Annotated in this window: 47 protein-coding genes, 2 pseudogenes and 2 riboswitches; of the genes and pseudogenes, 26 read left to right on the forward strand and 23 right to left on the reverse strand. The window is 60.9% G+C overall.

Features of this window, described 5'->3' with window-relative positions; genetic code table 11:
- A partial coding sequence (locus AC1DWG_RS23310; RefSeq protein ID WP_477788401.1) for a DUF934 domain-containing protein occupies positions 1–466 on the reverse strand: 466 nt, incomplete at its 3' end.
- Positions 450–2108 (reverse strand): nitrite/sulfite reductase, encoded by a 1659-nt coding sequence (locus AC1DWG_RS23315; RefSeq protein ID WP_477764025.1) that lies wholly within the window; start codon positions 2106–2108, stop codon positions 450–452. The genes AC1DWG_RS23310 and AC1DWG_RS23315, both read right to left, overlap by 17 nt.
- A gap of 523 nt (positions 2109–2631) precedes the next feature.
- Between AC1DWG_RS23315 and AC1DWG_RS23320 the strand changes: the two genes are divergently transcribed.
- A complete protein-coding gene (locus tag AC1DWG_RS23320; RefSeq protein WP_477788402.1) occupies positions 2632–3717 on the forward strand; it encodes an ABC transporter substrate-binding protein in 1086 nt (361 codons plus the stop codon).
- A gap of 6 nt (positions 3718–3723) precedes the next feature.
- Here the strand turns inward: AC1DWG_RS23320 and AC1DWG_RS23325 are convergent, their stop codons facing one another.
- Both AC1DWG_RS23325 and metH read right to left on the reverse strand, forming a co-directional pair.
- Entirely contained in the window at positions 3724–3945 is a 222-nt protein-coding gene (locus tag AC1DWG_RS23325) for a DUF2970 domain-containing protein (RefSeq protein WP_477755521.1), read from the reverse strand.
- A gap of 102 nt (positions 3946–4047) precedes the next feature.
- Complete coding sequence (metH, locus tag AC1DWG_RS23330; RefSeq protein ID WP_477788403.1) at positions 4048–7758, reverse strand: methionine synthase; 3711 nt, start codon at positions 7756–7758, stop codon at positions 4048–4050.
- Between the two features lie 156 nt (positions 7759–7914).
- Between metH and AC1DWG_RS23335 the strand changes: the two genes are divergently transcribed.
- Positions 7915–10212: a fatty acid cis/trans isomerase gene (locus tag AC1DWG_RS23335; protein ID WP_477788404.1), complete on the forward strand. Its 2298-nt coding sequence runs from the start codon at positions 7915–7917 to the stop codon at positions 10210–10212.
- A gap of 195 nt (positions 10213–10407) precedes the next feature.
- The gene (gene nfuA, locus AC1DWG_RS23340; protein WP_007912592.1) at positions 10408–10992 is read left to right on the forward strand and encodes a Fe-S biogenesis protein NfuA; all 585 of its coding nucleotides are present in this window, start codon (positions 10408–10410) and stop codon (positions 10990–10992) included.
- A 109-nt stretch (positions 10993–11101) separates the two neighbouring features.
- Here the strand turns inward: nfuA and cobM are convergent, their stop codons facing one another.
- From cobM to AC1DWG_RS23360, 4 genes are all read right to left on the reverse strand, one after another.
- On the reverse strand, positions 11102–11848 hold the full coding sequence (gene cobM, locus AC1DWG_RS23345; protein WP_477755171.1) for a precorrin-4 C(11)-methyltransferase: 747 nt from the start codon (positions 11846–11848) through the stop codon (positions 11102–11104).
- A gap of 85 nt (positions 11849–11933) precedes the next feature.
- Positions 11934–12347, reverse strand: a complete 414-nt coding sequence (locus tag AC1DWG_RS23350) for a cobalamin biosynthesis protein (protein ID WP_223460948.1) — start codon at positions 12345–12347, stop codon at positions 11934–11936.
- Positions 12344–13051 (reverse strand): CbtA family protein, encoded by a 708-nt coding sequence (locus tag AC1DWG_RS23355; protein ID WP_477788405.1) that lies wholly within the window; start codon positions 13049–13051, stop codon positions 12344–12346. The genes AC1DWG_RS23350 and AC1DWG_RS23355 overlap by 4 nt, the downstream gene beginning before the upstream one ends.
- An 11-nt stretch (positions 13052–13062) precedes the next feature.
- Positions 13063–13254, reverse strand: coding sequence for a CbtB domain-containing protein (locus AC1DWG_RS23360; protein WP_150755732.1), 192 nt, complete (start codon positions 13252–13254; stop codon positions 13063–13065).
- Positions 13255–13375: 121 nt separating this feature from the next.
- Positions 13376–13601: riboswitch (cobalamin riboswitch) on the reverse strand.
- Positions 13602–13795: 194 nt separating this feature from the next.
- Positions 13796–14008: riboswitch (cobalamin riboswitch) on the forward strand.
- A gap of 103 nt (positions 14009–14111) precedes the next feature.
- Here AC1DWG_RS23360 and cobW point away from each other — a divergent pair.
- From cobW to AC1DWG_RS23385, 5 genes are all read left to right on the forward strand, one after another.
- A complete protein-coding gene (cobW, locus tag AC1DWG_RS23365) occupies positions 14112–15182 on the forward strand; it encodes a cobalamin biosynthesis protein CobW (protein ID WP_477788406.1) in 1071 nt (356 codons plus the stop codon).
- 3 nt (positions 15183–15185) lie between these two features.
- The gene (cobN, locus tag AC1DWG_RS23370) at positions 15186–19052 is read left to right on the forward strand and encodes a cobaltochelatase subunit CobN (RefSeq protein ID WP_477788407.1); all 3867 of its coding nucleotides are present in this window, start codon (positions 15186–15188) and stop codon (positions 19050–19052) included.
- 146 nt (positions 19053–19198) lie between these two features.
- Positions 19199–20206, forward strand: a complete 1008-nt coding sequence (locus AC1DWG_RS23375; protein WP_477788408.1) for a magnesium chelatase ATPase subunit I — start codon at positions 19199–19201, stop codon at positions 20204–20206.
- Between the two features lie 119 nt (positions 20207–20325).
- On the forward strand, positions 20326–20871 hold the full coding sequence (locus AC1DWG_RS23380; protein ID WP_477764031.1) for a vWA domain-containing protein: 546 nt from the start codon (positions 20326–20328) through the stop codon (positions 20869–20871).
- Positions 20872–21064: 193 nt separating this feature from the next.
- Complete coding sequence (locus tag AC1DWG_RS23385; RefSeq protein WP_477764032.1) at positions 21065–22711, forward strand: phospholipase D-like domain-containing protein; 1647 nt, start codon at positions 21065–21067, stop codon at positions 22709–22711.
- Between the two features lie 7 nt (positions 22712–22718).
- Here the strand turns inward: AC1DWG_RS23385 and AC1DWG_RS23390 are convergent, their stop codons facing one another.
- A complete protein-coding gene (locus tag AC1DWG_RS23390) occupies positions 22719–23945 on the reverse strand; it encodes an NADH:flavin oxidoreductase/NADH oxidase family protein (RefSeq protein ID WP_477788409.1) in 1227 nt (408 codons plus the stop codon).
- A gap of 76 nt (positions 23946–24021) precedes the next feature.
- On the opposite strand from AC1DWG_RS23390, the gene AC1DWG_RS23395 reads away from it, so the two are divergent.
- Complete coding sequence (locus AC1DWG_RS23395) at positions 24022–24426, forward strand: MerR family transcriptional regulator (RefSeq protein ID WP_477788410.1); 405 nt, start codon at positions 24022–24024, stop codon at positions 24424–24426.
- A 127-nt stretch (positions 24427–24553) separates the two neighbouring features.
- On the opposite strand, the gene AC1DWG_RS23400 is transcribed toward AC1DWG_RS23395, so the two are convergent.
- Genes AC1DWG_RS23400 through wecB form a run of 4 tightly spaced genes read right to left on the reverse strand, consistent with a single transcriptional unit; the run spans position 24554 to position 31915 of the window.
- Positions 24554–25432, reverse strand: coding sequence for a DUF4434 family protein (locus AC1DWG_RS23400; RefSeq protein ID WP_477764035.1), 879 nt, complete (start codon positions 25430–25432; stop codon positions 24554–24556).
- On the reverse strand, positions 25432–28596 hold the full coding sequence (locus tag AC1DWG_RS23405; protein WP_477788411.1) for an NfrA family protein: 3165 nt from the start codon (positions 28594–28596) through the stop codon (positions 25432–25434). Before AC1DWG_RS23405 ends, AC1DWG_RS23400 begins: the two co-directional genes overlap by 1 nt.
- Positions 28593–30767, reverse strand: coding sequence for a cyclic di-3',5'-guanylate-activated glycosyltransferase NfrB (nfrB, locus tag AC1DWG_RS23410; protein ID WP_477764037.1), 2175 nt, complete (start codon positions 30765–30767; stop codon positions 28593–28595). Before nfrB ends, AC1DWG_RS23405 begins: the two co-directional genes overlap by 4 nt.
- Positions 30764–31915 carry a non-hydrolyzing UDP-N-acetylglucosamine 2-epimerase gene (wecB, locus tag AC1DWG_RS23415; protein ID WP_477764038.1) on the reverse strand — a complete coding sequence of 384 codons (1152 nt, stop codon included), beginning with the start codon at positions 31913–31915 and terminating at the stop codon, positions 30764–30766. Before wecB ends, nfrB begins: the two co-directional genes overlap by 4 nt.
- A gap of 371 nt (positions 31916–32286) precedes the next feature.
- On the opposite strand from wecB, the gene AC1DWG_RS23420 reads away from it, so the two are divergent.
- From AC1DWG_RS23420 to AC1DWG_RS23455, 8 genes are all read left to right on the forward strand, one after another.
- Entirely contained in the window at positions 32287–33135 is an 849-nt protein-coding gene (locus AC1DWG_RS23420; protein WP_477764039.1) for a transporter substrate-binding domain-containing protein, read from the forward strand.
- Positions 33136–33186: 51 nt separating this feature from the next.
- On the forward strand, positions 33187–33849 hold the full coding sequence (locus tag AC1DWG_RS23425) for an amino acid ABC transporter permease (RefSeq protein WP_108217292.1): 663 nt from the start codon (positions 33187–33189) through the stop codon (positions 33847–33849).
- An 8-nt stretch (positions 33850–33857) separates the two neighbouring features.
- Entirely contained in the window at positions 33858–34520 is a 663-nt protein-coding gene (locus AC1DWG_RS23430; RefSeq protein ID WP_477764040.1) for an amino acid ABC transporter permease, read from the forward strand.
- On the forward strand, positions 34517–35311 hold the full coding sequence (locus AC1DWG_RS23435) for an amino acid ABC transporter ATP-binding protein (protein ID WP_116260650.1): 795 nt from the start codon (positions 34517–34519) through the stop codon (positions 35309–35311). The genes AC1DWG_RS23430 and AC1DWG_RS23435 overlap by 4 nt, the downstream gene beginning before the upstream one ends.
- A 28-nt stretch (positions 35312–35339) precedes the next feature.
- Positions 35340–35729, forward strand: a complete 390-nt coding sequence (locus AC1DWG_RS23440; RefSeq protein ID WP_477755210.1) for a RidA family protein — start codon at positions 35340–35342, stop codon at positions 35727–35729.
- 134 nt (positions 35730–35863) lie between these two features.
- Entirely contained in the window at positions 35864–36628 is a 765-nt protein-coding gene (locus AC1DWG_RS23445) for an IclR family transcriptional regulator (RefSeq protein WP_477788434.1), read from the forward strand.
- A 39-nt stretch (positions 36629–36667) separates the two neighbouring features.
- Positions 36668–37885 (forward strand): amino acid deaminase, encoded by a 1218-nt coding sequence (locus tag AC1DWG_RS23450; RefSeq protein WP_477764041.1) that lies wholly within the window; start codon positions 36668–36670, stop codon positions 37883–37885.
- 83 nt (positions 37886–37968) lie between these two features.
- Entirely contained in the window at positions 37969–38901 is a 933-nt protein-coding gene (locus AC1DWG_RS23455; RefSeq protein ID WP_477764042.1) for a sugar kinase, read from the forward strand.
- Positions 38902–39014: 113 nt separating this feature from the next.
- Here AC1DWG_RS23455 and AC1DWG_RS23460 read toward each other — a convergent pair whose 3' ends face one another.
- The 5 genes from AC1DWG_RS23460 to moaA all read right to left on the reverse strand — a co-directional run bounded on the left by AC1DWG_RS23460 (position 39015) and on the right by moaA (position 46040).
- On the reverse strand, positions 39015–39290 hold the full coding sequence (locus AC1DWG_RS23460; RefSeq protein WP_008066899.1) for a peptidylprolyl isomerase: 276 nt from the start codon (positions 39288–39290) through the stop codon (positions 39015–39017).
- A gap of 67 nt (positions 39291–39357) precedes the next feature.
- Complete coding sequence (locus tag AC1DWG_RS23465; RefSeq protein ID WP_477764043.1) at positions 39358–41895, reverse strand: PAS domain-containing hybrid sensor histidine kinase/response regulator; 2538 nt, start codon at positions 41893–41895, stop codon at positions 39358–39360.
- A 209-nt stretch (positions 41896–42104) separates the two neighbouring features.
- The gene (locus AC1DWG_RS23470; protein ID WP_477764044.1) at positions 42105–44060 is read right to left on the reverse strand and encodes an acetoacetate--CoA ligase; all 1956 of its coding nucleotides are present in this window, start codon (positions 44058–44060) and stop codon (positions 42105–42107) included.
- Positions 44061–44136: 76 nt separating this feature from the next.
- Entirely contained in the window at positions 44137–45036 is a 900-nt protein-coding gene (locus AC1DWG_RS23475) for a bestrophin family protein (protein WP_477755215.1), read from the reverse strand.
- Between the two features lie 5 nt (positions 45037–45041).
- On the reverse strand, positions 45042–46040 hold the full coding sequence (gene moaA / locus AC1DWG_RS23480) for a GTP 3',8-cyclase MoaA (RefSeq protein WP_477788412.1): 999 nt from the start codon (positions 46038–46040) through the stop codon (positions 45042–45044).
- Between the two features lie 449 nt (positions 46041–46489).
- Here moaA and AC1DWG_RS23485 point away from each other — a divergent pair.
- The 3 genes and pseudogenes from AC1DWG_RS23485 to AC1DWG_RS23495 all read left to right on the forward strand — a co-directional run.
- Positions 46490–46656: pseudogene (locus AC1DWG_RS23485) on the forward strand (hypothetical protein); the annotation flags it as partial.
- Between the two features lie 31 nt (positions 46657–46687).
- Positions 46688–47043 (forward strand): annotated as a pseudogene (locus AC1DWG_RS23490) (cytochrome d ubiquinol oxidase subunit II); the annotation flags it as partial.
- Entirely contained in the window at positions 47036–47191 is a 156-nt protein-coding gene (locus AC1DWG_RS23495; RefSeq protein WP_477764046.1) for a DUF2474 domain-containing protein, read from the forward strand. The pseudogene AC1DWG_RS23490 and the gene AC1DWG_RS23495, both read left to right, overlap by 8 nt.
- 283 nt (positions 47192–47474) lie before the next feature.
- On the opposite strand, the gene AC1DWG_RS23500 is transcribed toward AC1DWG_RS23495, so the two are convergent.
- Positions 47475–48326, reverse strand: a complete 852-nt coding sequence (locus tag AC1DWG_RS23500; RefSeq protein ID WP_477788413.1) for a CAP domain-containing protein — start codon at positions 48324–48326, stop codon at positions 47475–47477.
- 141 nt (positions 48327–48467) lie between these two features.
- On the opposite strand from AC1DWG_RS23500, the gene AC1DWG_RS23505 reads away from it, so the two are divergent.
- From AC1DWG_RS23505 to AC1DWG_RS23525, 5 genes are all read left to right on the forward strand, one after another.
- A complete protein-coding gene (locus tag AC1DWG_RS23505; protein WP_477764048.1) occupies positions 48468–49088 on the forward strand; it encodes a cell wall hydrolase in 621 nt (206 codons plus the stop codon).
- 200 nt (positions 49089–49288) lie between these two features.
- Positions 49289–50266 carry an NAD-dependent epimerase gene (locus tag AC1DWG_RS23510; protein ID WP_477764049.1) on the forward strand — a complete coding sequence of 326 codons (978 nt, stop codon included), beginning with the start codon at positions 49289–49291 and terminating at the stop codon, positions 50264–50266.
- Positions 50267–50313: 47 nt separating this feature from the next.
- Positions 50314–51054, forward strand: a complete 741-nt coding sequence (locus AC1DWG_RS23515; protein WP_477764050.1) for a glycosyltransferase family 2 protein — start codon at positions 50314–50316, stop codon at positions 51052–51054.
- Entirely contained in the window at positions 51051–51329 is a 279-nt protein-coding gene (locus tag AC1DWG_RS23520) for a lipid-A-disaccharide synthase N-terminal domain-containing protein (protein WP_223456783.1), read from the forward strand. Before AC1DWG_RS23515 ends, AC1DWG_RS23520 begins: the two co-directional genes overlap by 4 nt.
- Positions 51330–51332: 3 nt before the next feature.
- A complete protein-coding gene (locus AC1DWG_RS23525) occupies positions 51333–52883 on the forward strand; it encodes an ArnT family glycosyltransferase (RefSeq protein ID WP_477788414.1) in 1551 nt (516 codons plus the stop codon).
- A 53-nt stretch (positions 52884–52936) separates the two neighbouring features.
- Here AC1DWG_RS23525 and ahr read toward each other — a convergent pair whose 3' ends face one another.
- The 3 genes from ahr to AC1DWG_RS23540 form a co-directional block, all read right to left on the reverse strand.
- Positions 52937–53968: an NADPH-dependent aldehyde reductase Ahr gene (gene ahr, locus AC1DWG_RS23530; RefSeq protein ID WP_477764052.1), complete on the reverse strand. Its 1032-nt coding sequence runs from the start codon at positions 53966–53968 to the stop codon at positions 52937–52939.
- A 135-nt stretch (positions 53969–54103) separates the two neighbouring features.
- Complete coding sequence (locus AC1DWG_RS23535; RefSeq protein ID WP_477788415.1) at positions 54104–54985, reverse strand: NmrA family NAD(P)-binding protein; 882 nt, start codon at positions 54983–54985, stop codon at positions 54104–54106.
- 35 nt (positions 54986–55020) lie between these two features.
- A complete protein-coding gene (locus AC1DWG_RS23540) occupies positions 55021–55662 on the reverse strand; it encodes an HD domain-containing protein (protein ID WP_477788416.1) in 642 nt (213 codons plus the stop codon).
- A 123-nt stretch (positions 55663–55785) separates the two neighbouring features.
- Between AC1DWG_RS23540 and AC1DWG_RS23545 the strand changes: the two genes are divergently transcribed.
- Positions 55786–56805: a GlxA family transcriptional regulator gene (locus AC1DWG_RS23545; RefSeq protein WP_477788417.1), complete on the forward strand. Its 1020-nt coding sequence runs from the start codon at positions 55786–55788 to the stop codon at positions 56803–56805.
- A gap of 68 nt (positions 56806–56873) precedes the next feature.
- Here the strand turns inward: AC1DWG_RS23545 and AC1DWG_RS23550 are convergent, their stop codons facing one another.
- Complete coding sequence (locus AC1DWG_RS23550; protein WP_477788418.1) at positions 56874–57641, reverse strand: metallophosphoesterase; 768 nt, start codon at positions 57639–57641, stop codon at positions 56874–56876.
- Positions 57642–57671 lie beyond the last annotated feature (30 nt).

The following is a 57671-nucleotide window of genomic DNA, read 5'->3' on the forward strand; positions in this document are numbered from 1 at the left end:
CGTCGGCAGCGGCCTGATAGGTCACCGAGAAGTCCTTGAGACCTTCCAGGGCTTCGTGCGGATCTTTGTCGGGGCGAATGGCGAACGCGTCGAAACCACAGCGGTGCATGTAGAACAACTGATCGCGCAGCACATCACCAATTGCCCGCAGTTCACCTTTGAAACCATAACGGTCACGCAGCAGGCGGGCGTTGGAGTAGTTGCGGCCATCGGTGAACGCCGGGAAGTTCAAGGCGATGACCTGAAAACTGGCCACGTCTTCACCGATTTCCTCGGCCTCTTCATCGGCGTCCAGCCAGATGCCCAGGCCGCCGTCGCGGGCCAGGAGCATACGGCTGTGTTCGCGCCACAGCTGCAACGGCACGATGAGGTCGTCACAGTTGCTGATCTCGTCGATGTTGAAATCCTTGGGCAGCAGGTGCCAGGTCTCGTCGACGACCTCGTTGTTCTTAATTATTCGCTGCATAGACACGCTCCTTGAAGAGGTCGATGCCAATACGCTGATAGGTGTCGATGAAGCGTTCGTCTTCGGTACGTTGTTCGATGTACACGTCGATCAGCTTTTCGATCACGTCAGGCATGGCTTCCTGGGCAAAGGACGGGCCGAGGATCTTGCCCAGGCTGGCGTCACGGCTGGCGCTGCCGCCGAGGGAAACCTGGTAGAACTCCTCGCCTTTCTTGTCCACCCCGAGAATCCCGATGTGGCCGACGTGGTGGTGACCACAGGCGTTCATGCAACCGGAGATGTTCAGGTCCAGCTCGCCGATGTCGAACAGGTAATCCAGGTCGTCGAAGCGGCGCTGGATCGACTCGGCGATCGGGATTGACTTGGCGTTGGCCAGGGAGCAGAAGTCGCCGCCCGGACAGCAGATGATGTCGGTCAGCAAACCGATGTTCGGCGTGGCGAAACCTTGCTCGCGCAATTCGCCCCACAGGGTGAACAGCTTGTCCTGCTCGACGTCGGCCAGGATGATGTTCTGCTCGTGAGAGGTGCGCAGTTGACCGAAGCTGTAACGGTCGGCCAGGTCGGCCACGGCGTCGAGCTGTTTGTCGGTGATGTCGCCCGGTGCAACGCCGGTAGGCTTGAGGGACAAGGTCACGGCCACGTAGCCCGGCTTCTTGTGGGCCAGGGTATTGCGCACGCGCCAGCGGGCAAAGCCCGGATGCTGCTGGTCGAGCTCGGCCAGTACGGCTGCCTGGTTTTCCAGGGCCTTGTAGTCCGGGTCGACGAAATGTTTGGCGACGCGCTGCACTTCGGCTTCGGTCAATGTGGTCTGGCCACCGCGCAGGTGTTCCATTTCCGCATCGACTTTTTGCGCGAAGACTTCAGGCGTCAGCGCTTTCACCAGAATCTTGATCCGCGCCTTGTACTTGTTGTCGCGACGGCCATAGCGGTTGTAGACCCGCAGGATGGCGTCGAGGTAGCTCAACAGGTCTTGCCACGGCAGGAATTCATTGATGAACGCGCCCACGACCGGCGTACGGCCCAGGCCACCACCGACCAGCACGCGGAAACCCAGTTCGCCGGCGGCGTTGTGCACCGGCTCAAGGCCAATGTCGTGGACTTCGATGGCGGCGCGGTCGGAGGTAGAACCGTTGACGGCGATCTTGAACTTGCGCGGTAGATAAGCGAATTCCGGGTGGAACGTGGTCCACTGGCGGACGATCTCGCACCATGGGCGCGGGTCGATCAGCTCATCGAAGGCCACACCGGCGAACTGGTCGGTGGTGACGTTGCGCAGGCAATTGCCACTGGTCTGGATCGCATGCATCTGCACGGTCGCGAGTTCAGCCAGGATGTCCGGGATGTCTTCCACGGCCGGCCAGTTGAACTGCACGTTCTGCCGGGTACTGATGTGGGCGTAGCCCTTGTCGTAGTCGCGGGCAATTTTGGCCATCATTCGCATCTGGCGCGAAGTCAGTTGGCCGTAAGGCACGGCGACTCGCAACATCGGCGCGAAACGCTGGATATAAAGGCCATTTTGCAGGCGCAGGGGGCGGAATTCTTCTTCGCTCAGCTCGCCTGCCAGATAGCGTCGGGTCTGATCACGGAACTGCTTGACGCGGTCCTCGATGATCCGCTGATCGTATTCGTCGTATACGTACATATAAGTCCTGTTCTCAGGCTTGGGCCGGTCGGAAACAGCGGCGTTTTTTGGCTTGCTGGCGTCCGATAAAACCTCGGCAATTCTGCGCGCACGGCCGCGCACTCCCAACGGAGCCGGGGCAAGATACCAGTTTGCAGTTATGCGTAAAAGTGATGTTTGAGCATATGTAAAGAACCAAATCGCCTAATGAGAATCTTTGTTGCAAAGCCCCTGTTTGTGGTGCGGGCAATCGTCGTCTTTACTCTGCTCGAGTCTTTATGCAATCACCGATAAAACCGACAAGAGGCGATGCAATGAGCAACCCAACCAAAGCACGGAAAAGCGATAGCACCGTTGATGCCTGGGCAATTTTGTTCCTGATCATTCTGGTCGTGGGGACGGCGGTTTTCTGGGTCAGCCATCAGTAAACGACCCCGTCCGGGCCCGGTTCCGACGATTGTCTGACAAAAACCGGAAAAATCGCCGTTTTACGGAGGTTCGCTGGATATAATCCGCGGCGAATTTGCGGGGGCTCGGACGATCGATGTTAAAATTTTTCTGTGGTGCCGTGCTGGCGCTGGCTACGGTCTGGGCACCGTGTGTCCAGGCGGCGTCCGTATTGTTCCTCAATCCAGGGACCACCCAAGAGGCGTTCTGGGTCAGTTACTCGCAATTCATGCAGGCCGCGGCCAAGGACCTGGGCATGGATTTGCACATCCAGTATTCCGAGCGAAACGCCGAAACCACACTCAAACAGGCCCGCGAAGCCCTGCAAGGGCCGAATCGACCGGACTATCTGGTGTTCGTCAACGAACTGTACGTTGCGCCCGAAATCCTGCGTCTGGCTCAAGGCAGCGGTGTGAAGCTGTTTCTGGTCAACAACGGCCTGACCGCAGACCAGGTGCGCTTGCTCGGCGCTCAGCCGGACAAGTATTCCGACTGGTTGGGCAGCCTGGTGCCCAACAATGAGGAGGGCGGCTACTTGATGCTCAAGCAGCTGATTCGCCTGCATCGCCCGGTCGCGCCCGGTCAGGCCATTGATCTGGTGGCCTTTTCCGGCCTGAAGAACACGCCAGCCGCGCAACAGCGTGAGAAGGGCATGATGCGGGCATTGGCCGAACACCCTGAAGTGCGGTTGCGCCAGTTGGTCTATGGCAGCTGGACCCGCGAGCGCACCTATGAACAGGCCAGGTTATTGTTCAAGCGTTATCCGCAAACGTCGCTGGTCTGGTCGGCCAACGATGAAATGGCCTTTGGCGCCATGCAGGCTTATGCCGAAACCGGAGGCCAGCCCGGCAAGGACGTGCTGTTCAGCGCCATCAACAATTCACCGGCCGCGTTACAGGCGCTGTTGGATGGGCGGTTGAGTGTGCTGTTGGGCGGCCACTTCACTCTTGGTGGTTGGGCGCTGGTGCAACTGCATGACTACGACCAGGGGGTGGATGTCAGCCAGTACGGTGGGCGCGACCGGCAGATTCCGTTGTTGCAGCTGATCGATCACGCACAAGCCAAGCGATTGCTGGCTTTGAGCTCAACTCAGGATTACGGTGTGGATTTCCAGAAACTCTCGGCCAAGGGGCGACCGACGTCCTGGCGCTACCCGTTCGGCCTGCAAGCCCTGATGCACTGAGTCGGTTCAGATACCCGCCAGGTGCAACACCAGTTTGACGATGCCAAACAGTGTCAACGCGAACACTGCCGTGAACAGAATGCCCAGAATCACGAAATGACTCGGCTTGCCGTGAGTGAAGTCGCGCGCCCGGTTCTTCCCGCTCTGTACTCCGAACGCCGCCGCCATGACGCTCTGCAGCATCTGCCAGAAAGTGGGCGGTTTGTTGTTGTCGGCTGGATCGTCCATAAATTCCTCGTCACCCTGTGTCAGAGGTAAGCATAGACAATACAAAAAAGATCGTCCGAACGCGGCCCGAGCCTTCGGACGATCTTTTGATTTTGCTTGATCTTAGTTGTCGTAACCCAGGTTCGGCGCCAGCCAACGCTCGGTTACGCTCAGCTCCTGACCTTTACGCGAGGTGTAGCTCTGCACCTGGTCCTTGTCGATCTTGCCCACGGCAAAGTATTGCGCCTGCGGGTGAGCGAAGTACCAACCGCTGACCGCCGCTGCCGGGAACATCGCATAGTGTTCGGTGAGGAACACGCCGCTGCGGCCTGCGCGCATTTCTTCGGCTTCTGGATCGAGCAGCTTGAACAGCTGGGCTTTCTCGGTGTGGTCCGGGCAGGCCGGGTAGCCCGGTGCCGGACGGATGCCGGTGTATTGCTCCTTGATCAGTGCCTCGTTATCCAGCGCCTCATCCTTGGCATAACCCCAGTAGTCTTTACGCACCTGCTGGTGCAGCCACTCGGCACACGCCTCGGCCAGGCGGTCGGTCAGGGCCTTGACCATGATCGAGTTGTAGTCGTCGCCCGCATCCTGATAGGCCTTGGCGACCTCTTCGGCACCGATCCCCGCGGTGGTGATGAAGCCACCCACGTAGTCGGTCACTTCACTGTCTTTGGGCGCCACGAAGTCGGCCAGGGAGAAGTTCGGCTTGCCGTCGGTCTTGATGATCTGTTGACGCAAGTGGTGCAGCTTGGCCATTGGCTTGCCGTCATCGCCATAGAGCTCGATGTCGTCGTCATGCACCTGGTTGGCCGGCCAGAAGCCAAACACCGCGCGGGCGCTGATCAGTTTCTCGTCGATCAGTTTGGTGAGCATTTCCCGGGCATCTTTGTACAGCGAGGTGGCAGCTTCACCGACCACTTCGTCCTGGAGGATGCGCGGGAACTTGCCGGCCAGGTCCCAGGATATGAAAAACGGCGTCCAGTCGATGTATTCGGCCAGAACGTTGAGGTCGATGTTGTCCAGCACCCGCGTACCGGTGAAAGTCGGTTTGACCGGTGTGTAGCTCGCCCAGTCGAATTGCGGCTTCTTGGCGACGGCCGCGCCGTAGCTCAGGCGTTCGGTGCGGGCGCTGCGGTTGGCAGTGCGCTCGCGAACCTCAATGTAGTCCAGGCGGGTTTTCTCGACGAAGCCGGCCTTGAGTTCCTTGGACAGCAACTGGGTCGCCACGCCCACGGCGCGGGAGGCGTCGGTGACGTAGATCACCGCGTCGTTGCTGTACTTCGGCTCGATCTTCACCGCCGTGTGCGCCTTGGAGGTGGTCGCGCCACCGATCATCAACGGCAGGTGGAAGTCCTGACGCTGCATTTCGCGGGCGACGTGGACCATTTCATCCAGCGACGGGGTGATCAGGCCGGACAGGCCGATGATGTCGCACTTCTGTTCCTTGGCCACTTGCAGGATTTTTTCCGCCGGGACCATCACGCCGAGGTCGACGATGTCATAGCCGTTGCAACCCAGCACTACGCCAACGATGTTCTTGCCGATGTCGTGCACGTCGCCTTTCACGGTCGCCATCAGGATCTTGCCCTTGGCCTGCGGCTTGTCGCCTTTTTCCAGTTCGATGAACGGGATCAGATGCGCCACGGCCTGCTTCATCACCCGAGCGGATTTCACCACCTGAGGCAGGAACATTTTACCGGCGCCGAACAGGTCGCCGACGATGTTCATGCCGGCCATCAACGGGCCTTCGATCACTTCGATCGGGCGGCTGAAGGACAGGCGTGATTCTTCGGTGTCTTCAACGATGTGGGTGGTGATGCCTTTGACCAGCGCATGCTCCAGACGCTTGTTGACGTCCCAGTTGCGCCACTCTTCGGTCTCGGCTTCCTTGACGCTGCCGTCGCCCTTGTACTTGTCGGCGATGGCGAGGAGGGCGTCGGTGCCTTCCGGGGTGCGGTTGAGGATCACGTCTTCCACGGCGTCGCGCAGCTCCACCGGGATCTGGTCGTAGATCTCCAGTTGGCCGGCGTTGACGATACCCATGGTCAGGCCGTTACGGATCGCATACAGCAGGAACACCGAGTGAATCGCCTCGCGCACCGGGTTGTTGCCACGGAACGAGAACGACACGTTGGACACGCCGCCGGAGGTCAGGGCGTACGGCAGTTCGTCACGGATGTAGGCACAGGCGTTGATGAAGTCCACAGCATAGTTGTTGTGTTCTTCGATGCCGGTGGCCACGGCGAAGATGTTCGGGTCGAAAATGATGTCTTCCGGCGGGAAGCCGACTTCGTTGACCAGAATGTCGTAGGAGCGTTTGCAGATTTCCTTCTTGCGCGCTTCGGTGTCGGCCTGGCCGGCTTCGTCGAAGGCCATCACCACCACGGCGGCGCCGTAGCGCTTGCACAGCTTGGCGTGATGGATGAACTGCTCGACGCCTTCTTTCATGCTGATCGAGTTGACGATGCCCTTGCCCTGGATGCACTTGAGGCCGGCTTCGATCACTTCCCACTTCGAGGAGTCGATCATGATCGGGACGCGGGAGATGTCCGGTTCGCCGGCGATCAGATTGAGGAAGGTCACCATGGCCTTCTTCGAATCGAGCATCCCTTCGTCCATGTTGATGTCGATCACCTGGGCGCCGGCTTCGACCTGCTGCAGGGCGACTTCCAGGGCTTCGGTGTAGTTGTCTTCGCGGATCAGGCGGGCGAACTTGGCGGAGCCGGTGATATTGGTGCGCTCGCCGACGTTGACGAACAGCGAGCTGCGATCGATGGTGAACGGCTCAAGGCCCGAGAGGCGGCACGCCTTGGGAATGTCCGGAATCTCGCGCGGCGCATAACCGGCCACGGCCTTGGCGATGGCTTCGATGTGGCCCGGCGTGGTGCCGCAGCAACCGCCGACGATGTTGAGGAAGCCGCTCTGGGCGAATTCTTCGATGACCTTGGCGGTTTCCGACGGCAATTCGTCGTACTCGCCGAATTCGTTCGGCAGGCCGGCGTTCGGGTGCGCGGAAACGTGGGTGTTGGCCTTGTTCGACAGCTCTTCGAGGTACGGGCGCAATTCGCGGGCGCCGAGGGCGCAGTTCAAACCGACGGAAATCGGCTTGGCGTGGGCCACGGAGTTCCAGAACGCTTCGGTGGTCTGGCCCGACAGGGTGCGGCCCGAGGCGTCGGTGATGGTGCCGGAAATCATGATCGGCAACTCAATGCCCAACTCCTCGAACACGCCCTGGACGGCGAAGATCGCCGCCTTGGCGTTCAGGGTGTCGAAAATGGTTTCGATCAGGATCAGGTCGGCGCCGCCTTCGATCAGGCCTTTGGTGGATTCGGTGTAGTTCTCCACCAGTTCATCGAAGGTCACGTTGCGGTAGCCGGGGTTGTTCACGTCCGGGGACAACGAGCAGGTGCGACTTGTAGGACCGAGCACGCCGGCAACGAAGCGCGGCTTGTCCGGGGTTTCCAGGGTCTTGGCGTCGGCGACCTTGCGCGCCAGGCGTGCGCCTTCTACGTTTAACTCATACGCCAGGCCTTGCATGCCATAGTCAGCCAGAGAGATCTGGGTGGCGTTGAAGGTGTTGGTTTCCAGAATGTCGGCGCCGGCGTCCAGGTAGGCTTTTTCAATGCCGCCAATCACATCCGGGCGAGTCAGTACCAACAGGTCGTTGTTGCCTTTGACATCGCTCGGCCAGTCAGCGAAGCGTTTGCCACGGTAATCCTGCTCTTCGAGCTTGTAGCTCTGGATCATCGTGCCCATACCGCCATCGAGAATCAGGATGCGCTCTTTGAGGGCGTGCTTGAGAGCTTGAAGGCGAACGCTGCGATCGGACATTTGGACTACTCGGTAAGACCATGACGAAGGGCCGGGATGATAGCAAACCTGTGCGCTTTTGGAGCAAGACTCGAATTTGCATGAATATCGTTCATGTTGGCAAGGATGACAGACCGGTAGAATCGCGGCGTTTTTCCAGGATTCAGGACCAGGGACATGTCGTATCGCTTCGTCATCAGCACATTGTTTTTGTTTTTAAGCTGGGGCGCTGTGGCGCAAAGTCCGGCGATTTCTTCTGTCATTTCATACAGCCGCGACATTCAACCGATCTTCACTGAAAAGTGCGTGGCCTGCCACGCCTGCAACGACGCCGCCTGTCAGCTCAACCTGGGCAGCGGCGAGGGCGCGGCACGGGGCGCGACGAAAATCCCGGTCTACGACGGTGACCGCCGCCAGGCCGTTGCGCCGACCCGACTGTTCTATGACGCCTCCGGCAAACAGGCCTGGCAGCAAAAGGGCTTCTATTCGGTGCTCGATGCCCGGGGCAGCCAGGCCGCACTGATGGCGCGGATGCTGGAACTTGGCCACAAAACCCCATTGCAGCCCAGCGCCAAGCTGCCGGAAGACATCGTCCTGGGCCTGAACCGGGAAAACATGTGTGCCATGCCCGCGGAGTTCGACGGCTACGCCGCTTCGCACCCGAAAGAAGGCATGCCACTGGCAGTGACCGGCCTGACTGACCAGCAGTACCAGACGCTGCAACGCTGGCTGGCGGCAGGCGCGCCGATCGATCAGCAGGCGCTGGCGCCCAGCGCCAGGGAAGCCTTGGAGGTGGTGCAATGGGAAAACCTGCTCAATTCCCCGGGAGCCCGGGAAAGCCTGGTGGGGCGCTGGCTGTTCGAGCACTGGTTCCTCGCCCATCTCTACTTCAAGGATGGCGAGCCTGGACATTTCTTCCAGTGGGTGCGTTCGCGCACCCCGACCGGCCAGCCGATCGACCTGATCAACACCCGTCGCCCGAACGATGATCCGGGCACGCAGTTTTACTATCGCTTGTGGCCTGTGCAGGGCGTGATCGTGCACAAGACCCACATCACCTATGCGCTGAGTGCGGCGAAGCTGGCGCGGGTCAAGAGCCTGTTCTACAGCGGCAACTGGCAGGTCGACGCATTGCCGGGCTACGGGCCGCAGAGCCGGGCCAACCCGTTTGCCACCTTCGAAGCGATCCCGGCCCAGGCGCGCTATCAGTTCATGCTCGATAACGCCGAGTACTTTGTGCGCACGTTTATCCGCGGCCCGGTGTGTCGCGGGCAGATCGCCACGGACGTGATCCGCGATAATTTCTGGGCGCTGTTCCAGGCGCCCGAGCACGACCTGTATGTCACCGATCCGAACTATCGCGGGCAGGCCACGCCGTTGCTGGCGATGCCGGGGCAGAACGACGACGTCGGCAGTGTCCTCAGCCTGTGGCACGACTACCGCGACAAACGTAATGAATATGAAGCCTTGCGCCGGGACAGCTACGCCGACCTGCCGGCGCCAAGCTGGTCGACCCTGTGGGCGGGCAACGACAATGCGCTGCTGAGCATCTTCCGCCATTTCGACAGTGCTTCGGTGACCAAAGGCCTGATCGGCGACGTGCCGCAAACCATTTGGCTGTTCGACTATCCGCTACTGGAGCGCACCTACTATCAACTGGCAGTGAACTTCGATGTGTTCGGCAATGTGTCCCACCAGGCCCAGACGCGGCTGTATTTCGACCTGATCCGCAACGGTGCCGAGCAGAATTTCCTGCGCCTGATGCCTGCCGATTCCCGGGATGGCTACCTCGACGACTGGTATCAGAACAGTGGAAAATTCAAGATGTGGCTGGACTACGAGTCCATCGACGATGACAAGCCGACTGCGCTGAATCTCAATCCGCAGGATCCCAAGCGCGACTTTGCCATGCAGTTGCTGGCCCGTTACGGCGATCTCAATGCCAGACCCGACCCGATCAACCGCTGCGACGGCGCCTACTGCTCGCGGCCGAACATTGATCCGGACCTGCAAAGTGCCGAACAGACGCTAAGCCGCCTGACTTCGCGTCCGGCGGCCGGGTTGAAAGTGATTGATCAACTGCCGGAAGCGACCCTGCTGCGCATCGAAACCCGTAGCGGCAAGCGTGAGGTCTATAGCCTGCTGCGCAACCGTGCCCACAGCAACGTCGCATTCCTGCTTGGCGAATCGCTGCGCTATCAGCCGGGGCTCGACACTCTGACGATTTTCCCGGGTGTACTCAGCAGCTATCCGAACTTCATGTTCAACATCCCGGCCGGGCAAGTGCCGGCGTTTGTGGATGCGATGGAAAGCGCCAAGGATACCGACAGCTTCGAGAAAATCGTCGAACGTTGGGGAATACGCCGCAGTCATCCGCAATTCTGGGCTTATTTCCATGACCTGAGCCGCTACATCCACGAAACCGATCCGGTGGAAGAGGGCGTGCTGGACATGAACCGTTACGAGAACCTCTGAACCACCACCACCCTGTAGGAGCTGGCTTGCCAGCGAAGAGGCCACGACATTCAACACAAATGTCGACTGATCTGGCGCCTTCGCTGGCAAGCCAGCTCCTACAGAGCATCGAAGAATCTTTCCCGACAAAAATACTAGGACTTTGTCCGGCGCGTTGATTGGCGTAAACTGCGCCCAAGCCTGCGAGGAGTTTCCATGACCGCTATTACCATCACTGACGCCGCCCACGATTATCTGGCTGATCTGCTGTCCAAGCAGAACACCCCGGGCATCGGCATCCGCGTCTTCATCACCCAGCCTGGCACCCAGTACGCCGAAACCTGCATTGCCTACTGCAAGCCGGGCGAAGAAAAACCCGAAGACACCGCGCTGGGGCTCAAAAGCTTCACCGCGTACATCGACCACTTCAGCGAAGCCTTCCTGGACGATGCGGTTGTCGACTACGCCACCGACCGCATGGGCGGCCAGCTGACCATCAAGGCGCCAAACGCCAAAGTACCGATGGTCAATGCCGACAGCCCGGTCAACGAGCGCATCAACTACTACCTGCAAACCGAGATCAACCCGGGGCTGGCCAGCCACGGCGGTCAGGTCAGCCTGATCGACGTGGTCGAAGACGGCATCGCCGTCCTGCAGTTCGGCGGTGGTTGCCAGGGCTGCGGCCAGGCCGACGTGACGCTGAAGGAAGGCATCGAGCGCACTTTGCTCGAGCGCATCCCGGAGCTCAAAGGCGTTCGCGACGTGACCGACCACACGCAGAAAGAAAACGCCTACTACTAAGGTGTTCGCTGCGAAATCAAAAAACGGCGCCCCGTGAGCGCCGTTTTTTATGGGCGAAGCTTAAAAGATCGTCCGAACGCGGCCCGAGCCTTCGGACGATCTTTTGATTTTAAGGGCGATAGAGATGCGCATGCCCCGCGCGATACAGCGATGACTCGCTGAAGTGGTCGCTGCCCAGCACCCGACCCACCAGAATCAACGCCGTACGGCGAAAGCCCTTGGCTTCAACCTTCCCGGCAATATCCTCGAGTGTTCCCATCACCCAATCCTGATCCGGCCAGCTCGCGCGGTGGACCACCGCAATCGGGCAATCGGCGCCGTAATGGGGCAGCAGTTCCTCAACGATCTTCGCCAGGTGATTGACCCCCAAGTGAATCGCCATGGTCGCGCCGTGTTGCGCGAGGCTGGAGAACTCCTCTCCGGGTGGCATGGTGGTCTTGTCGGCGTAGCGCGTCAGAATCACGCTCTGCGAAACGTCCGGCAGCGTCAGCTCCGCACCCAAAAGCGCAGCGCAAGCGGCTGTGGCCGTCACGCCTGGGACGATTTCGAACGCAATTCCCAACTCGCGCAGATAGCGAATCTGCTCGCCAATGGCGCCATAAAGACTCGGATCGCCGGAGTGCACCCGGGCAACATCCTGACCGTTGGCGTGGGCGGTCCTGATCAGGTCGATGATCTGTTCCAGGTGCAGTTCGGCGCTGTTGACCACCTGTTCGGCACAGTGACCTTCCAGTACGGCGGCCGGTACCAGGGAACCGGCATAAATGATCACCGGACAACTGCGAATCAGCCGCTGGCCCTTGACGGTAATCAGTTCGGGGTCGCCGGGACCTGCGCCAATGAAGTAGACGGTCATCGTCGGTTCCTGTGGGGAAAAAAGGGGCTGAACAGGGCTTCAGATGAAGAGTGTTCATGATCAACGGTGGGGATTATCGGGTTTTTTATGCCGCGCCGGCCAATGCCAGGGTTGCCTGGGCGTATTTTTGTCGTGGAATCAGCAGTTTTGCCGGGGCCTGGGCCAGTTGTTCCGCCAGGGCCAGTGCGGCGCTTTCCGCCACGCCGTAGCAACCGGTGCGTTCAAACGCTATTTGCGATTGATGACTGAGTTGCGGTTCATAAGCGGCCAGTTGTTCACTGCTGAAATACATCAATTCCAGGCCAAGCTGCTGAGCCAGTTCGATTAACGCAGGTTCGTCGCGCTTCGAGTCGATGCTGGCCAGGGCCTTGATTTCATGACGAGCAATCTGGTGCGCCTCCAGTGCCTGATCGAGCAGCGCCAGCAACGTGCTGACGGGGCAGCCGCGCTGGCAGCCCAGGCCGACCACCAGGGTCGGCGCTGTGCTGATATCCGTCATGCGTGGTATTGACCATCGCTTTTGCGACGGAACAACCAGGCGCTGATCAGGCCCAGGGCCAGCCAGAACGCCACGTTGGTCAGTTGCGAAGCGATTTTGAACTGGGCTTCCAGTGCCTCCGGAGCGAGCATCGAATGCACTTCCGGTTGCGGCGCGCCAATCACATGGGGGACGGCGAGAATCGCTGCGCCGAGGACTTTCATCAGCCAGTGACGGCTGAATACGATCAGGGCGATACCGACGGCAGTGGAAGCAGCGGTGCCAATCCACCACAGTTGCCGTTGTGCCAGATCGGCGGCGGCAGTGCCGGGCAATTCAGGTGGCAGGCCGAGCGTCGGCGCGAGCACGAACGTCGCATAACCGGCCAGGCCCCAGAGCAGGCCCTGGGAGGTTTTGGTCGGCGCACGCAAGGTGTACAGGCCGGCGAGCATCAGGGCGAAACCGACCGCTACCACCAGGTTGCCGCCGGTGGTCGACAGCACGCGCTGCCAGCCGTCTTCCGGCTCCCAGGCTTGCGCATCGTGAGTGTGGGCAGCCATCGCACCGTCGGCGTGTTCATGCATTTCAACAGCGGCCGGCTCGGATTTTTCGTAGGTCTCGGCCTGCAAAATCAGCGGAGCGACCCAGAAGGTTTGCAGCAGGGTTAGCAACAGGGCGGCCAGCAACCCGGTGAAACCTGCGGTTTGCGCAATACGCTTGATCATGACGACAGCTCTCAATGGCACGGGAACGCGGAGCTGTGACGGGTATCGTGGGCGGCGTTGTGCACCGCTTCGATGTGCGAGAAACCGGCAAAATACACAAGGCACGCGCCAAGGATCGACGCACAGACGGCGACGGTCAGACGTTGGGTCAGGGTTGAGGTGGTGCTCGCGGATGTGTGTTCGGCGCTGCTGATGATCGACATGGCGTTTCCCTCTGGTCTGTCAGCGGGGATTAAGAGCGCATGCAAAAAACCGCACGACCAGGCGCGCAAGGTTTCAAACAGCGCCCGCCCACCGCGGGTTTGTTGGTTCAGTGACCGTGCTGGTCACTTTGTGTTGCGGGCCGGTCTCCGGGCTCACGAGGGGCAAAGGCTTGGGCCTGAACCTGAAAGCATCACCTTCCCATGCCGTATTGGCACAGTGGATCTGACGCTTCGCTCGCTTACCGTTGCGGGGGCAGCACCGGACTGACATGGCTTTAGAGTAAAGCACATGATTCACCGGTTTCCCGTTTCACCCTGTGAAGGGCACCCGTAACAAGGTGCGTAGGAGAGCATGGGCGGGGGTTGGGCGTCAATTGGCAAGGGTTCTCACTTGAAGCTGAATGATGCCCGGCTCTTTGTAGGAGCTGCCGAAGGCTCGGGCCGCGTTCGGACGATCTTTTGATCTTGTTTTTAAAAGCAAAATCAAAGGATCGAAGCCTTCGGCAGCTCCTACAGTGATTGACCGGTCTTCCCACCATGCGTAGCCTTGCGCTTTCGAGGTTCTTCGGCGTTTGTCGAAGCTAAGAAGGGAACGCGGTCGATGCCGCGGCTGCCCCCGCAACTGTGAACGGTGATGTTCGTTGCCACGCCACTGCTGACTCAATCCATGAGGCCGGCGGGAAGGCGCAGCGAATGCCAGGCTCAAGGCCGGCACACCGTCAGCCAGGAGACCTGCCTCGTCACAGATTCTCACTTTCAACCGGGCGGGGTGATCCGGTGGCGAACTCTTCAGGCACGCGCGCCCGCGTTGCCGGTCGTCGTCCCGTATGCCCGCCACCTTAGCCATAGGGCATCCGATGAAAACACTGGCCAAACTCCCCGTCACCATCGTCACCGGCTTTCTCGGCTCGGGTAAAACCACGCTGCTGCGGCACATGCTCGACAACGCCCAGGGTCGCCGCATCGCGGTGATCGTCAACGAATTCGGTGAGTTGGGCATTGACGGCGAAATCCTCAAGCAATGCTCCATCGGTTGCACCGAAGAAGAAGCCAACGGCCGTGTCTATGAGCTGGCCAACGGCTGCCTGTGCTGCACCGTCCAGGAAGAATTCTTCCCGGTGATGCGCGAACTGGTGGCCCGTCGCGGCGATCTCGACCATATCCTCATTGAAACGTCCGGCCTGGCCCTGCCCAAGCCGCTGGTGCAAGCCTTCCAGTGGCCGGAAATCCGCAGCGCCTGCACGGTGGATGCGGTAATCACCGTGGTCGACAGCCCGGCCGTGGCCGCCGGCACCTTCGCCGCCTTCCCGGATCAGGTCGACGCCCAGCGCAAACTCGACCCGAACCTGGACCACGAATCGCCGCTGCACGAACTGTTCGCCGACCAACTGGCCAGCGCCGACCTGGTGATTCTCAACAAAGCCGACCTGATCAACCCGGCGGACCTGGCCCGCGTGCGCCTGGAAGTCGCCGAGGAATTGCCGCCAGCGGTGAAAATCATTGAAGCCAGCAGCGGTCGCCTGCCACTGGGCGTGCTGATCGGCCTGGGTGCCGGCTCCGAAGAACACATCGACAGTCGTCACAGCCACCACGACCATCATCACGATGGTGACGATGATCATGACGACCACGATCACGACGCCTTCGATTCGATCTCCATCGAACTGCCGCAAGCCGACGAAAGCTTGCTGCTGGATGCGCTGACCCAATTGGTGGTCCAGCACGGCATCCTGCGGGTCAAGGGTTTTGCCGCGATCCCGAACAAACCGATGCGCCTGCTGATCCAGGGCGTGGGCACGCGTTTCGACAAGCACTTCGACCGCCAGTGGGGCGCCGAAGAAGCACGCGTAACCCGCCTGGTGCTGATCGGCCAGGAACTGGACGCCGCCGTGCTCGAAGCGCAATTGCGCGCCGCGCTCAGCGTGTAAGCCATGCACCTGCTCAGGACCCAACCCGGCGGTTTCGTGTCGGATGACAACATTGCCGACCTTGGACAAACCCCTGCCGAGCTGGTGGTCCTGTGCAGCGGCGATTCCAGCCTGGCGCTGCTCGCCGAAGCGGCGCAGCAATTGCCCGAAGATTATCCGAGCGTGCGCCTGGCCAACCCGATGCTGGTGCAGAACCATGCCTCGGTCGATTTGTACGTCGATGAAGTGCTGCGTCACGCCAGGGTGATCCTGATTTCACTGCACGGCGGCATCGCCTATTGGCGTTACGGCATCGAGCGCCTGGTCGAACTGTCGCAGCGCGGCGTGCAGGTGATTCTGGTGCCGGGCGATGATCGTCCGGACCCGGAGCTCAGTGACCTGAGCACCGTCGGTGCCGAGGATCGCGACCGGCTCTGGCAGTTTCTGCGTCAGGGTGGCAGGGGTAACGCCCTGGATTTCTTCCGCTGTCTGGCCAACCGCTGGCTGGCCCGTGATTACACCTGGGGCGAGCCGCAAACCCTGCCGCGCACGGCGATTTACCATCCGCACCAACATTCTGCCGCACTGAGCGACTGGCAAGCCGACTGGCACGCCGATCAACCGGTGGCGGCAGTGCTGTTTTACCGCTCGCATTTGCAGGCGGCGAACACCGCTTTCATTGATGTTTTTTGCCAGCGTTTACAGGCGGCGGGGTTGAATCCATTGCCGATTGCGCTGGCCAGTCTTAAAGAGCCAGCTTGCCTTTCCATGGTCGAGGACTGGCTGGACGAGGCCAGCGTCTCGGTGATCCTGAACACCACCGGTTTCGCCCAGTCCAGTCCCGAAGCGCCGCACCTGCGGCCGTTCCGTCGCGATATTCCGGTGATCCAGGCGATTTGCGCCCAGGACAACGAGCCGGGTTGGCGTGCCAGTGAACAAGGGCTTGGCCCTCGCGACCTGGCGATGCACATCGCCTTGCCGGAACTGGACGGGCGTATCATCAGCCGTCCGATCAGCTTCAAGGACCTGGCGTGGCGCAGTGAGCGCAGTCAGTCGGATGTGGTCTGCTATCGGCCACAACCGGAACGCATGGATTTCGTTGCCGAACTGGCGCGGCGCTGGGTCGATCTGGCGCGGGTGCCCAATGCTGAAAAACGCATTGCCTTGATTCTCGCCAATTATCCGACCCGCGACGGCCGCATCGGCAATGGCGTCGGCCTCGACACCCCGGCGGCGGCGCTGAACATTCTGCGGGCGCTGCATGCCGAAGGTTATCCGTTGCCGGCTGAGTTACCGGACAGCGGCACCGCGCTGATCCAGCAGTTGCTGGGTGGCGTCAGCAACGATCTCGAGACCCTCGACCTGCGTCCGTGCCAGCAAAGCCTGGGCATGGATGATTATCTGGCGATGTTCAATGCACTGCCCGAAGCCAACCGCGCGGCGGTGCTCGAACGTTGGGGCGCGCCGGAGAGCGACCCGATGTGCCGCAGCGGACGGATGATGATCGCCGGCCTGCGCTTGGGCCTGACCTTCGTCGGCATTCAACCGGCGCGGGGTTATCAGGTCGACCCGAGCGCGGTGTATCACGACCCGGACCTGGTCCCGCCCCACGGTTACCTGGCGTTTTACTTCTGGCTGCGCAACACCTACGGCGCCCACGGCGTGATCCACGTCGGCAAGCACGGCAACCTCGAATGGCTGCCAGGCAAAGGCGTGGGGCTCTCGGAAAATTGCTGGCCGGATGCACTGCTCGGGCCGCTGCCGAACATCTATCCGTTCATCGTCAATGACCCGGGCGAGGGCGCCCAGGCCAAGCGGCGCACCCAGGCGGTGATCATCGATCACTTGATGCCACCGCTGACCCGCGCCGAAACCTACGGCCCACTGCGTAACCTCGAACTGTTGGCCGACGAGTATTACGAAGCGCAGTTGCTCGATCCGCGCCGCGCCCGCGAGTTGCAGCGCGACATCCTGCAACTGGTGCGCGACACCCACATCGACCGTGAACTGCAGCTGGACGAGCAGCTCGACAGCGATGCCGATGCAGCGATCTGGTTGCCGCGACTCGACACTTATCTGTGCGACTTGAAAGAGTCGCAGATCCGCGATGGCCTGCATGTGTTCGGCGAATCGCCCACCGGGCGTTTGCGTATCGATACCTTGCTGGCGTTGTTGCGCATTCCACGGGGCGATGGCCGCGGTGCGCAGTCGAGTCTGCTGCGGGCACTGGCCAAGGCCTTCGGACTAGGGTTCGATCCGCTCGATTGCGCCTTGGCCGAGCCGTGGACTGGGCCGCGACCTGAACAACTGCAAGTGCTCGGCGACGAACTCTGGCGTACCACAGGCGATACCCGTGAACGTCTTGAGCTGTTCGCTACACAACTGATCTCACAAACCCTGAATACCATACAAGACCCCTGTAGGAGCGAGCCTGCTCGCGATGGTGTGTCAGCCACATTGATGTCAACTGACACACCATCGCGAGCAGGTCGGAACGCCGCACCGTCGCTCCTACAGGAGGCGGACTGGATCGAGGTACAAGCCATTATCGATGGTTTGCGTGACGTCATTGCCCCGCGTCTGGACGCCTGCGGCCCCGCAGAAATGCGCGGCTTGCTCGATGCCCTGAGCGGTCGCTTCGTCCCGGCCGGTCCCAGCGGCGCGCCGAGTCGTGGTCGCCTGGACGTACTGCCCACCGGGCGCAACTTCTATTCGGTGGACGTGCGCAACCTGCCGACCACCACGGCGTGGCGCATCGGGTTCCAGTCGGCCAACCTGATTCTCGAGCGCCACCTGCAAGACCACGGCGATCATTTGCGCCAGCTCGGTCTGTCGGTGTGGGGCACCGCGACCATGCGCACCGGCGGCGATGACATCGCCCAGGCCATGGCGCTGATGGGCGTGCGTCCAGTCTGGGCGACCGGCAGCCAGCGGGTCGATGATTTCGAGATTCTGCCGCTGAGTTTGCTCGATCGTCCGAGGGTGGACGTGACCTTGCGTGTGTCCGGTTTCTTCCGTGATGCCTTTGCCAATCTGATTCGCTTGTTCGACGCGGCGGTGCAAGCGGTCGCCGACCTCGATGAGCCGGACGACCTCAATCCGTTGGCGGCCAAGGTACGCGCCGAGCGTGTAGCCTTGCTGCAATCGGGGCTCGATGAAGACGCTGCGCGACGTCAGGCCGGCTGGCGGATTTTCGGGGCCAAACCCGGTGCCTACGGCGCGGGTGTGCAGGGCGCCATCGACGGTCGTCTGTGGCAAACCCGCGAGGACCTGGCCGAGGTTTACCTCAACTGGGGCGGCTACGCTTACGGCGGTTCCGACGAGGGCACCGCCGCCCGCGAACAGTTCAGCCAGCGCTTGAGCCAGGTACAGGCGGTGCTGCAAAACCAGGATAACCGCGAGCACGACTTGCTCGACTCCAACGATTACTACCAGTTCCAGGGCGGCATGCTCGCGGCGGTGGAAAGCCTGAAGGGCGAGGCCGCGGCCAGCTATCATGGCGACCACAGCCAGCCGGACCTGCCGAAGATTCGCACCTTGAAGGAAGAGCTGAACCGGGTGATCCGTTCCCGGGCGGCCAATCCGAAGTGGCTCGAAGGCGTTAAGCGTCACGGCTACAAAGGTGCGTTCGAAATGGCCGCGACAGTCGACAACCTGTTCGCCTTCGATGCCACCACGCAGTTGATCGACGATCACCAGTACGCGTTGCTGGCCGATGCCTATTTGCTCGATCCGGACACCCGGGATTTTGTTCGCGAACACAATCCCCATGCCTTGCGCGACATGACCGAGCGCATGCTCGAGGCGCAACAACGGGGGATGTGGAAGGAGCCCGGCGAGTACCGCGAGGCGCTGGAAAACTTGTTGCTGGATATAGAAGAAGACGGCTAATCACCGCAAATCCTGTAGGAGCGGGCTTGCCCGCGAAGGCAATTTGTCAGCCAACGATGATGTTGAATGTAATTGCCACTTCGCGAGCAAGCTCGCTCCTACAGGGATTGAGGCGTCCGTGAACCGACCATGACCGAGATAAAACGATGATCGACACCCCGCACTTTCCCCTCTCCGCCGTGGTCGGCGCTGACAATTTGAAGTTGGCCCTGTACCTGACCGCCATCGACCCGAAAATCGGCGGTGTGCTGATCGAAGGCCCGCGGGGCATGGCCAAGTCGACCCTGGCCCGGGGTCTGGCGGACCTGCTGGCCAGCGGTCAGTTCGTCACCTTGCCATTGGGCGCCACCGAGGAACGCCTGGTCGGCACCCTCGATCTCGATGCGGCGCTGGGCGAGGGGCGCGCACAGTTTTCCCCCGGCGTACTGGCCAAGGCTGACGGTGGCGTGCTCTATGTCGACGAGGTCAATCTGTTGCCCGATCACCTCGTTGATCTGCTGCTCGATGTGGCCGCCAGCGGCACCAATCTGGTGGAGCGCGACGGCATTTCCCATCGGCACTCGGCGAAGTTCGTGCTGATTGGCACCATGAACCCGGAAGAGGGTGAACTGCGTCCGCAATTGCTTGACCGTTTCGGCTTGAATGTCGCCCTCGGTGGTCACACTGCACCGACCGAGCGCGGGCAGATCATCCGCCGTCGCCTGGATTTCGACAGTGATCCGCAAGGTTTCTGCGCCGAATGGGAATCGGCGCAGGCGTCTCTGCGCGAGCGTTGCCAGAACGCACGCAATGCACTGGCTAGCATTCCCCTCGACGACCAGGCGCTGGCACAGATTACCGAGCGTTGCTTTGCTGCCGGGGTCGATGGATTGCGCGCCGATCTGGTCTGGCTGCGTGCCGCACGGGCTCATGCCGCCTGGCGCGGGGCGAACGCCATCGCCGAGGAAGATATCGACGCAGTCGCCGAGTTCGCCTTGCGCCATCGTCGTCGCGAGCATTCAGCTCCGGCGCCTCAGCCATCCCAGGCGACGCAACAATCGGCGCCGCAGCACGCCAACCCAAGCGAAGGGCAGGGCCAATGGGGCGAATTGCCGGCCCAGGCACTGGCGGTCGGCGCACGACGTGAAGTGCCGAGCTGGCCAAAAAAGCCCTAGGCATTCGCCCTCGCTGTGACGCGGGGGCGAATGCCAGACCCCGGGCCGGGCGGCTGGACCACGGCAAACAAGGCAAGCGTCATGCAGCACGTAGCGGTTCGGTCAACTGGCCCGGCACCTTGCTTAATGGTCGGCCCCGTCAGCGTGCTGATCTGTTGTATCAACTGCGCACCCGTTCGCCCCATGAACTGTGGCTGGTGATTGTCGATGCGTCGGCTTCGACCCGCCGTCATCAGGCGTTGAGTGATGCCAAAGGCTTGCTGGCGCAGCTGTTCGATGATGCCTACCGCCAACGTGCGCGCCTGGCGTTGCTGACCGCCAGCGGCTCGGTGCCCAAGTGGCAGGTGCAAGGGTTGAAGGCTTCCAACGGTTTGCGCCATTGGCTTGATGGGCTCGGCGCAGGCGGCGGAACGCCGTTGCTGGCGGCGCTGGGTGAGGCGAGGCACTGGCTGACCGCGCGGCAAAAACGCTTTCCGGCGGAACAGCAAAGACTTTTATTGGTGACCGATGGGCGGCTGAAGGACTGGTCCATGCTGCCGGCAATCGAATGTCCAGGGCTGGTGATCGACATCGAACGCGGGCCGATTCGTCTTGGGCGCAGCAAAGTATTGGCTGCGCAGCTGCAATCGGATTATCGACATATGGACGATCTGCTTCCAGGCTGAACATTGCGCTGTCTGTGCTGGCCTCTTCGCGAGCAAAGTTGCTCCCACATCAGATCTGGCAAAGATCCAGTGTGGGAGCGGCGGTGCGGCGATCCGACTTGCTCGCGACGGCATCAATCCGGTTTCGGGTCGTCAGGGTAAAAATTCATCGACGATCTATGCTCACTGGGCAAATCCATCACAGGAGTGAACCATGCGTATCCTGGCCGTCAATGAACAGGGCGATTTTCGCGTCAAGGCTTACGCCGGCACCAATGGCGTGCTGTTGGCCATGGACCTGGCCGAATCCCGTCGCATTGGCCTGTTGGGTTTTGCCATTGAAAAACAGCAGGGCAGCAAACCCTGGATGTTTCTGTTCAATAGCCTGACGTTCCCGGACAAGGACCATACCTTCCCCCAGTTGCACGCCACGCCCAGTGATATCGCACCGTTACAGAAATTCCGCTGGGCCGATTACGCGGTCAATCCGGGGATGACGATCCATTATCGGGTCTACCTGGTCTACGGCAGCCACAATGCGCCACAACTGGGTGAGTGCCTGGAGGTAACGGTCACCTCCGACGATGGCCATCCCGGCAACCAAAGTGTCAGTTTCAACCGCGCAGTAGCCGCCAGTCAGGCGTTCGAGCGCAAGTTTCCCGACCTCGATGCACTCATTGGCAAAAAGAACAAGCTGCCCATCGAAGCCTGGCCCGATGCCCCGCGTAGATGGTTGGAGAACGGTTTGCTCGGGCGCTTGTTGGGGTTTATCGCGCGTGCTGTCGATGGCCAGTGGGCGCTGGATATCGCCATCTATGAGTACCAGTTACAGGTGATAGTCGACGCAGTGGAGGCTGCGCTGGAACGCGGCGTGAAAGTTCGCGTCCTTTATCACGCGCAACCGGGCGAAGACACTACCGTCTTGAACGAGGTCAGCCTGAAAAATATCCCCCAGGCGAACAAACGCGGGCGGGTCACCCACAATATCTTTCACAACAAGTTCATGGTCTTGAGTCGGCTCGACGCAGCGGGGCAGTATCAGCCCGAAGCGGTACTCTGCGGCAGTACCAACTTCACCCCCAACGGCGTTTACCGTCAGGCCAACGTGGTGCATGTGCTGGACGATACGCGGCTCAGTACCCGTTATCTGCAAACCTTCGAGCAGGTCTGGAGCACGCCGGCAGATGTCGGCGCCACGCGGCAATGGATCACGCAGCACAACCCGATGGATCCGACGCAGGCACTTTTCGCCGGGTTCTCGCCGCGCTCGGGCGGGGGTGACCTGGATGAGTTCGTCTCGATCATCAATGCCGCGAAAAAGGACGTGCTGTTCGTCACTGCGTTCGCCTTGCCCGACGCCATCCTCAACGCCTTGCTCGGCTTGCCCCATGACGACATCCTGCGCTATGGCCTGCAAAACACCGCCAGCGAAATCACCGGGTTTCACGCCGACCGCACCGCTGAATTCACCACCGTTGCCCTGCTCGACAAAGGGCTGGAAGGCTGGCTCAAGGAAAGCAGGGAGGGTCAGAAGGGCAATATCCTGGTGCACACCAAAGCCATCGTCACTGACTTCACCAGTGATGCGCCGACGATCATAAGCGGTAGCCACAACCTCAGCGCCGCAGCCAGCAACGGCAATGACGAAAACTATCTGATCATTCGCGGCGACACCGATCTGGCAGACCGTTATGGCCTGGAATTGCTACGGTTCTACGAGCATTACCGCTTTCGTTATTTCGCGAAAAAACTTGCGCTCAAGCAGGTCCAGCCGTTGGCGACGGATAACAGCTGGACTGATCACTATTACCGCGCGGGGGATCTACGGATGTTGTCGCGACTGCGGTTTACCGGCCAATAGCGATCCATCAGTCCGCGTTCATGGCCCGGCGATACTGACGCGTGCGTTTGGCGATGTATAACTGATCAATAATCAACGCCAACAACGCCGAAATCTTGGGTCGGGTGGTGCGCCCACGACTCAAGCGATGCAGCTGGAATTTGACCACCGCCATGCTCGCCAGCGCAGCCAGCGGCTTGCGCTTCCAGCGGATCGGCGGCAGTTGCGGATGGCTGTTCTGGCCTTCGCGCCAATGCTTGACCAAGTGCGGCTCCACGGCCAGCGCGGTGCCGATGCCAGCCATGGCGATGCCGCTGTCGAGGACCTGTTCGACAATTTCCAAACGCCGGATCCCGCCCGTCACCATCACCGGCATCCGCGCCACGCTGGCCAGTTCACCGGCCATTTCCAGAAAGTACGCCTCCCGTGCCAGGGTCCGGCCGTCGCGCGCTTCGCCTTGCATGGCCGGTGCTTCGTAACTGCCACCGGAGAGTTCCAGCAGGTCGATCGGTTGTTCGTTGAGCCACAGGATCACCTGCCGTGCATCATCGGCATCGAAACCACCGCGCTGGAAATCCGCTGAGTTGAGCTTTACCGACACACAAAATTGCGGCGACACCGCGTGGCGAACCGCCGCGACGACGGACAACAGCAGGCGCGCACGATTTTCCAGCGAACCGCCCCATTGATCGGTGCGCCGATTGGTGAGCGGCGAAAGGAACTGGCTGATCAGGTAGCCGTGGGCGGCGTGGATCTGCACACCGGTAAAACCGGCTTTCTCCGCCAGTGCGGCGCTGGTGGCGAAGCGTCGGATCACTTCCTGGATATCGTCCTCGCTCATGGGTTTGGGCTCGGCGAACATCTTCGAAAACTGGCCGAGATCCAGCGCAACCGCCGATGGCGCCAAGGCTTGCTGGCCGAGGTTGGCCATGGTCTGGCGACCAGGATGATTGAGCTGCACCCAGAAATGCGCACCGCCGGCCCGACCGACGCTGGCCCACTGGCGGAAGCGTTCCAGGTGGCGCTCGTCCTCCAGCGCTACACCGCCGGGGCCGGTCATGGCGCGGCGGTCGATCATCACATTGCCGGTCAGCAACAAGCCGGCTTCGCCCCCGGCCCAGGCCTGATAGAGGCGCAACAGCGCCTGGTCGGGCACCTGATCGGTGTTCGCGAGGTTCTCTTCCATCGCGGCTTTGGCAATGCGATTGCCGATGGTCTGGCCGTTGGGCAAATTCAAGATCTGGAAGGGCGACATGCTTGACTCCTCGAAGTGATGAGCAGAGGCTAAGCTTAAAGTTAACTTTAATGTCAAGCGAATAAATGAGGCCCCTATGAAGATTGGTGAATTGGCGCAGTTGAGCGGGTTGACCGCCTCGCGCATCCGCTTTTACGAATCTCAGGGCTTGATCCGCCAGGTCGAGCGTTCTTCCAACGGTTATCGGCATTACTCGCAACAGGCGCTACAAACCCTGCAACTCATCCAGTGCGCACAACAGGCCGGTTTCAGCCTGGAAGAACTCAAGCAGTTGCTGCCGGATAATGTGACCGGCGCGTTCAAGCACGATGAGTTGATGGCGGGCCTGCATCGCAAGATCGAGCAGATCGAAGAGATGCAACGGCACCTGGCCCATAGCAAGGCGCAGTTGCAGGGGTGGATCGACACCATTCAGGACAAGCCCGAAGGCATGTCCTGCGATGAAAATACCGAACGGGTGATGACGTCATTCAAGCATTAGGTCAGGTATCGACCTTGACCAGCGCCTGGTCCAGCGTGTCACCATCGAGCAACCGGGGCAGGCCGATGCTGATGGTCACCGGGTGTTGAGTGGGTTCAGCCTGCGCCGATTTTTCAGCACTTCATCTTCAATGGTTTTGTACGTCGCCGACCTTGGTGTTGTGCTGGTTATCGAGAATCACCTTACCCCACGGTCGGTAGCGTAGGGAGAACACTGACGTCGGGTGGCAACCCGGCGATGAAGTTTGCAGGGGCATCGGTTCGGCACGGAAGGGTTGCCCGGCAGCGCTGACTTGCCGAAAGGCTTCCCTGACGATGCCGATGGAGCAGGGCAGTGCATTGGCGTAGCCGTTGCGAACCAATGGTGGCAAACGTCCAGTGCCGGCGCCGTCCTGCCACCACACCTGAATACCGGCGCTCGCCACGTCGCCCAGCCATTGGCCATTCACTTGCGGTGCGAGTTTGCCGACGCTGAATACGCTGATGTGCAGTGGCGCGTCGAGCTTGCCGGCAAAGTCCTTGAGCTGGCGTTGCAACCTTTGCCGGCGATCCAGTGGCAGAAAGTGCAGGTCATCCAGTTCCAGGGGCAAATACCAACCGCTGACCGGCAGTTTCCACTCCTCGCGCAACTTCTGCTGCTGGGCCAGTGACTGCCCCAGTTGCGTTTGCCAGTACGTTGCCAGCCCGGCGCTGTCCAGCTCATCGATGCGTTGGTAATAGGCCGGGTCCATGCGCAGCCCCAGCACCAGTTTCAGGCCTTGGGCCCGGGCCAGTTTCAGGCTGCCCGCAAGCCAGCCGTTGGCGCCGCCGAAGTCCGAATCGCCGTAGGCCGTCCACTGCACAATCACCGTATGCACGCCTTGGCGAGCGGTGTCCTGCCAGATCCGCTGCCATTGCGCCTGGCTCAGGTTGGCATCGGCATTGAGCGGCTGGTAGAAAATACGCTCGTCGGCATGGGTCGCCGCGCTGCCCAGCAACAGGCACAACGCCAAAAGAAGTTGCCTCATCAGAAATTCAACTCCACGCCCAGTAGCACGCCGTTGCCGCCGTCATACAGATTGCCGCCCAACGCTTGTTGATACTCGGTGCGTACAGTCAGGTGTGCGCGATAGGCGTTGTAAATGTCATCGTTGAACCACCATTGCCAACGCAGGCCCAGACCGGTGCGCAGATCCTGGCGCCAGTCGTTGCTCGGGTCCTGGCTGGCGAACTCGAGGAAACCGTACGGCATGATCGTTTGCGCGCCGTTGAACGGCAGCTTCCAGGTGTGCCCTTGCTGGAAGCGCGACAGCCATTGATGGTCGCCGGCCTTGGTCCACCACGCCGCGTCAAGGTAGAGGAAGCGCTCCTCCCAGTCGCTTTCATCGACTCGCCAATCGTTGCGGAATCGACCCTGATCAAGGAACGACGCCGTGGCGCGCAACAGGTAGTCAGTGGTGGTGTGTCCATCGTCACGATGATCGTCCACCTGATCGGACAGCTTTTCGGGTACCAGCATCTGGCCGAGGCTCAGGCCATGGTTGTCCTGGTCATCGAACTGGCTTTGTTTGTAGAGCTCGCCATAGAAGTTGATGTTGGCGGTGCCCCAGGGCTTGTAGCGCAGGCCGACGCCGGTGCCGAGGGATTCGGCATAGCTCGAACGGCCCACGCCGCCAAGCAGCACGCGGCCATAGACCGACAGCGTGCTGCCGGCGCGGCTGGGTTCATCGCCCAATGCGTGGTCCCACATGGCCAGTTGCACGTTCTGCGAACTGGAGCGCCGCTGCGTGCCGGTGCTCTGGTCAGGGCGCACGAAGTCGTTGGTCGATATCCCGGCCGGCGACCAGGTACTGGCGATGGTGACTGAGTCACGACGGGACAGGCTTTCGTGAGCGCGGCGCTGGCGATAGCGCCGCGCTTGCATGCTGCCTTCCTCGTCATCGGCGGCCACCGGGTTCTGCTCCAGGTCGATCACGCGTTCCAGTTCTTTGCGTGCCGAGGCGCTGTCTTCGACCTCGTCATAACGCCAGGCGAGGGTTTCGCCGAGGCGATAGTCTTCCGGGAAATCCTGGGTGGCGCGTTGCAGATACGGGATGGCGCGGGCTCGTTCTGTCCGGGTCTCGGCACCGGCCAGGTGCACGCCGTAGTCGGCACGATAGCGGGGATTGTCCGGTTCGCGGCGTACCGCTTCGGCCAGCCATTCGGTACTTTGTTGCAGGTCGCCGGCCTTTTGCGCCGTGACCGAGGCCGCATAGAAATGCTCGGCATCCGGTACCAGCAGCAGGGCGGAGCGCTGACGCTGTAGCGCGAGCGTGTGATCGCCCCGGGCATCGGCAATCGCCGCGCCCAACGTCCACTCATTGGCGCCACGGGTGCGGCTTAGTTGCCAGTAGCGTTCGGCCGTTTGCGTATCGCCGATATTCAGGGCGCCGCGGCTGGCAGTGAGGCGGGCATTGTCGCTGAGTTCGGCGTCCGGAATGCTGCGCCAGATGGCCAGGGCACCCGCCGAGTCTCCGGCAGCTTCCAGGGCGTAAGCCAGTGGCAAACGACTGTTTTGGTCGCCCATTTTTTCGGCGGTCTGGTAATACACCACCGCTTCACCGGGGCGCTCGGGCATTGCACAACGGCCGAGGGCGCGGTAGTCGCCCGCGGCTTGCGGGAGATCGCCAATTGCCTGTTGAACCGCGTCGCACTGGCCGTTTTCCGCCAGTTGCGCCAGCAGTTGGCCGCGGGTGGCGGGGTCGACGCGGTTGAGCAGCGAAGCGATGCGTTGCTGTTGTGCCGCAGTCGGCGTCGACGCGGCATACAACCCCGCCAACCGTTGCAGCAGGGGCGTCGGCAGCTTACCGCCGTGGCGGTCGAAGGCGCTCTCGAGCAACTGTTGCGCATGTTCGCGTTGGCCGGCATTCAGCGCCAGGTAAGTGGCCTGATTGAGCGAATCGAGGTTGCCGGTCTGCTGGTAATGCCGTTCCCAGAAGGCCGCCGCTTCGCTGTTGTGATCCGATGCCTGGAGCAGTTCAGCGCGGCGTTTGACCACGTCGGCGGTCTGCGGCTGGCTGGCGAGATAGGCCATGATTTTGTCGCTGCGGCCCTCATCCTGCCAGGCGTCCAGTAGACGTTCACGGCGTCGCGTGTCCCAGGGCTCCGGCAAACGAGTGCTTTGCAGCAGTTCGGTAGCTTGCAGGCGCTGGGCGAGAATCAGCCAGGTCTGCGGATCTGCGTCGGGCGGGCAACTTTGCAACTGACTGAGCGCGGCGTGCGGGTCGTGGCGGGACAGCCACTCGGCCGTCTCAAGGCACGGACGCTGCAACTCGCCACTCAAGCGTTGCACCGTGGCGCTGTCGCCGGTTTGCCGGGCCAGTTCCCACAGACGCTGGCGTTGCGCCGGATCGGCAAGATCGGCGGGCGGCAGCGATTGCATCCAGCGTTGCGCCTGCTGAATGTGGCCCATGGCAATCGCCCGATCGACCATGGCCTGTCGAGTCTTGCGCGCGGCTTCCGGGCTTGGTGCTGTTTGCAGCAATTGCTGCAAAGGTTGCTCGTCGAGGCGTTGCACGTAGGCGTTGGCCAGGCGTTGCCAGCTTTGGGCATCGAGTTGTTGGTTCGCGGCCAGGGGTGCCAGTTCTTTGATGGTGGCATCCCAATCGCGTAGTTGCTCGGACCAGTTGGCCCGGGCCTGTTGCAGCGCTTGCTCATCACCCTTGGGTGGCAGTTGCGCCAGCCAGTCATGGGCCGAGGCCGCGCCGCCGCGCTTGGCCAGGCTGGCGCTGTAGGCCTGCCACAGGCGCACGCGATGCTCCAGATTGCTGGAGGCTATCCACTGCTCCACCTGTTTTCTGTCTGGCGGATCCTGCTCGATCCAGGCCAGGCGCAGATTGAGCAGGGTGTCGCTGTTGGCCGGGGTATCCGGTAGCGCTTGCACGGCCTCTTCGTAGCGTTGCTGCTTGACCAGCGATTGCACCAGTAACGCCCGCGCTTCATCGTTTCCTGGCACTTCGCTCAGCAGGTGGCGCATCAGCCGTTCGACTTCCTTCCAGTTGCCGTTTTTCGCTTCGCGGTAACTGCGGTCCATATAGGGGTAACTGCGGAACTGATCGAAATCGGTCAACGGTTCGGCTTGCACCCACGCTGTCGTGTTCAGGCAGAGCAACAGGCTACCGGCCATCAAGGTTTGACGATGGACGGGCTTCATACGACCTCCCGGGCAATGCAGTAGGCAGCGTGCTGCTCGCTCGTCTGATCGGACAGGGCCTGTTCGAGGATTTCCTGGGTGATCATGCCGCGTTCAATCAAGTGTTCACCTAGAGACATTTTTTCCGCATCGAAATCGATCAGCGCCTGATTGAACAGGGTTGGCGGCACCATGCCGCGTACTTGCAACAGGTTGCCCAGCAACACCTGGTGATGGCTGACGCGCTCGATCAGGTCTTCGTCGTCCTGATGTTGCTCAAGCACCTCAAGCATCTGATGTACTTCCTCGCTTTGACGAGGGCTGGCGTACCAGTAGCGGATCCCCAGCGTAACCCGACCTTGTGGTGCAAGGCGGCAACGCACCGGGCGTTTCAGTTGACGGCTGATGGCTCCCAGAGACACCTGGCTCACCGGACCTTCGGAAGCCAGCACCAAGGTTCCGTTTTCCTCGGCGACCGGCAGCACGCCATAGTGTGTGGCGATTTTGCGCGGCACCGCATCGATCAGGCGCTTGTCGAGTTTGAACGGATTGAGTGGCGCCCATTCCAGGTCCAGCTGTTCGGCCAGGGTCTGCACCAGTTGCGTAGTGTCGATGTGTCCGCGCAGCAGCAGTTCGTGACCCAGGCGCCGGCGTACCGGGTTGGTGATCGCTGCCTCGAGTTGATCTTCAGTGAGCAGGCCTTTTTCCACCAGTCGATGGCCCAGCGGTGTGCGCTGGGCCTCGGCCAGGGCCGGAAATTCATGAGTGGTCTTGTCCCAGGCGACGCGACGTGAATCGCCCATTTGCATCACCTGGCGTAGCGCTCGAAGGTTGGCGAAGAAATTGACGAAATTGCTCCACATCATTCGGGGGGCTGACAGCAGCCCTTCGCCCAGACCGTAATAACGGGTGACAAACCAACCGCGCTGAAACAGCCGATTGAGCAGCATGAAACCGTTGAGCCACAGCAGGGTCGCCAACAACGTGCTGTCGGAGAGGAACGACGGGTACCGCCAGGCATTCGGCGTGATCACGGTGACCAGCCACATCGCCAGCAACACCAGAAGCAGAATGTTCACCAGGAAGCTCAACAGGTACGCAATCAGGCCACGGCGGTCGCGCCACAGAAAATAATTGAGCAGGCCCTTGGAGCTCCAGCCCAGATTCTTGGTGCCCTGGAACACTATACCGACGATCCATCGTGACTTCTGGCGGATCGCGTGCCGCAAATCCCTGGGGAAGTGCTCGCGCACGCAGATCACCTGGGAAAACGCACGGTCCATCCCGAACACCCAAGGCTGTTCAAGCGCCAGTTTCGGGTCGGTCACCGAGTAGCGGGCGAAGATGCACTTCATGCCTTTTTGCTTGAGGCGAAAACCGATGTCGTAGTCCTCGGTGAGGCTCTGCACGTCGAACGCAATGCCATCACCGTCCTCGAGCAGGGCACTGATGGCCTTGCGGCTGAAGCAAGTGCCGACCCCGGCGCTGGGCACTTGCCCGGTCAAGGCCTCGCGCACGATGACATCCTTGCCATGGTTCTCGGCGAACTCGTCGACATAGTGCCCGGCGGTGAAGCCTTTCCATTCCGGTGCGTAGGGGTAGACCGGAATCTGGATCAGGTCCTTGGCCGGCAGCAGGTAGTTGAACAGGCGCAATTCCATGGGCGAAATCACGTCCTCGGCATCGTGCAGGATGAAGCCGGCGAACTGGATTTTTGCATCGTTTTCAAAACGCAGGATCGCGTCGATCACATTGTTCAGGCAGTCGGCCTTGCTGGTGGGGCCGGGGCGCGCGCACACCACTTTGTGCACGTTGGGATAGTGCAGGCACACCGCATCGACGTCGGCCTGGGTCTCGGCGTCGTTGGGGTAGGTTCCGACGAAAATCTGATAGTTCTCGTAGTCGATGGTCGAGGCGGCCAGGCGCGCCATTTCGCCGACCACGCCGACTTCGTTCCACGCCGGCACCATGATCGCCAGGGGTTTTTCGCCGATGGAGTACAGCCGTTGCTCATCGGCGCGCTTGAACTTTTCATAGATCCGCCAGCGCCGGATCAGTTTGCGGGTCCAGTACACCAGGTCGATGAACAGGTCATCGAGCCCGAGTATGAACATCAGCAGGGCCAGGGTAATCGCGAGGTATTTGAGTGCGAACAACGCATAGGCAAAAAAGTCGACAAAAGCCAGGTTCATACGGCTTTACCCGCCGCCCGGTGTTTCAACCAGATGCCGAGGCGATTGGCGATGCGTTCGCTGGCGTGTCCGTCGCCATAAGGACTATGGACCCGGCTCATGCGCTGGAAGGTGGCGTCATCATCGAACAACAGGCTCGATTCCTTGACGATACGATCGGTGTCGGTGCCCACCAGCACCACCGTTCCGCCTTCGAGCGCCAATGGCCGCTCCGTGACATCGCGCAGCACCAACAACGGTTTGCCAATGGCGGGGGCTTCCTCCTGGATGCCACCGGAATCGGTGAGAATGAAATGCGCGCGGCCCATCAGCCAGACGAAATGCTGGTAATCCTGCGGCGCTACCAGATAGATATTGGGTTTGTCCGAGAGAACGCTGTAGACCGCCTTTTGCACCTGCGGATTGAGGTGCACCGGGTAGACGAATTGCACATCGGAATAACGTTCGGCGAGGGTGGCCAGGGCCAGGCAGATGTTGCGAAAGCCGCCGCCGAAGTTCTCCCGGCGATGCCCGGTGATCAGCACCATGCGCCTGTTGTCGTCGAGCACGGCCAGCGGCGAGTCGGCCGCCGGGTGCCAGTGGGTTTCCTGTTGGTGATTGCGCATCCATACCAACGCATCAATCACCGTATTACCGGTGACCTCAATGTTGGCCTTGGACACACCTTCGCGCAGCAGGTTGTCTTCGTTATTGGCGGTCGGCGCGAAATGCAGGTCGGCGATGACCCCGGTCAGGTGCCGGTTGGCTTCCTCCGGCCAGGGTGCGCGCAAGTTGCCGGTACGCAAACCCGCCTCGACGTGGCCGATGGGCAACTGGCGATTGAAGGCGGCGAGGGCGGCAATGAAGCTGGTGGTGGTGTCGCCGTGCACCAGCACGACATCCGGTTGCACCCGCTCGTAGGCTTTGTCGAGCTGCCCCAGCAATTGTTCGGAGAGGCCGTTGAGCGTCTGGCCCTGGGTCATCACCTGCAAGTCTTCATCGACCGTCAGTTCGAACGAGTCGAGGACCTGCTTGAGCATTTCCCGGTGCTGGCCAGTGGAGCAGATGTTCAGGGTGATACCCGGCCAATTGCGCAGGACCCGCGCCAAGGGCGCCATCTTGATGGCCTCCGGACGCGTACCGAAAACCATCATGACTTTAAATGACATCAACCCTCCTGGGACCGCACGCGCCGGATACGTCGCGGCTGCTAAAACCGGCTATTTCTCGGACATAGAATAAAGCAGTCGGGTGGGGCGTTGTCCAATGAACTGCACTGGCTCGCAGGTCTTGCTTCGAATGGGTTCATCTGCGCCCGGTTGTGAACCAGATACCCGCCCTTTGTAGCCAACGGTAGCGGTCAGGAGGCCGTGCGTTTGGTAACGATTTTTCCTGTTTGCATGCATCCCCCTGATTCAAAACAAATTTCAATCTCGCTCACATTTCCTCCACATCCGGTGGCACACTTTCTGCTGTCTATTCCGTTGTTACATACATAGTTCCGGTATAACGGAATAAACATCACCCTGGAGTGCTTGCCATGCATCGCCGACCTTCCTTGTTCAAAGCGTGTGTTTTTCTTTTCGCAGCTTCTGCCGCTGCCATGGGCGTGGCCCAGGCAGCAGACAGCAAGCTCGATAGCGTTCTGGCCCGCGGCAAACTGATTGTAGGCACCGGCAGCACCAACGCGCCGTGGCACTTCCAGGGCGCGGATGGCAAGTTGCAAGGCTTTGATATTGATATCGGGCGCATGGTGGCCAAGGGCTTGTTCAACGATCCGGGCAAAGTCGAGTTCGTGGTGCAGTCGTCCGACGCACGTATCCCCAACCTGCTGACCGACAAGGTCGACATGAGCTGCCAGTTCATCACCGTGACGGCCAGCCGTGCCCAGCAAGTGGCGTTCACCCTGCCGTACTACCGCGAAGGTGTCGGCCTGCTGCTGCCGGCGAACAGCAAGTACAAGGAAATCGATGACATGAAAGCCGCCGGTGACAGTCTCACCGTGGCGGTGCTGCAAAACGTCTATGCCGAAGAGCTGGTGCACCAGGCGCTGCCCAAGGCCAAGGTCGATCAGTACGACAGTGTGGACCTGATGTACCAGGCCGTGAACTCCGGCCGCGCCGACGCGGCGGCCACCGACCAGTCTTCAGTGAAATACCTGATGGTGCAGAACCCCGGCCGTTACCGCAGCCCGGCCTACGCCTGGAGCCCGCAGACCTATGCGTGCGCGGTCAAGCGCGGCGACCAGGACTGGCTGAACTTCGTCAACACCACCCTGCATGAAGCCATGACCGGCGTTGAGTTCCCGACTTACGCGGCGTCGTTCAAGCAGTGGTTCGGTGTGGATCTGCCAACGCCGGCGATTGGCTTCCCCGTCGAATTCAAATGATTCCGTGAGAGTGGGGCGATTTGAGTCGCCCCGCTCAAGGTACTTCTGACCATGAACTATCAGTTGAACTTTGCCGCCGTCTGGCGCGATTTCGACACCTTGCTGGCGGGGCTCGGTATGGGCCTTGAACTGGCGCTGGTGTCGATCGCCATCGGCTGCGTGATCGGCCTGATGATGGCGTTTGCCTTGCTGTCCAGGCATCGCGCATTGCGGGTGCTGGCGTCGGTGTATGTCACGGTGATTCGTAACACGCCGATCCTGGTGTTGATCCTGTTGATCTACTTTGCGTTGCCGAGCCTGGGGATCCGGCTGGACAAGATCCCCTCGTTCATCATCACCCTGTCGCTGTATGCCGGGGCGTACCTGACTGAAGTGTTTCGCGGCGGCTTGCTGAGCATTCCCAAGGGGCTGCGAGAAGCAGGGTTGGCCATTGGCCTGGGCGAGTGGCAGGTCAAGGCCTACGTCACCGTGCCGGTGATGCTGCGCAATGTGTTGCCGGCCCTGTCGAACAACTTCATTTCGCTGTTCAAGGACACTTCGCTGGCGGCCGCGATTGCCGTACCTGAGCTGACCTATTACGCGCGCAAGATCAATGTCGAGAGCTACCGGGTGATTGAAACCTGGCTGGTGACCACGGCGCTTTATGTGGCGGCCTGTTACCTCATTGCCATGATGCTGCGTTACCTCGAACAGCGTCTGGCGATTCGCCGATAGGAGGCCCCATGTACGAATCCCCCAGTTGGTTGCATGAGTTGTGGGTGGCGCGGGAAGTGCTGTGGCAAGGCTTCCTGACCAGCGTCCAGGTGTCGGTGCTGGCGATTTTGCTCGGCACACTGGTTGGCGTCGTCGCCGGGCTGGTGCTGACCTACGGCAAATTCTGGATGCGCGCACCGTTTCGTTTTTATGTCGATGTGATTCGCGGCACGCCCGTGTTCGTGCTGGTGCTGGCGTGCTTTTACATGGCGCCGGCGCTGGGCTGGCAGATCAGCGCGTTCCAGGCCGGTGCGCTGGGTTTGACGCTGTTCTGCGGCTCCCATGTCGCCGAGATCGTGCGCGGTGCCTTGCAGGCCTTGCCGCGTGGGCAGATGGAAGCGAGCAAGGCCATTGGCCTGACGTTCTACCAGGCCCTCGGCTACGTGCTGTTGCCCCAGGCGTTGCGGCAGATTCTGCCGACCTGGGTCAATTCGTCGACCGAGATCGTCAAGGCCTCGACCCTGTTGTCGGTGATTGGTGTAGCGGAATTGCTGCTCAGCACCCAGCAGATCATCGCCCGGACTTTCATGACTCTGGAGTTTTACCTGTTCGCCGGATTCCTGTTCTTCGTCATCAACTACGGCATCGAGTTACTCGGCCGGCACATTGAAAAGCGGGTGGCTTTGCCATGACTCAGACTCAAACCAATGCACAAAACGGCCAACCCCTGCTGGACATTCGCGGCCTGCACAAGCGTTACGACCAGCTTGAAGTGCTCAAGGGCGTCGACCTGACCATGCAGCGCGGCAACGTGGTAACGCTGATCGGTTCCAGCGGCTCGGGCAAGACCACGCTGCTGCGCTGCGTGAACATGCTCGAAGAGTTCCAGGGCGGGCAGATCCTGCTCGACGGTGAATCCATCGGTTATGACGAGGTCAACGGCAAACGCATTCGCCACCCGGAAAAAGTCATTGCCCGCCATCGCGCCATGACCGGCATGGCGTTCCAGCAGTTCAACCTGTTTCCGCACCTGACTGCATTGCAGAACGTCACCCTGGGTCTGCTCAAGGTCAAGAAACTGCACAAGGACGAGGCGGTGGCCCTGGCCGAGAAATGGCTGGAGCGTGTTGGCCTGCTGGAACGGCGTGATCACTTTCCCGGTCAGTTGTCTGGCGGGCAGCAGCAGCGCGTGGCGATTGCCCGGGCGATTGCGATGAACCCAAGCCTGATGCTGTTCGACGAAGTGACCTCGGCCCTCGACCCGGAACTGGTCGGTGAAGTGCTGAGCGTGATCAAGGGCCTGGCCGAAGACGGCATGACCATGCTGCTGGTGACCCACGAAATGCGCTTTGCGTTCGAGGTTTCGGACAAGATCGTATTCATGAATCAGGGGCGTATCGAAGAGCAGGGGCCACCCAAGGACCTGTTCGAGCGCCCGCAATCGCCACGACTGGCGGAATTTCTCAAAAGCACTCGCTTTTAACTTTATTTTCAAAGCAGGAGAAACACCCATGAGCATTACTCGTTACGGCACCGGCAGCACCGCCGCTGGCGGTCAGCCTCGCCCTTTCGCCCGCGCCGTTGAAGCCGATGGCTGGCTGCACGTTTCCGGGCAGGTGCCGGCGGTGGACGGCGAGATCATTGTCGGTGGCATCGTCGAGCAGACCCACCAGACCATGAAAAACCTGATCGCGATTCTCGAAGAGGCAGGTTTCGGCCTGGAAGACGTGGTGCGTGCTGGCGTGTGGCTGGAGGATCCGCGGGATTTCACGAGTTTCAACAAGGTCTTCTCCGAGTACTTCAAACCCGAACACGCCCCGGCGCGGGCCTGTGTGCAGGCGAACATGATGGTCGACTGCAAGGTGGAGATCGACTGTATTGCTTACAAGAAAAAGGCTTGATCGGCGGTTGCTCTTGTAGGAGCTGCCGAAGGCTGCGATCTTCTGGCGTTTTTTGATGGGTGCTGCCAAGGCAAGATCAAAAGATCGCAGCCTGCGGCAGCTCCTACGGGCGACTTTGAATGGGAACCACTGAAATGACCGAAGACACCATCAAGCGCCGGGCACGCGGTCTGGACCGGGCGTTCGATATCCTCGATTTCCTCAAGGAGATCGGCCAGCCACTGCGCCCGAACGACATTGCAAACGGCATCGGCAGCCCCAAATCCACGGTCTACGAACTGGTGGCCTCGCTGCTGGAACGGCGGATCCTGGAGCCGGTGGGCAAGGACGGTCATGTCTACCTCGGTCGTCAGTTGTACTTTCTCGGCCAGGCCCACTTGCGCCATTTCGACCTGACCCGTGAAGCCGATCACGCGCTGCAGGAAATCGTCAGCCAGACCCATGAAACGGCGCAGATGTGTCTGCTCAACGGGCGCAAATACACCGTTGCGCTGATGAAGGAGGGGGAACGGCATTTCCGTATTTCCTCGGACATCGGCGAAAACGCGCCCATCCCCTGGACCGCCTCCGGGCGGCTGTTGCTGGCGCACCTGAGCGACCAGGCAATCGTCGACCTGATCGACCACGACGACTTCATCCTGCCCGACGGCGAACGCTTGCCGCTGGAACAGTTTCTCAAGGAAATCCGTCAGGCCGGGATCGATGGATTTTTCTCTTTCGATAGCGTCGCTGACACCTTTACCCATTGCTTTGCCGCACCAGTCAAAGACCCTGACGGCGTGGCCATCGCGACCCTGTGCATCGTCGCCCCACGGGCCGATGCCAAGAAAAATTACAACGACTACCGCCGGGTGCTGATCGACAGCGCCAACAGCCTGGCCCGTCGCATCAACGAATAACAGCGGCTGCCTGCGGCCCCGTGAACGAGGAGTTCGACCATGTTTTCTGCCCCCCATACTGCCAACGTGGACAAAGGCGCTGCGCCGATCGGTGCCAGCCTGGTGCGTGACGTCAGCCTGCCCGCGCTGGTACTGCACCGCGAGGCGCTGGAACACAACATTCGCTGGATGCAGGACTTCGTCAGCAACAGCGGCGCGGAACTGGCGCCCCACGGCAAAACCAGCATGACCCCGGCGCTGTTCCGTCGCCAACTGGACGCCGGTGCCTGGGGCATCACCCTGGCCAGCGCCACGCAAACCCGTGCCGCCTACGCCCATGGCGTGCGCCGGGTGTTGATGGCCAACCAGTTGGTCGGCATGCCGAACATGGCGCTGATCGCCGACCTGCTGGCCGACCCGACGTTCGATTTCTATTGCATGGTCGATCATCCGGACAACGTCGCCGACCTCGGCGCCTATTTCGCCTCCCGCGGCGTGCGCCTGAACGTCATGATTGAATACGGCGTAGTCGGAGGTCGTTGCGGTTGCCGCAGCGAGCAGGAAGTGCTCGATCTGGCCAAGGCCATCGTCGCGCAACCGGCCCTGGCCCTGACCGGGATCGAAGGCTACGAAGGCGTGATCCATGGTGATCACGCCGTGACCGGTATCCGCGATTTCGCCGCGTCACTGGTGCGCCTGGCGGTGCAGTTGCAGGACAGCGGCGCCTTCGCCATTGCCAAGCCGATCATCACCGCGTCGGGCTCGGCCTGGTATGACCTGATTGCCGAATCCTTCGAAGCGCAGAACGCCGGTGGACGTTTCCTCAGCGTGCTGCGTCCTGGCAGTTACGTGGCTCACGACCATGGCATCTACAAGGAGGCGCAGTGCTGCGTACTCGACCGTCGCAGCGATCTGCACGAAGGCCTGCGTCCGGCGCTGGAAGTGTGGGCGCACGTGCAGTCATTGCCGGAGCCGGGGTTTGCGGTGATTGCCCTGGGCAAGCGCGACGTGGCCTACGACGCCGGCTTGCCGGTGCCGTTGTTGCGGTACAAGGCGGGTGTGGTGCCGGCCAAAGGCGATGACGTGAGTGCGTGCAAGGTGACCGCGGTGATGGACCAGCATGCGTTCATGACCGTGGCGCCAGGGGTTGGTCTGCGGGTGGGCGACATCATTTCGTTCGGCACATCGCACCCGTGCCTGACGTTCGACAAGTGGCGTGTCGGCTGTCTGGTGGACGAGCAACTGAACGTCATCGAGACCATGGAAACCTGTTTCTAAGGTGCAGGACCGAGGCGCGGCCTTCGCTGTAGGAGCGGGCTTGCCCGCGAAGAGGCCCTACCAGACAAAAGAGAAATCCGCGTATGAACACCATCAACACCCTGGGCCCCAACACTCCACGCATCGCCCTGATAGGCGAATGCATGATCGAGTTGCAGCATCGCGCCGACGGCAGCCTGCAACAGAGCTTCGGTGGCGACACCTTGAACACGGCGGTGTACCTGTCCCGGGAACTGGGAGAGAACGGCACCGTGGATTACGTCACCGCCTTGGGCGATGACAGTTTCAGCGACGCGATGTGCCAGAGTTGGGCGGAGGAAAATATCGGGCTCGGCATGGTTCAGCGCCTGCCGGGACGTCTGCCGGGTTTGTATTGCATACAGACTGACGCCGCCGGTGAGCGACGCTTTCTGTACTGGCGCAACGAAGCGGCGGTACGCGATTGCTTCACCACCCCGGCCGCCGTGCCGATCCTTGCGGCGCTGCCGGATTACGACGTGCTGTACTTCAGCGGCATCACCCTGGCGGTACTCGGCGTGCAAGGCCGGGAAAAGTTGCTGAACACCCTGATCGAAGCCCACCAGTGCGATGCGCGAATTGTGTTCGACAACAACTACCGGCCACGGCTGTGGGCGTCGGTCGAGGACGCCCGGGCGGCGTATCGCCGTGTGCTGCCGCATGTCGACCTGGCGTTGCTGACAGTGGATGACGAAGAGGCGTTGTTCGGTTACTCCGATTGTGAGGCGGTGTTCGCTGCGTATGAGCAGATGGGTACGCCGGAGGTGGTGCTCAAGCGCGGCGCCGAAGCGTGCCTGATTCGTTGTGATGGCGAGTCATTCGAGGTGCCGGCGCAGAAGGTAGCGCGGGTGGTGGACACCACGGCGGCGGGGGATTCATTCAGTGCCGCGTATCTGGCTTCGCGGCTCAAGGGCGGCAGCCCTTCGCAAGCTGCCGAGGCCGGGCATCGGTTGGCGAGCCGGGTGATTCAGGTACCAGGGGCGCTGATCCCGAAGTAAGCGTTGAGTGGCCGCTGGCTGCGCCATCGGTTCGCGGGCAAGCCCGCTCCTACAAAAATTACGCGTACCTGTAGGAGCTGGCTTGCCAGCGATACGGCCCTCAAGCCAAACCATCAATCCCGGAAAAACACCTGCACCAGGTGATAGCCGAACTTGCTCTTGATCGGCCCATGCACCACCCGCAGCGGTTTTTTGAAGATTACCGCATCGATCACGCCGACCATCTGCCCCGGGCGTACTTCACCGAGGTCACCGCCGCGCTTGCCCGAGGGGCAGGTCGAGTACTTCTTGGCCAGGACATCGAACGCTTCACCCTTGGCGATGCGTTGTTTGAGCTGCTCGGCTTCTTCCGAGGTTTTCACCAGAATATGGCGGGCTTGAGCTTTCATGTGGCGGTTACCTTGCAACGGTGGTGGCTATGTGGGTGGCAGCGGGGGCGCGCGATTATGCCTCAACTCAGTTTGGTTGACCGATCATCGTGCGAATCTTGTTGGCCAGCAGGTCGATGGAAAACGGTTTGGCCACCATGTCCATGCCTTCTTCGAGGAAACCCTGGCGTTCGGCGGCGATTTCCGCGTAACCGGTCATGAACAGTACTTTCAGTTCGGGGCGGTGCTGGCGGGCGATTTCTGCCAGTTGCCGGCCGTTCATGCCTGGCAACCCGACGTCGGTCACCAACAGGTCCAGCCGCAGGTCTGACTCCAGCACCGGCAGGGCACTCTTGGCATCTTCGGCTTCATGGGCGCGGTAGCCGAGCTCCTTGAGCAGGTCCAGTACCAGCATGCGCACCGCCGCATCGTCCTCTACCAGCATCACGGTTTCGCCGGCAATCGCCGCCGGTGCCTCGCCGCCGACGGGCGACAGGACTTTTTCCGACTCGGCCGAATGCAGACGCGGCAGGTACAAGCGCACGCTGGTGCCCCGTTCAGGCAGGCTGAACAGACTGACGTGGCCCCCCGATTGTTGGGCGAAACCGTAAATCATCGACAAGCCCAAGCCAGTGCCCTGGCCAATGGGCTTGGTGGTGAAGAACGGGTCGAATGCCTTGGCCAGCACCAAGGGCGTCATGCCGGTGCCGTTGTCGCTGACGGTAATCATCACGTAGTCGCCGGGCTTGAGTGGTTCCAGGGTCGTGATGTCGCTGCCGTCGAGGTACACATTGGCGGTTTCGATCTGCAGCACGCCGCCATCCGGCATGGCGTCCCGGGCGTTGATCACCAGGTTGAGCAAGGCGTTTTCCAACTGACTGACATCCGTGCTGATCCGCCAGATGTTTTCGGCCAGTTGCAGTTTGAGTTCGATGTGGTCGCCCTTGGTTCGACTGAACAAGTCTTCGAGCGAGTGAACCAACTCGTTGGGGTTCAGCGGCTTGCGGTTGAGCGACTGTCGCCGGGAGAACGCCAGCAAGCGATGGGTGAGGGCGGCGGCACGGTTGGCCGAGGACACTGCCGCCTCGGTGAATCGGCCGATCTCGCTGGCACGGCCGTCGGCGATGTAGCGCTGCATCAGGTCGAGGCTGCCGATGATGCCAGTGAGCATGTTGTTGAAGTCATGGGCGATGCCGCCGGTAAGCTGGCCGACCGCATCCATTTTCTGGGCATGGCGCAAGGCGTCTTCGGCACGCTCACGTTCGAACATCTCGTTCTGCAGGCGCTCGTTGGCCTCGGCCAGTTGGCGGGTGCGGGCGGCAACCCGTTCCTCAAGGGTTTCGTTCAGGTTGCGCAGGGCTTCTTCGGTCTTTTTGCTTTCGGTTTCATCGATCACGAAGATGTAGAAACCGTTTACCGCGCCGTCTGCGCCGTGGCGTGGCAGGTAATTCATCAAGGCCTGGCGGATGCTGCCGTCGCGGTGTGGCGTGCTGATGCTGAAACAGCAGGGCCGGCCGGACAGCGCCTCAGTGATGTACGGGGCGCGCAGTGCATAGGCTTCTTCGCCGATCACTTCAAGAATGGTTCGCCCGTAAAGTTCTTGCGGCGTCAGCCCGTACCAGTCGAGGTACGCCGCATTGTTCAGGCGAAAGCGTTCTTCGCGGTCAACGTAACTGATCAGGACCGGCATGGCGTTGATGATCAGTTGCAGCTCGGTCTGGCTCTGGCGCAGGGCCTGTTCGGTGTGTTTACGTTCGGTCAGGTCCAGGGCGGCGCCGAGGAAGCGCATCGGCCGGCCGTGGTGATCCTTGTAGCAGCGACCGCGGGCAAACACCCAACGCATCTGGCCGTCGGTTTGGAGCAGGCGATACTCCTCGGCGTACTCAGTGCCGTGGGTGATGCAATGCTTGATGCTGCGGGCGATCAGGGCGCGGTCTTGCGGGTGTACGCCGTGCAGGTACTCGCTGATCGGCAACTGGCTGGCCATGGCCGGGTCGATCCCGTGCAGTTGGGCAAAATGCGCATCGGCGATGAAACGGTCCTCGCTGATGTCCCAGTCCCAGGTGCCGACCGCATCGGTGGCGGCGAGGGCCAGTTGCAGGCGCTCCTCGGTTTCACGCTGGGCCTTGAGGCTGGCCGCCGAGCGCTGTTCGAGTTCGAGGGCGATGCGCCGGCGTTCGTTGGTTTCGATGGCGGTGACCAGGATCCCGGCCACCTTGGCACTTTCGTCACGGATCGGGCTGTAGGTCAGGTCGAGCCAGAAGTCGGATTCCCGGTCCCCGCGTTGCAGGGTAAAGCGCTGCTCGCTGTAGGTTCGCACCTGACCTTGCAGGACGGCGCTGTATATCGGGTCGGTAAAGTCTTGCAACTCTGGCCAGATCAGGTGTGTCGGTTGGCCGAAAGCGTGTGGATGTTTGCTTCCGGCGAGCAGGGCGAAGCCGTCGTTATAGATCTGCGTCAGCTGCGGGCCCCATAGCAGCAGCATCGGCATCGGTGAGTGAATGACGATGTCCACGGCGGTTCGCAGGCTTTGTGGCCAAGTGCTGGCAGCGCCCAGCGGGCTGCTTGCCCAGTCGATTCGGGCGATCAAGGCCTGGGCATCGCTGGCGGTTGGTGTTGCGTTCATCTGGGAGTCCTGCACATGAGTCGCTTTGGCTGGCCTCTATTCTTGCACAGGTGGTCGATTGTGGAGGACCCGTCAAGGGTGAGCGGTCAAGCGACACAGAACCCTGTGGGAGCGGGCTTGCCCGCGAAAGCGGTTTCACATCCGACGCAGATGTTGTCTGAACCACCGCAATCGCGGGCAAGCCCGCTCCCACAGGGGATTGTGGCGCTTCAGGATTTGAGTTCGGGCCGGTCACGAAATTGTTCCAGCGCCTCGGGATTGGCCAGCGCATCAGTGTTCTTCACCTTCTGCCCGTGCACCACATTGCGTACTGCCAACTCAACGACTTTGCCGCTGATGGTCCGGGGAATGTCGGTAACCGCGACAATCTTCGCCGGCACATGGCGTGGCGTGGTGTTGGCGCGAATCGTCTGGCGGATCTGCTGTTGCAGCGCCTCGTCCAGTTCGAGCCCGTCGTGCAAGCGTACGAACAGCACCACCCGCACGTCATCCTGCCACTGCTGACCGATGGCCACGCTGTCGAGTACCTGGGGGACTTTCTCCACCTGACGATAGATTTCCGCCGTGCCGATGCGCACGCCGCCGGGGTTGAGCACGGCATCGGAGCGACCGTGGATCATCATCCCGCCATGGGGCAGTTGTTCGGCGTAATCACCTTGGGCCCAGACGCCGGGGAACAGGCTGAAATAGGATTGGCGCAGTTTCTCGCCATCGGGATCGTTCCACAGGCCAATGGGCATCGCCGGGAAATGCCGGGTGCAGACCAGCTCACCTTTTTCGCCGCTCACCGGGTGGCCTTCGTCGTTCCACACTTCGACGGCCATGCCCAGGCTCTTGCCCATGATCTCGCCACGCCTGACCTGCGACATCGGGTTGCCGTTGACGAAGCACGAGACGATGTCGGTGCCACCGGACATCGAGGCCAGGCACACGTCAGCCTTGAAGTCGCGATAGACGAAGTCGTAACTCTGCGGTGACAGCGCCGAGCCGGTGCATAGCAGCATCTTGAGGCTGCTCAGGTCATGGCTTTCACGGGGCTTGATACCGCTGCTTTCCAGGGTCGCGAGGTATTTGGGGCTGGTGCCAAAGACACTGATGCCCTCGTCGTCGATCAGGTCGATCAGGCGCTGCGGCTCGGGGTGGAACGGCGAGCCGTCGTACAGCACCACGGAGCTGCCTGTCGCCAGCGCCGACACCAGCCAGTTCCACATCATCCAGCCGCAGGTGGTGTAGTAGAACAGCCGTTCACCGGGGCCGAGATCACCATGCAGGCCGTGTTCCTTGACGTGTTGCAGCAACACGCCGCCGGTGCTGTGGATGATGCATTTGGGTACGCCGGTGGTGCCGCTGGAGTAGAGGATATACAGCGGATGGGCGAAGGGCACGGGGACGAAATCCGGCTCGCCGCCGGGCGTGTAGAAATCGTCCCACAACGTCACATTGGCCTGGGTGCGGAATTCTTCTATGTGCGCGTGTGGCCGGGCGTAAGGCACGATGATCAACTGTTGCAGCGAAGGCAGACGCTGGAGAATCTCGTTGACCTTGGCGGTTTGGTCGATGTCCTTGCCGGCGTAGCGATAACCGGCGCAGGTCACCAGCACTTTCGGTTCGATCTGGCCGAAACGGTCAACCACCCCTTGGGTGCCGAAGTCCGGCGAAGAGCAGGACCAGATGGCGCCAAGGCTGGTGGTGGCGAGCATGGCCACCAGGGTTTGCCAGGTGTTGGGCATGCACGCGGCGACCCGGTCGCCAACCCTGACGCCGGCTGCTATCAGCCCGTTTTGAAAGCCGGCGACATGTTCCGCGAGTTCGGCCCAGGTCAAATGTTCACGCAGACCGTTTTCGCCAACGGCTACCACGGCGATCGCATCATCGCGACGCTGTAGCAGGTGTTCGGCAAAGTTCAGCGTTGCGCCGGGGAACCACTGGGCGCTGGGCATCTGCGGGCCTTCGAGCAGCACCGCGTCAGGTTGCTCGTGGAAGCGGATGTCGAAGAAGTCGACGATGGCCTGCCAGAAGTCCGGGCGTTGCTCGATGGACCATTGGTGCAGGGCAGGGTAGTCGTCGATCTTGAGGTGATGCCGCTGATTGATGAAACGCCGGAAGGCCTCCATGCGGGTCTTGCCAATGCGTTTGGCGTCAGGTTGCCAGAGGATGTCGGACATGGTTTGCCTCTTCTTATGCCTTTAGATCCATTCGCGGGCAAGCCCGCTCCCACAGGTTTTGCTTTTTTGCTGGAAATCAGTTCAACACAAAATCCACCGGCTCCAGCTGTGGCGGCAACTCTGTCACACCCAGGGCCGCCAGTACATCACGCTCGATGTTGCGCACGATGGCGTCGGTGGGCAGGTCGTTTTCGTCGCGGCCGAAGGGGTCTTCCAGTTCATCGGCAATCGCATCCAGGCCGAAAAAGGTGTAGCTGACAATCGCGGTGAAAATCGGTGTCAGCCAACCCAGGGGTTCGGCCATGGCAAACGGCAAGAGGATGCAGAACAGGTAAATGGTGCGGTGCAGCAACAGGGTGTAGGGGAACGGCAGCGGGGTGTTCTTGATTCGTTCACAGACGGCCTGGGCATGGGTCAGGCTGGTCAGGTGGTTGGCCATGAGCGTGTAGCGCCAGTCGTTGATCGCCCCTGACTCGTTGAGTGCCGAGCACTGCTGACCGACCTGCATCAGTATCTGCCCGCTGACGTCCGTGGTGTTGCCCTTGGGCATCGGCTGCAGCCAGTCGCCACTGGCGGCCAGTTCGTTTTCCTGGCGCAGCCGCGCGTTGAGGGCATGGGCAAAGCCACACAGGTTGCTGAGGACCGTGTGTCGCTCATCCGTGTCTTTGATAGCCAGGGTTTCACGAATCATCGAGCGGACTTCCACGATCACATCGCCCCACGCCTTGCGCGCTTCATACCAGCGGTCGTAGCAGGCGTTGTTGCGAAAGCTCATGAAGATCGACAACGACAAACCCAGCAGCGTGAAGGGCGTGGCGCTGACCTTGGAAAAGTAGCTGGGGTGCAAGGTTTCGATGAGCACGATGGCCGAGGCGAGCAGCGTCACCATCAGGCTGCGCCAGGCGATGCGTTTGGCAATCGAACCCTTGAGGGACGTCAGCACGCCGATCAGGTTGGGTTTGGGTCTCACGATCATGGGTTTCAGCCGCCCGTCATGTTCATGAAGCGAATGACCTGAACATCGTCGTTTACTTCGAAGTTGTGTCGATAAGGCTTGAGTTTCATCGCCTCGATAATGGCTTTTTCCAGGCGCTCGGGCTGTCCGGGGTGGCTGCGCAAGACCGCCTTGAGATCCACGGCGTGCTCATTGCCCAGGCACAGCAGCAGACGTCCTTCCACGGTCAGTCGCACCCGGTTGCAGGTGCCACAAAAGTTGTGGCTGTGGGGGGAGATGAACCCCAGGCGAATCTGCGGCGCCTCGGCCAGGCGCCAGTAGCGCGACGGACCCTGGGTCGACTCGGCGGAATCAATCAAAGTGTAGCGTTCGCCGATGCGTTCACGGACCTGGGCACTGGAGAAAAACGCTTCGGCGCGGCTGTGCTCGTGGATGGTGCCCAGCGGCATTTCCTCGATAAAGGAAATGTCGAGGTTGCGGTCGATGGCGAAGCTCACCAGATCATTGATCTCATGGTCGTTGCGGCCCTTCATCACCACGCAATTGAGCTTGGTGTTGCGGAAGCCGGCCTGGTTGGCGGCGTCGATGCCCTTGATCACCTGCGCCAGATCACCGGTGCGGGTCAGTTCGCGAAAACGTTGCGGGTCCAGGCAATCGAGGCTGATGTTGAGGCGCTTGACCCCGGCTTCGAACAACGGCTCGGCCAGTCTGGCCAACTGCGAACCATTGGTGGTCATGCACAGTTCACGCAGGCCGGGCAGGGCGGCGATCCTCTCGCACAGTTGCACCACGCCCGGACGGATCAGCGGCTCGCCCCCGGTCAGGCGGATCTTGCGGGTGCCCAGTGCGACGAAGCTTTCGGCAACCTGGTAAATCTCTTCCAGGGTCAGCACCCGTTGGCGCGGCAGAAACTGCATGTCCTCGGCCATGCAATACACGCAACGGAAATCGCAGCGGTCGGTGACCGACATCCGCAGATAGTCCACGCGCCTTGCAAACCCATCGATCAGGACTCGTTCTGACATGACTTCCTCTCCTGGCACCGAAAAATCTGTAGGAGCGAGCTTGCTCCGGGCGGCGATCCGACGATGGTCGTTAACGATTACGCGCGCTTTCTGGTTAAACGCGGTGCCCTTGGGGCAATCGCGAGCAAGCTCGCTCCTACAGTTACGAACTCCGTTAATAACGGATTTGTTGAACGCAGGCTAAGAGCAACTTCAAGGGGCGTCCAATCACTATTAATAACCGGTTGATCGACCGGCTCTATGATGAATTTAATTTGGCTTTAAAAGTTGCTTTTGTTGATTTCAAGGTATTGAAAAACAAAGTAAAAATACCGTGATAGATGGTTTCGATAACCTGGTCATAAATAGCGATTAGACAATATTTAAACGCCATTCATATGCTTTCTCCGCAAATCGAACAATGACCTGAGTCAGGTCGAAGCCTGTGTGCATTGTCACGGAGAAGTACCATGTCTCAAGTCGACCGATACAAACCCTACAAAGGTGCCGCCGCTGGTTGGGCAGTGAAAACGCGCTGAAGAGCATTCGCGTCATGCTCAAGACCAACCAGAACAGCGGGTTCGACTACCCCGGTTGCGCCTGGGGCGAGTCGCCGGAAAACGGCATGGTCAAGTTCCTGCTGCAATGGGAGCGCGAAGCACAGGTCAGCGGCGGCGAGTGTGATCTGCGTGTGGACGCCAATCCTTCATCCGGAACTCGCCACGCGCTGGTTTGCCCATGCGCACCTGGCGATGTTCGGCTTGCTCAAGACCCTGCGCCAACGCCACACCCATTGGCCGTTCGCCTTCACCCTGATGCTGGTGTTCCTGGGCTACATCGGTCTGGCGTTCAGCCTCTGGCCGAACATCGTGCCGCCGTCGATCAGCCTGTGGGCGGCGGCATCACGGCCGACCAGCCAGTTGTTCATCCTGATTGGCGCGCTGTTCATTCTGCCGATCATCTGATGTACACGGTCTGGAGCTACTACGTGTTCCGCGGCAAAGTGAGGATTGGCGATGGCTAGCATTGAAACGAATCAAACCGCACCCGCGCGCTGGTACAAGCGCCTGGGATGGCTGGTGGTGATCTGGCTGGGCAGCGTGGTTGCCTTGGGTGTGGTGGCGGGGGCGTTGCGGATGTTGATGCACGCGGCCGGGATGAGTAGCCACTGATGGCAAGCCATTAAAGGGTTCCAGTTCACTTTGAGGCGTATGTATGGATTGGATTGGATGAATATCCATTTTTGCGGTAATGGCCACTAACGGTTCCGCCCTTACGGCGGGTTACTTGGGGCTTTTCCAAGTGACCCGCCGTAAGGGCGGAACCGTTAGTGGCCGTTACCAAAGAAACGGATATGTACACCATCGGCTGCACAGTCCGCCCGCGACACACTCTGTGCGCCAAGGACTTCAGTCTCACCGCAAAAACTTTCTTAAAGGGCACAGAGTCTTGTCTTTACTGAGCCCCAAACATCGCCGTCCAGTAAATCCCCGCATCGCTCTTCGGATCGGTCGCATACGCCGCGCCCAGTTCGCGGAACAGTGGGTTCATCAGGTTGGCGCAATGGCCGGGGCTGGTCAGCCAGCCTTCGACCACCTTGCGTACGCTGTCTTGCCCGGCGGCGATGTTTTCGCCGATCTGCTGGAAGTCATAGCCGGCCAGTTCCGCGCGATCGCCCGGGGTGCGGCCATCGCGGTCCTTGTGATCGAAGTAGTTATTGTTGGCCATGGAGCGCGAGTTGCCTTCGGCGGCGGTGGCCAGCGTGGCGTTCCAGGCCAGCGGCGCGGTGGCATTGAAAGACTGGGTGCCGCATTGACGCGGCTTGGCCCGTGCGGCGTTGAGTTCGATGAGCAGCTTCTGGCCCTCGGTCTGCCAGTCGCCCAGGCGTGAACTCAGCAGTGGCCGCGCCACGACGATGCGCCACTGATTGTCCTGGCGGCTGACGCCGACATCGACGAATTGCGGGTCGAGGACGATCTGGCAAAAACTCTCCTGAATCGCCTTCATCGCCGACGCCGCATCGCGCGGCCCGGACAGGCTGATGGCCTGCACATTCTTCATGGGATAACCCGCAGTGGCCATGGCCTGCTGCAGATTGCCGATACTCGGGGCGGTCAGCACCAGGCGCGGGTCGGCCGATAGCGGCGGTAGCTCCGCTGAGACCTGGCCGGCACAGCGCTGCAGTTGGCTGCGGTAGACGTTGATCGATTCGACCAATTGCGCTTCGTCCGCCGCCACGGCGTGGGCGGCGAATACCAGGCCCAGAGACAAACCGGTCAAACGCATTGCGGATGAGATGAAACCCATGAATATCCCCTTGAGCAGATTGCGCCCATGATGCGCGAAGTTGGTCCATCCAGGACAACGGATTTATCCAGAGTGTAGTGGGGTGGGCGAAATCATTTCACTACTAGACTGAATCGAACCACTCACCGAGTGACACCGACCATGCGCCTCGACTGGATCGCCACTTGCCTCGCCTTCATGTTGTTTGCCGGCCCGGTGTCCGCTGCGGATCAAGCGCAAAAGCAGCAAGCGGCCGAGAACAAGGCCGAGGTGCTGGAACAGAAAGCCGCCGAGAACAACAACCCCGCACCGGTGCCCAAGGCTGAAGCGATTACCCCGTCCGAAGTCCAGGCCGTCGACCCGGCGGGCGTCGCGCCGCTGGACGATGCGATCACGTGCCTGGCCCGGTCCATTTACTGGGAAGCCAGGGGCAAGGACACCGCCGACATGGAGGCAGTGGCCAACGTGGTCATGAATCGCCTGGGCCACGAGGGCTTTCCGGACACGGTGTGCAAAGTGGTCAAACAGGGTTCAGAAACCAAGAGTTGCCAGTTTTCCTGGTGGTGTGACGGCAAATCCGATTCGGTCCAGGAAGAGGTGCCTTACGCGATGGCCAAGGAAATCGCGCGCAAGGCCCTGAACAAGGAACTGCCGGACCGCACGCAGGGTGCACTGTATTTCCACGATCGTACCGTCAAACCGGATTGGGCCACGCAATACATCAAGACCGTGGATATCGGTTTGTTCCGGTTTTACAAGCCACATGACAATTCGGCCAGATAATAGCGGCTGTTTCGGCCAGATATGGTTTTTTTTGCTGAGGTTGCGCACGGCGTTATCGAAACTGAAATGTTTCTGTTTTATAAGCTTCACAACGAAACCGTGCGCGAATGACGCCATAAGCAGGAGCTACATATGAAGCTGACGAGGGTCTGGATCAGTAATCTCGCGCCGATCGCGGCGCAGTCGCAGGCATGCGTCCAATGACCGTTCTGGTCACCGGTGCGGCCGGGTTCATCGGTTTTCATACGGTCCAGCGTTTGTGCCGCGAGGGTCAGGAGGTTGTTGGTATCGACAACCTCAACGACTACTACGACGTGGAGCTCAAGCACGCACGCCTCAAAGTGCTGGAGACTTTGCCGGGTTTTCGTTTCCGGAAAATGGACATCGTCGATAAACCGGCCCTGATGAGCCTGTTTCAAGAACACCGTTTTACCGAAGTGGTGCATCTGGCTGCTCAAGCCGGGGTGCGCTACTCGCTGGACAACCCGGATATCTATGCGCAATCGAACCTGGTGGGTTTCCTCAATGTGCTGGAAGCCTGTCGGCACCATCGCCCCGAGCATCTGATCTACGCTTCGAGCAGTTCGGTGTACGGCACCAACAGCAAAATGCCGTTCAGTGTCGAGGATCCTGTCGAACATCCCGTTTCGTTGTACGCCGCCACCAAGCGCTCCAATGAACTGCTGGCCGAAAGTTATTGCCATTTGTATGGCTTGAAAGCCAGTGGCCTGCGCTTTTTTACCGTCTACGGTCCGTGGGGCCGCCCGGACATGGCGCTGTTCAAGTTTACCGACGCCATCCTCAAAGACCTGCCCATCGACATTTACAACCAGGGGCAGATGTCGCGCGACTTTACCTACGTCGACGACATTGTCGAAGGTATCGCCCGACTACGCCCAAAGCCTCCGGTGCCGGAAGGCTCCGCCACCGGGGTAAACCGGCTCTTCAACATCGGGCGTGGCATGCCGGTTGCGTTACTGGATTTCGTCGACTGCCTGGAGTCCGCCCTGGGCCTGCAGGCCCGGCGCAACTACATGCCGATGCAGGCCGGTGATGTGGTCAAGACCTGGGCCGATGTCTCGGCACTGGCCGAGTGGGTGGGCTTCAGCCCGCAGGTGACGCTCGAAACCGGCGTCGGCGAGTTTGTGAAGTGGTATCGGCAGTTCTATCAGATTTGAAGCGTTCGCCTCTGATCTCGAAAAATCAAAAGGGCGAGAGAGACCCCATGAACCAAGACATTTTTGTATCCGTACTGATTCCCGCCAAAAACGAAGCGAACAACCTCAAGCCGCTGCTTGAAGAAATCCGCGTCGCATTGGCCGCTGAATCGTACGAAATCATCGTCGTCGACGATGGCAGCACCGATGCGACCCTGCAGGAATTGCGGCAGATCCGCCAGAACGGACTGAACACCCTGCGCATCCTGCATCACGAACGTTCGCTGGGGCAGAGCACTTCGTTGTACCACGCCGCACGGGAGGCCCGCGGGCAGTGGCTGGCGACCCTCGATGGCGACGGCCAGAACGACCCGGCGGACATCCCCGGCATGCTGGCGCTGGTGCGCGGCGAACCGGGCCAGGTTGACGTGCAACTGGTCGCCGGGCACCGGGTCAATCGCCGTGACACCGCGAGCAAACGTTACGCCTCGCGTTTCGCCAACAACCTGCGCCGCCGCCTGCTCAAGGACGCCACCCCGGACACCGGTTGCGGCCTGAAGCTGATCGAGCGCGCGGCGTTCTTGCGCCTGCCGTACTTCGACCACATGCATCGCTATATTCCGGCACTGATCCAGCGCCATAACGGGCGCATGATCGTCCACCCGGTCAACCACCGGCCGCGCACGGCCGGGGTGTCGAAATACGGCAACATCGACCGCGCGCTGGTCGGCATTCTCGATTTGTTCGGAGTCTGGTGGCTGATCAAACGCACGCGGCTGAACACCATTGCCCAGGAGATCGAAGGATGATGTTGTCTCGTGAAACCCTGTGGCTGATCGTCGGCTTTGCGGGGCAGGTTGCCTTTACCGGGCGGTTTGTCCTGCAGTGGCTGTACAGCGAGTACAAGAAACGCAGCGTGATCCCGACCAACTTCTGGTACCTGAGCATCGTTGGCAGTACCTTGTTGCTCGCCTACGCCATCTACCGCCAGGACCCGGTGTTCATCGCCGGTCAGGCGTTTGGCTCCATCGTCTATTTCCGCAACCTGCAATTGATTGCCAAAAGCAGAAGCGTGAAGGAATAAACCATGCGTAGATCACTGTCGCCCAGGGTCGAATGCCTGGGCCTGATGCTGCTTGCCCTGTTGCTGATCGGCGCCGGAATGGGGCTGCGCCAGGCACAGAATGTGGACGAAGAGCGTTTCCTCGGCGTCGCACTGGAGATGCTGCAAAACGGCTCGTGGCTGATCCCGCACCGGGCGGCCGAGATCTACGGCGACAAGCCGCCGATTTTCATGTGGACGGTGGCGTTCTTCACCTGGCTGACCGGCAAGCCGAACATCGCCCTTTATATCCCGGGGCTGTTTTCGGCCGTGACGGTCACGGCGATGGTCTATGACCTGGGTCGTCGCTTGTGGACCCAGCGTACCGGTCGCAACGCCGCGCTGTTGTACCTGGCGACATACCAGACCTACAGCATCCTGCGCACCGGCCAGATCGACAGCCTTTTGATTCTGTTTACCTCCCTGGGCCTCTATGGTCTGGCGCGACACCTGCTGCTCGGCCCGGCGTGGCGCTGGTTTTACGCGGGCTGCGCGGCCATGGGCATCGGCGTGATCACCAAAGGCGTGGGTTTCCTGCCGGCGCTGTTGCTGATTCCGTACGCCTATGCGGTGCGCAAAGACTGGCCCGGTGTGGTGGCCATGCCCGGCGAGGCGCGCAAGTGGTTGCTGGGGTTGGTGGTGATGCTGGCAGCGATTGCGATCTGGCTGTTGCCGTTGGCCTTGTCCATCATCGTCAATGGCAGCGCTGACGAAATTGCCTATGCGCGGGAGATCCTCCTGCACCAGACCGCGGGCCGTTATGCCGCCGCGTGGCATCACCGCGAACCGTTCTGGTACTTCTTCACCAACGTGATTCCGCAGTACTGGCTACCGCTGGTGCTAGTGCTGCCATGGCTGGTCCCCGCCTGGCGCCGGCAGTTGCAAAAACGTGACGGCCGGGTCCTGGTATTGCTCGGTTGGGTGGTGCTGGTGGTGCTGTTTTTCTGCATCAGCACTGGCAAGCGCAAGCTGTACATCTACCCGGCGCTGCCTGGGCTGGTGCTGGTCGCCGCACCGTTGATCCCGTGGCTGCTCAAGCGCTGGTTCAAACGGCACCCGCGTTTGCGTCGGGTGTTCCCGGCACTGGTCGCGACCTGGTTCGTACTGTGGTTCGCCCGTGGTTTCATCGAACCGCTCAAGGAAGGCGCCAACATTGATCAGGTGCTCATGACCCAGGCGGCATCCATGACCCAGGGCGCCGATCTGGTGCTGGTCAACTGGGAGGAGGGGCACTGGTTGTTCGCCCGTCAGCCGATCGTGCATTTCGGCATGGATTACTCCTCCATCGAGAAGGCTGCGCAGTATCTGCGTGAACACCCCAAGGCCTACGCTCTGGTACCGGATGACGTACTGAACCAGTGCTTCAAACCTGAAGCGGCCCGTGAACTGGGCGAAAACTCCCGGGCGAACTGGTCGATCGTGGGGGCGGATGCCGACAACGGCAAATGCCTCCCGCAAGAGGCCAGCAAAGCCTATCGGTTCACCTGGAATGACCCGCACATGCCCGCGCTGCCGGCGCAGGTGGCCAATCCCTGAGGGCAAAAAAAGGGCCGCTTGAATAAGCGGCCCTTTTCTTCGTTCGTCGCCTGTCACTGACGGGCATCCAGCACCACGCGGTAGCGCGCCTTGCCGCTGCGCAAATGATCGATGGCTTCGTTGATCCGGCTCATGGGGAACATCTCGACCTGCGGCAGGATCTGATGACGGGCGCAGAACTCCAGCATCATCGCGGTGTTGGCCGGTGAGCCGACCGGTGAGGCGGACAAGACTTTTTGCTGGGGAATCAGGTTGAACACGTGCACCGGTATGGCGTCGGGCACGATACCGACAAAGTGCAGGCGGCCCTTGCCGCGCAGGGTGGCGAGCATGGCCGTCCAGTCGAGGTTGGCGTTGGCGGTGACCAGGAGAAAATCCAGGGTGCCGGCAATGGCATTGAGCGCATCCGTGTCGGTCGAGGCGACCACCTTGTGCGCGCCCAGGCGCCTGGCTTCGTCCTGTTTGCTCAGCGATGAGGTGAAGGCGGTGACTTCGCAGCCCCAGGCGTTGAGGAAGCGCAGCGCCAGGTGACCGAGGCCGCCGATGCCCACCACACCGACCCGATCAGTGGGCTTGATACCGAATTCCACCAGCGGGTTGAACACGGTCGAACCGGCACAGAACAACGGCCCGGCCATCGCCGGGTCGAGCCCGGCCGGGATCGGCAAGGCCCAGGCCCAGTGCGAGCGAATGCGGTCGGCAAAGCCACCGTTGCTGCCGATGATGGTCGGTTGCACGGTGCGGCACAGGTTATGCGAGCCTTCGATGCACGACGTGCAATGCATGCAGCTGCCCTTGTACCAACCGATGCCCACTCGTTGGCCCATTTCCAGGCCGCGAACCTGGTCGCCCAGCCGCACGATACGGCCGACCACCTCGTGACCGGGAATAAACGGGTAGCTGCTGATGCCCCAGTCGTTGTCGATCAGCGACTGGTCGGAGTGGCAGACGCCGCAATATTCCACGGCGACTTCCACCTCATCGCTTCCCAGCGGGCCGGGATCGTAGCTAAAGGGTTCCAGTGGCGCGCCCGCTGCCGTGGCGGCCCAGCCGGTAAAGGTGGTGAGTTCGCTGCTGTCGCTCATGGGATACCTCCAGATCAGAAGTCAGGGGTCTTGGCCGCTTTGGTGCCGCGGCGGAGCGAGGAAAGTGTAGCGGGTTGCCGGCGTTGCATCGGGCGCGAGCGTTGATACTTGAACACCCGATGCATACACCCGCGGTCACTGTTCGAACAATTGGCGATTGGCCCGTACGAAGTCAGCCACCGTCTGCGGTGCTTGACCGGTTACTTGCCCGATCACGCCGTCCACTCCGGAAAAAATCCCGTTCTGGTAATCGACCGCCACCGCCAGGAAGTGCTGGATGACAAATTCCGGCAGATCGTAGGTCTGCAGGTGCTGGCGATACTCCTCCAGCGTCGACGGACTGTAGGTGATGGTGCGGCCGACGATGGCGCTGATTTCCTCGGCAATTTGCTGATGGCTCAGTTCGACGGGACCGCACAACGGGTAGGTCTTGCCGATATGGCCGGACGGCTGGGTCAGGAGCCTGGCGATCACACGGGCCTGATCTTCGGCGGCAATCGGTGCGTGCCGCCCGCTACCGTACGGCAGCGTTATCCTGTTTTCCTTGACGATCTGATCCAGCACCCACGGAAAAATCAGCCATTCGGAAAAGAACGTCGGGCGAATGTGCACCACTGGCACGCCCGACCAGTCGAGTACGCGCTCGGCAATCCAGTGGTCGCGGGCGGCATGGCTCAGAGAGTCTTCCCGCGCGGAAATCTGCGACATTTCCACCACCACCTCGACGCCTGCGCGCCGTGCGGCATCGGCAAAATAGGCGGTTGCCTGAATGTAGCCGGGGCGAACCGGGTAGCACAGGTACGCGCCGGTCACGCCATCCATGGCGCGCAAGATGTCGTCATGTTCCAGCAGGTCGCCGACAAAGATTTCGGCGCCCTCGTTCTGCAAGGCGGCGCTGCGTTCGTCCAGTTGATGCACGAAGGCCCGCACTGTATGACCTTCATTGAGCAGATGACGGACGGTGTAGACGCCGGTTTTACCGGTTGCTCCGGTGATGAGGTATTTGTGTGGCTGCATGATGGGTTCTCTCACTGTAATAAACGGGAAGTGGATCAGCTGTCGAAGGGCGCGTTGTCGATCAGGTCGCAGACATTCGGGCAATCGAAACCATGGACATGGCGACGTCCGACATCGGCGAGCCCGGTACCAATGGTCGTATGGGGTTTGTTCCTGGCCACTTCGGCAACGGCCTGGGTAAAGGCCGCTTTCATGCCGATGCGGGGGTAAAGCGCGAGCGTGTCGTCGACCAGCGAAGGGGTGATTTCATCCAGGTGCAGGCCCATGACATCGACATGGGCGCCCAGATAGATCAGGGCGATTTCCGGCTGTTTGCGGTCGGCGATGCCGGCGCTGGAGTGCAGGGCAATTGCATCCCAGACCTGTTCAGCTTTCGCCTGCGGATAACCGTTGGCCAGGAGAAAATGACGGGCGGCATCGGCGCCATCGACTTCAAAGCGCTGGTCGGCGGCAAACTCGGGCGTCAGCCCCAAATCGTGCAGCAGTGCGGCGAGGTAGACCGCTTCACGGTCGTACCGCAAGCCCCGGCGCTGGCCAAGGAATTCGGCAAACCACCATGTCCGGTGCACATGATGCAAAAGCGCTCTGGAATGGACGCGCTCCACGAGCGATGCGGCTCTGCGGGCTAGCTCGGAGTCTGGAGCGCTGAAGCCGCCGATGTTGATGGGTGTATTCATGGTGCCTCCCGGTAATGAACTTGGCTTGCCATTCACTCTAGGGATGTATGGTGTGGCGTAATTGACTATTTGCGGATGATTTGTGCCAATATTGGTGCCTTGAACGAGCAGGAACCCGCCGTGATGAACAAGACGAAACCTGGCCATTCATTGAAGGGCCGCACACCAAAACGCGTGGTGATTCTGGGGTTGCCACCCGTCGACGGGCTCGACGTCATCGGCCCGGCCGAGGTGTTTTCCCTGGCGAACACTCTGCACGACGGAGCCTTCGCGCCCTACGTGCTTGAACTGGTCTGCGCGGGCGTCGACCCGCAAATGGCCAGCAGCACTGGCATCGGGCTCATGGCGCACACGACCCTCGAGCACGAGCGGCGTGCCGACAAGGCCATCGACACGCTGATCGTGGCGACAGGCTGGCAGGCAATCGATCAGCTGGACGGGGCGGCCATCGAATGGATTCGCACGAGGTCCGAAAGCGTACGACGGGTGTGCTCGATCTGTGTCGGCGCGTTCGCCCTGGCAGACGCAGGGCTGCTGGACGGGCGCCGGGCGACGACTCACTGGCGCATGGCACGCGATCTTGCCGAGCGATATCCCAAGGTGCAGGTCGATCCGAATCCGATCTGGATCAAGGATGACAACGTCTATACCTCGGCCGGCATCTCGGCGGGCATCGACCTTGCCTTGGCGCTGGTCAGCGAAGACCTGGGGGATGACGTTGCGCTGGACATCGCGAAAAACCTGGTGCTGTTCCTGCGCCGTCCCGGTGGGCAGGCGCAGTTCAGTGTCGCCCTGCAATCGCAGCAGGTCCCCGGTTCTAATCTGGATGAACTGTGCCACTGGATCAGTGAGCACCTGAGTTCACAGCTGACCGTGGAAATCCTCGCAGACCGCTTTGCTACCAGTGTCCGAACCTTGATCCGGATCTTTCAGCGCGAGTTGCAGACCACCCCGGCCAAGTACGTGGAAGACGTTCGGCTGGAAGCCGCGTGCCGGGAGCTCGAACTGGGTGGGCGCTCGATGGAGGAGGTCGCACGCCGATGCGGTTATCACAGCGTTGACGTACTGAGGAAGGTTTTCGTCCGGCGCCTTGGCGTGAGTCCCAGGGAGTACGCGCAACGTTTCGCGCCGGACGTGGGGTAGGGGCGCCCGAGGCTTTCGGAGAATGTCGAACGGTTCGATGCGCTGGAACTGTTGATCTGAGCGTTACCTCAGAACTCCAGATCGATCACCAAGGCCTCATCGAAATCAGGATTTTCATTGATGCCATTTTTGGCATAGCCCCGGGGGTTGCACACCACGCGGGTGTTGCCCACCCGATAATCGAAGCTGCCATGGGTGTGGCCATGCAGCCACAGTGCCGGCTGCCAGTCTTTGATCCGCGCTTCGAGGTCCGAGACAAAACTTGAGTTGATCGGCGAGCCGGCAAAGGTCGGGCTGATGCTCGACCGGGTCGGGGCGAAATGCGAGACCACCACCGTGGGCGTGCTGCTGTCGCGGGTGAAGCAGTCTTCCAGCCAGACGACGGTCTGTAGAAACACCAGTTGGGAAATGGCCGGGGTGAACAGGTCTGGAAAGTCGGGGGCGATCCTGATGTGGCTGAAGTCACGGATCAGCTGCGTCGCCAGATCGATGCCCAGCGCCCGATCCTCCGGGCTGTCGAGCAGGCGATAGTCAGACCACAAGGTGCAACCGAGAAAACGTACGCCGTCGTGGATGTACTCCGAACGTTCCAGTACGTGGATCTGTGTGCCTTGCGCCAGGCTGTTCAACTGCTCGTAGGTGGAGACCAGGTCACTGCCATAAAACTCGTGATTACCCGCCACGTACAACAACGGAACCGGGCAGGCTCTGGCCCACTCGATGGCCTTGGCCGGCCGGGCGATGTCCCCGGCGAGTACGACAATGTCGGCATCCACGGTGGGAAAAGGGACCGCGTTGACGGACAGGTGCATGTCGGACAGCAAGGCGATGCGCATCGGTCGACTCCGGCGTGTCTTGAGGGGCAG

The sequence above is a fragment of the Pseudomonas sp. P4_B3 genome (assembly GCF_056402295.1).

Bases quoted from the DNA above. Each gene is read 5' to 3' on its own strand.
- AC1DWG_RS23325 (WP_477755521.1), bottom strand. From the start codon at position 3,945: ATGGACGATCCAGCCGACAACAACAAACCGCCCACTTTCTGGCAGATG.
- wecB (WP_477764038.1), bottom strand. From the start codon at position 31,915: ATGTCATTTAAAGTCATGATGGTTTTCGGTACGCGTCCGGAGGCCATC.
- AC1DWG_RS23445 (WP_477788434.1), top strand. From the start codon at position 35,864: ATGACCGAAGACACCATCAAGCGCCGGGCACGCGGTCTGGACCGGGCG.
- AC1DWG_RS23385 (WP_477764032.1), top strand. From the start codon at position 21,065: ATGCGTATCCTGGCCGTCAATGAACAGGGCGATTTTCGCGTCAAGGCT.
- nfuA (WP_007912592.1), top strand. From the start codon at position 10,408: ATGACCGCTATTACCATCACTGACGCCGCCCACGATTATCTGGCTGAT.
- AC1DWG_RS23425 (WP_108217292.1), top strand. From the start codon at position 33,187: ATGAACTATCAGTTGAACTTTGCCGCCGTCTGGCGCGATTTCGACACC.
- AC1DWG_RS23470 (WP_477764044.1), bottom strand. From the start codon at position 44,060: ATGTCCGACATCCTCTGGCAACCTGACGCCAAACGCATTGGCAAGACC.
- metH (WP_477788403.1), bottom strand. From the start codon at position 7,758: ATGTCCGATCGCAGCGTTCGCCTTCAAGCTCTCAAGCACGCCCTCAAA.
- AC1DWG_RS23435 (WP_116260650.1), top strand. From the start codon at position 34,517: ATGACTCAGACTCAAACCAATGCACAAAACGGCCAACCCCTGCTGGAC.
- AC1DWG_RS23360 (WP_150755732.1), bottom strand. From the start codon at position 13,254: ATGTCGATCATCAGCAGCGCCGAACACACATCCGCGAGCACCACCTCA.
- cobN (WP_477788407.1), top strand. From the start codon at position 15,186: ATGCACCTGCTCAGGACCCAACCCGGCGGTTTCGTGTCGGATGACAAC.
- AC1DWG_RS23440 (WP_477755210.1), top strand. From the start codon at position 35,340: ATGAGCATTACTCGTTACGGCACCGGCAGCACCGCCGCTGGCGGTCAG.
- AC1DWG_RS23355 (WP_477788405.1), bottom strand. From the start codon at position 13,051: ATGATCAAGCGTATTGCGCAAACCGCAGGTTTCACCGGGTTGCTGGCC.
- AC1DWG_RS23475 (WP_477755215.1), bottom strand. From the start codon at position 45,036: ATGATCGTGAGACCCAAACCCAACCTGATCGGCGTGCTGACGTCCCTC.
- AC1DWG_RS23545 (WP_477788417.1), top strand. From the start codon at position 55,786: ATGAACAAGACGAAACCTGGCCATTCATTGAAGGGCCGCACACCAAAA.
- AC1DWG_RS23375 (WP_477788408.1), top strand. From the start codon at position 19,199: ATGATCGACACCCCGCACTTTCCCCTCTCCGCCGTGGTCGGCGCTGAC.
- AC1DWG_RS23540 (WP_477788416.1), bottom strand. From the start codon at position 55,662: ATGAATACACCCATCAACATCGGCGGCTTCAGCGCTCCAGACTCCGAG.
- AC1DWG_RS23525 (WP_477788414.1), top strand. From the start codon at position 51,333: ATGCGTAGATCACTGTCGCCCAGGGTCGAATGCCTGGGCCTGATGCTG.
- AC1DWG_RS23535 (WP_477788415.1), bottom strand. From the start codon at position 54,985: ATGCAGCCACACAAATACCTCATCACCGGAGCAACCGGTAAAACCGGC.
- nfrB (WP_477764037.1), bottom strand. From the start codon at position 30,767: ATGAACCTGGCTTTTGTCGACTTTTTTGCCTATGCGTTGTTCGCACTC.
- AC1DWG_RS23420 (WP_477764039.1), top strand. From the start codon at position 32,287: ATGCATCGCCGACCTTCCTTGTTCAAAGCGTGTGTTTTTCTTTTCGCA.
- AC1DWG_RS23400 (WP_477764035.1), bottom strand. From the start codon at position 25,432: ATGAGGCAACTTCTTTTGGCGTTGTGCCTGTTGCTGGGCAGCGCGGCG.
- AC1DWG_RS23465 (WP_477764043.1), bottom strand. From the start codon at position 41,895: ATGAACGCAACACCAACCGCCAGCGATGCCCAGGCCTTGATCGCCCGA.
- AC1DWG_RS23390 (WP_477788409.1), bottom strand. From the start codon at position 23,945: ATGTCGCCCTTCCAGATCTTGAATTTGCCCAACGGCCAGACCATCGGC.
- AC1DWG_RS23405 (WP_477788411.1), bottom strand. From the start codon at position 28,596: ATGAAGCCCGTCCATCGTCAAACCTTGATGGCCGGTAGCCTGTTGCTC.
- cobM (WP_477755171.1), bottom strand. From the start codon at position 11,848: ATGACCGTCTACTTCATTGGCGCAGGTCCCGGCGACCCCGAACTGATT.
- cobW (WP_477788406.1), top strand. From the start codon at position 14,112: ATGAAAACACTGGCCAAACTCCCCGTCACCATCGTCACCGGCTTTCTC.
- ahr (WP_477764052.1), bottom strand. From the start codon at position 53,968: ATGAGCGACAGCAGCGAACTCACCACCTTTACCGGCTGGGCCGCCACG.
- AC1DWG_RS23395 (WP_477788410.1), top strand. From the start codon at position 24,022: ATGAAGATTGGTGAATTGGCGCAGTTGAGCGGGTTGACCGCCTCGCGC.
- AC1DWG_RS23450 (WP_477764041.1), top strand. From the start codon at position 36,668: ATGTTTTCTGCCCCCCATACTGCCAACGTGGACAAAGGCGCTGCGCCG.
- AC1DWG_RS23500 (WP_477788413.1), bottom strand. From the start codon at position 48,326: ATGGGTTTCATCTCATCCGCAATGCGTTTGACCGGTTTGTCTCTGGGC.
- AC1DWG_RS23460 (WP_008066899.1), bottom strand. From the start codon at position 39,290: ATGAAAGCTCAAGCCCGCCATATTCTGGTGAAAACCTCGGAAGAAGCC.
- AC1DWG_RS23495 (WP_477764046.1), top strand. From the start codon at position 47,036: ATGGCTAGCATTGAAACGAATCAAACCGCACCCGCGCGCTGGTACAAG.
- AC1DWG_RS23505 (WP_477764048.1), top strand. From the start codon at position 48,468: ATGCGCCTCGACTGGATCGCCACTTGCCTCGCCTTCATGTTGTTTGCC.
- AC1DWG_RS23320 (WP_477788402.1), top strand. From the start codon at position 2,632: ATGTTAAAATTTTTCTGTGGTGCCGTGCTGGCGCTGGCTACGGTCTGG.
- AC1DWG_RS23515 (WP_477764050.1), top strand. From the start codon at position 50,314: ATGAACCAAGACATTTTTGTATCCGTACTGATTCCCGCCAAAAACGAA.
- AC1DWG_RS23335 (WP_477788404.1), top strand. From the start codon at position 7,915: ATGTCGTATCGCTTCGTCATCAGCACATTGTTTTTGTTTTTAAGCTGG.
- AC1DWG_RS23430 (WP_477764040.1), top strand. From the start codon at position 33,858: ATGTACGAATCCCCCAGTTGGTTGCATGAGTTGTGGGTGGCGCGGGAA.
- moaA (WP_477788412.1), bottom strand. From the start codon at position 46,040: ATGTCAGAACGAGTCCTGATCGATGGGTTTGCAAGGCGCGTGGACTAT.
- AC1DWG_RS23455 (WP_477764042.1), top strand. From the start codon at position 37,969: ATGAACACCATCAACACCCTGGGCCCCAACACTCCACGCATCGCCCTG.
- AC1DWG_RS23520 (WP_223456783.1), top strand. From the start codon at position 51,051: ATGATGTTGTCTCGTGAAACCCTGTGGCTGATCGTCGGCTTTGCGGGG.
- AC1DWG_RS23315 (WP_477764025.1), bottom strand. From the start codon at position 2,108: ATGTACGTATACGACGAATACGATCAGCGGATCATCGAGGACCGCGTC.
- AC1DWG_RS23550 (WP_477788418.1), bottom strand. From the start codon at position 57,641: ATGCGCATCGCCTTGCTGTCCGACATGCACCTGTCCGTCAACGCGGTC.
- AC1DWG_RS23350 (WP_223460948.1), bottom strand. From the start codon at position 12,347: ATGACGGATATCAGCACAGCGCCGACCCTGGTGGTCGGCCTGGGCTGC.
- AC1DWG_RS23510 (WP_477764049.1), top strand. From the start codon at position 49,289: ATGACCGTTCTGGTCACCGGTGCGGCCGGGTTCATCGGTTTTCATACG.